General features: G+C 35.5%; 46 protein-coding genes, 2 tRNA genes and 2 rRNA genes (2 of these 50 running past the window's edge). 38 read left to right on the top strand and 12 right to left on the bottom strand.

Translation table 11 applies throughout. The features are described from left to right. The 4 genes in view from EG344_RS06320 to EG344_RS06305 are tightly spaced (at most 27 nt apart) and all read right to left on the bottom strand, a layout consistent with a single transcriptional unit that may run on beyond the window. Positions 1 to 647, bottom strand: the 5' end (the start) of a protein-coding gene (locus EG344_RS06320; RefSeq protein WP_123908753.1) for a UDP-N-acetylmuramate--L-alanine ligase. Its footprint begins 691 nt before the window's first position; 647 of the gene's 1,338 nt are visible here — the first part of the coding sequence; it begins with the start codon at positions 645 to 647; its stop codon lies off the left edge, out of view. 6 nt (positions 648 to 653) lie between these two features. Beyond that, positions 654 to 1,091, bottom strand: coding sequence for a hypothetical protein (locus EG344_RS06315; RefSeq protein WP_123908752.1), 438 nt, complete (start codon positions 1,089 to 1,091; stop codon positions 654 to 656). Between the two features lie 14 nt (positions 1,092 to 1,105). Continuing rightward, positions 1,106 to 1,912: a lysophospholipid acyltransferase family protein gene (locus EG344_RS06310; protein ID WP_045493822.1), complete on the bottom strand. Its 807-nt coding sequence runs from the start codon at positions 1,910 to 1,912 to the stop codon at positions 1,106 to 1,108. Between the two features lie 27 nt (positions 1,913 to 1,939). Further along, on the bottom strand, positions 1,940 to 2,569 hold the full coding sequence (locus EG344_RS06305) for an NUDIX hydrolase (protein WP_123908751.1): 630 nt from the start codon (positions 2,567 to 2,569) through the stop codon (positions 1,940 to 1,942). A gap of 325 nt (positions 2,570 to 2,894) precedes the next feature. On the opposite strand from EG344_RS06305, the gene EG344_RS06300 reads away from it, so the two are divergent. The 6 genes from EG344_RS06300 to EG344_RS06275 all read left to right on the top strand — a co-directional run bounded on the left by EG344_RS06300 (position 2,895) and on the right by EG344_RS06275 (position 8,362). Beyond that, complete coding sequence (locus EG344_RS06300) at positions 2,895 to 3,713, top strand: hypothetical protein (protein ID WP_123859289.1); 819 nt, start codon at positions 2,895 to 2,897, stop codon at positions 3,711 to 3,713. A 94-nt stretch (positions 3,714 to 3,807) separates the two neighbouring features. After that, complete coding sequence (locus EG344_RS06295; protein WP_228412868.1) at positions 3,808 to 4,284, top strand: hypothetical protein; 477 nt, start codon at positions 3,808 to 3,810, stop codon at positions 4,282 to 4,284. Positions 4,285 to 4,291: 7 nt separating this feature from the next. Then, the gene (locus EG344_RS06290; RefSeq protein ID WP_228412867.1) at positions 4,292 to 5,026 is read left to right on the top strand and encodes a curli production assembly/transport protein CsgE; all 735 of its coding nucleotides are present in this window, start codon (positions 4,292 to 4,294) and stop codon (positions 5,024 to 5,026) included. Positions 5,027 to 5,037: 11 nt separating this feature from the next. Next, a complete protein-coding gene (locus EG344_RS06285) occupies positions 5,038 to 5,448 on the top strand; it encodes a curli production assembly/transport component CsgF (RefSeq protein WP_123908750.1) in 411 nt (136 codons plus the stop codon). Between the two features lie 26 nt (positions 5,449 to 5,474). Further along, the gene (locus EG344_RS06280; protein WP_123908749.1) at positions 5,475 to 6,839 is read left to right on the top strand and encodes a CsgG/HfaB family protein; all 1,365 of its coding nucleotides are present in this window, start codon (positions 5,475 to 5,477) and stop codon (positions 6,837 to 6,839) included. Between the two features lie 11 nt (positions 6,840 to 6,850). Then, a complete protein-coding gene (locus EG344_RS06275; protein ID WP_123908748.1) occupies positions 6,851 to 8,362 on the top strand; it encodes a carboxypeptidase-like regulatory domain-containing protein in 1,512 nt (503 codons plus the stop codon). A 254-nt stretch (positions 8,363 to 8,616) separates the two neighbouring features. Here the strand turns inward: EG344_RS06275 and EG344_RS06270 are convergent, their stop codons facing one another. The 5 genes from EG344_RS06270 to EG344_RS06250 form a co-directional block, all read right to left on the bottom strand. After that, positions 8,617 to 9,267, bottom strand: a complete 651-nt coding sequence (locus EG344_RS06270; RefSeq protein WP_228412866.1) for a response regulator transcription factor — start codon at positions 9,265 to 9,267, stop codon at positions 8,617 to 8,619. A gap of 226 nt (positions 9,268 to 9,493) precedes the next feature. Then, a complete protein-coding gene (locus EG344_RS06265; protein ID WP_123908747.1) occupies positions 9,494 to 9,961 on the bottom strand; it encodes an OsmC family protein in 468 nt (155 codons plus the stop codon). 141 nt (positions 9,962 to 10,102) lie between these two features. Then, a complete protein-coding gene (locus EG344_RS06260; protein ID WP_123908746.1) occupies positions 10,103 to 11,665 on the bottom strand; it encodes a ribonuclease E/G in 1,563 nt (520 codons plus the stop codon). 367 nt (positions 11,666 to 12,032) lie between these two features. Further along, positions 12,033 to 12,323: an HU family DNA-binding protein gene (locus EG344_RS06255; RefSeq protein WP_002984212.1), complete on the bottom strand. Its 291-nt coding sequence runs from the start codon at positions 12,321 to 12,323 to the stop codon at positions 12,033 to 12,035. 259 nt (positions 12,324 to 12,582) lie between these two features. Then, the gene (locus EG344_RS06250) at positions 12,583 to 13,254 is read right to left on the bottom strand and encodes a response regulator transcription factor (protein WP_123908745.1); all 672 of its coding nucleotides are present in this window, start codon (positions 13,252 to 13,254) and stop codon (positions 12,583 to 12,585) included. Between the two features lie 180 nt (positions 13,255 to 13,434). On the opposite strand from EG344_RS06250, the gene tssO reads away from it, so the two are divergent. From tssO to polA, 24 genes are all read left to right on the top strand, one after another. Continuing rightward, complete coding sequence (tssO, locus tag EG344_RS06245) at positions 13,435 to 13,968, top strand: type VI secretion system TssO (RefSeq protein ID WP_123908744.1); 534 nt, start codon at positions 13,435 to 13,437, stop codon at positions 13,966 to 13,968. Positions 13,969 to 13,980: 12 nt separating this feature from the next. After that, on the top strand, positions 13,981 to 14,508 hold the full coding sequence (locus EG344_RS06240) for a type VI secretion system transmembrane protein TssO (RefSeq protein WP_123908743.1): 528 nt from the start codon (positions 13,981 to 13,983) through the stop codon (positions 14,506 to 14,508). 51 nt (positions 14,509 to 14,559) lie between these two features. Next, positions 14,560 to 15,471 carry a PKD domain-containing protein gene (locus tag EG344_RS06235; RefSeq protein ID WP_123908742.1) on the top strand — a complete coding sequence of 304 codons (912 nt, stop codon included), beginning with the start codon at positions 14,560 to 14,562 and terminating at the stop codon, positions 15,469 to 15,471. 46 nt (positions 15,472 to 15,517) lie between these two features. After that, positions 15,518 to 17,923: a type VI secretion system protein TssR domain-containing protein gene (gene tssR, locus EG344_RS06230; RefSeq protein WP_123908741.1), complete on the top strand. Its 2,406-nt coding sequence runs from the start codon at positions 15,518 to 15,520 to the stop codon at positions 17,921 to 17,923. A 425-nt stretch (positions 17,924 to 18,348) separates the two neighbouring features. Next, the gene (gene tssD, locus EG344_RS06225; RefSeq protein ID WP_068939475.1) at positions 18,349 to 18,756 is read left to right on the top strand and encodes a type VI secretion system tube protein TssD; all 408 of its coding nucleotides are present in this window, start codon (positions 18,349 to 18,351) and stop codon (positions 18,754 to 18,756) included. 171 nt (positions 18,757 to 18,927) lie between these two features. Then, positions 18,928 to 20,859 carry a type VI secretion system Vgr family protein gene (locus tag EG344_RS06220; RefSeq protein ID WP_123908740.1) on the top strand — a complete coding sequence of 644 codons (1,932 nt, stop codon included), beginning with the start codon at positions 18,928 to 18,930 and terminating at the stop codon, positions 20,857 to 20,859. Between the two features lie 3 nt (positions 20,860 to 20,862). Next, positions 20,863 to 22,632: a hypothetical protein gene (locus EG344_RS06215; protein WP_123908739.1), complete on the top strand. Its 1,770-nt coding sequence runs from the start codon at positions 20,863 to 20,865 to the stop codon at positions 22,630 to 22,632. Positions 22,633 to 22,636: 4 nt separating this feature from the next. Next, complete coding sequence (locus EG344_RS06210; RefSeq protein ID WP_123908738.1) at positions 22,637 to 23,047, top strand: hypothetical protein; 411 nt, start codon at positions 22,637 to 22,639, stop codon at positions 23,045 to 23,047. A 105-nt stretch (positions 23,048 to 23,152) separates the two neighbouring features. Continuing rightward, entirely contained in the window at positions 23,153 to 24,517 is a 1,365-nt protein-coding gene (locus tag EG344_RS06205) for a hypothetical protein (RefSeq protein ID WP_123908737.1), read from the top strand. Further along, positions 24,517 to 25,194: a hypothetical protein gene (locus tag EG344_RS06200; RefSeq protein ID WP_123908736.1), complete on the top strand. Its 678-nt coding sequence runs from the start codon at positions 24,517 to 24,519 to the stop codon at positions 25,192 to 25,194. The genes EG344_RS06205 and EG344_RS06200 overlap by 1 nt, the downstream gene beginning before the upstream one ends. 38 nt (positions 25,195 to 25,232) lie before the next feature. Further along, complete coding sequence (locus EG344_RS06195; protein WP_123908735.1) at positions 25,233 to 27,005, top strand: hypothetical protein; 1,773 nt, start codon at positions 25,233 to 25,235, stop codon at positions 27,003 to 27,005. A gap of 391 nt (positions 27,006 to 27,396) precedes the next feature. Beyond that, positions 27,397 to 28,005 carry a hypothetical protein gene (locus EG344_RS06190; protein WP_123908734.1) on the top strand — a complete coding sequence of 203 codons (609 nt, stop codon included), beginning with the start codon at positions 27,397 to 27,399 and terminating at the stop codon, positions 28,003 to 28,005. 78 nt (positions 28,006 to 28,083) lie between these two features. After that, positions 28,084 to 28,659 carry a hypothetical protein gene (locus EG344_RS06185; protein ID WP_123908733.1) on the top strand — a complete coding sequence of 192 codons (576 nt, stop codon included), beginning with the start codon at positions 28,084 to 28,086 and terminating at the stop codon, positions 28,657 to 28,659. A 188-nt stretch (positions 28,660 to 28,847) separates the two neighbouring features. Further along, positions 28,848 to 29,519, top strand: a complete 672-nt coding sequence (locus tag EG344_RS06180; protein WP_123908732.1) for a hypothetical protein — start codon at positions 28,848 to 28,850, stop codon at positions 29,517 to 29,519. A gap of 270 nt (positions 29,520 to 29,789) precedes the next feature. After that, positions 29,790 to 32,285 (top strand): ATP-dependent Clp protease ATP-binding subunit, encoded by a 2,496-nt coding sequence (locus EG344_RS06175; RefSeq protein ID WP_123908731.1) that lies wholly within the window; start codon positions 29,790 to 29,792, stop codon positions 32,283 to 32,285. Between the two features lie 67 nt (positions 32,286 to 32,352). Continuing rightward, positions 32,353 to 33,225, top strand: coding sequence for a lytic transglycosylase domain-containing protein (locus EG344_RS06170; RefSeq protein WP_123859313.1), 873 nt, complete (start codon positions 32,353 to 32,355; stop codon positions 33,223 to 33,225). Positions 33,226 to 33,718: 493 nt separating this feature from the next. Continuing rightward, positions 33,719 to 34,132 carry a type VI secretion system tube protein TssD gene (tssD, locus tag EG344_RS06165; RefSeq protein WP_123908730.1) on the top strand — a complete coding sequence of 138 codons (414 nt, stop codon included), beginning with the start codon at positions 33,719 to 33,721 and terminating at the stop codon, positions 34,130 to 34,132. 206 nt (positions 34,133 to 34,338) lie between these two features. Then, positions 34,339 to 36,480: a type VI secretion system Vgr family protein gene (locus EG344_RS06160; RefSeq protein ID WP_123908729.1), complete on the top strand. Its 2,142-nt coding sequence runs from the start codon at positions 34,339 to 34,341 to the stop codon at positions 36,478 to 36,480. Between the two features lie 3 nt (positions 36,481 to 36,483). Then, positions 36,484 to 37,545: a LysM peptidoglycan-binding domain-containing protein gene (locus EG344_RS06155; RefSeq protein ID WP_123908727.1), complete on the top strand. Its 1,062-nt coding sequence runs from the start codon at positions 36,484 to 36,486 to the stop codon at positions 37,543 to 37,545. Then, positions 37,545 to 38,684, top strand: a complete 1,140-nt coding sequence (locus EG344_RS06150; protein ID WP_123908725.1) for a PAAR-like protein — start codon at positions 37,545 to 37,547, stop codon at positions 38,682 to 38,684. The genes EG344_RS06155 and EG344_RS06150 overlap by 1 nt, the downstream gene beginning before the upstream one ends. After that, positions 38,684 to 39,307 carry a hypothetical protein gene (locus EG344_RS06145; protein ID WP_123908724.1) on the top strand — a complete coding sequence of 208 codons (624 nt, stop codon included), beginning with the start codon at positions 38,684 to 38,686 and terminating at the stop codon, positions 39,305 to 39,307. Before EG344_RS06150 ends, EG344_RS06145 begins: the two co-directional genes overlap by 1 nt. A gap of 434 nt (positions 39,308 to 39,741) precedes the next feature. Next, positions 39,742 to 40,155, top strand: coding sequence for a type VI secretion system tube protein TssD (gene tssD / locus EG344_RS06140; RefSeq protein WP_123859320.1), 414 nt, complete (start codon positions 39,742 to 39,744; stop codon positions 40,153 to 40,155). Positions 40,156 to 40,253: 98 nt separating this feature from the next. Next, entirely contained in the window at positions 40,254 to 40,685 is a 432-nt protein-coding gene (locus tag EG344_RS06130; RefSeq protein WP_123908722.1) for a hypothetical protein, read from the top strand. Between the two features lie 135 nt (positions 40,686 to 40,820). Further along, the gene (gene polA / locus EG344_RS06125) at positions 40,821 to 43,655 is read left to right on the top strand and encodes a DNA polymerase I (RefSeq protein ID WP_123908720.1); all 2,835 of its coding nucleotides are present in this window, start codon (positions 40,821 to 40,823) and stop codon (positions 43,653 to 43,655) included. Positions 43,656 to 44,425: 770 nt separating this feature from the next. Here the strand turns inward: polA and EG344_RS06115 are convergent. Continuing rightward, on the bottom strand, positions 44,426 to 44,824 hold the full coding sequence (locus EG344_RS06115; RefSeq protein ID WP_123908717.1) for an immunity 22 family protein: 399 nt from the start codon (positions 44,822 to 44,824) through the stop codon (positions 44,426 to 44,428). 257 nt (positions 44,825 to 45,081) lie between these two features. Between EG344_RS06115 and EG344_RS06110 the strand changes: the two genes are divergently transcribed. Continuing rightward, positions 45,082 to 45,729 carry an MgtC/SapB family protein gene (locus tag EG344_RS06110; protein ID WP_123908715.1) on the top strand — a complete coding sequence of 216 codons (648 nt, stop codon included), beginning with the start codon at positions 45,082 to 45,084 and terminating at the stop codon, positions 45,727 to 45,729. 36 nt (positions 45,730 to 45,765) lie between these two features. On the opposite strand, the gene EG344_RS06105 is transcribed toward EG344_RS06110, so the two are convergent. Beyond that, positions 45,766 to 46,245 carry a copper resistance protein NlpE gene (locus tag EG344_RS06105; RefSeq protein ID WP_228412865.1) on the bottom strand — a complete coding sequence of 160 codons (480 nt, stop codon included), beginning with the start codon at positions 46,243 to 46,245 and terminating at the stop codon, positions 45,766 to 45,768. Between the two features lie 240 nt (positions 46,246 to 46,485). Here EG344_RS06105 and EG344_RS06100 point away from each other — a divergent pair, with 240 nt between their 5' ends. The 3 genes from EG344_RS06100 to EG344_RS06090 all read left to right on the top strand — a co-directional run bounded on the left by EG344_RS06100 (position 46,486) and on the right by EG344_RS06090 (position 50,776). Next, complete coding sequence (locus tag EG344_RS06100) at positions 46,486 to 48,624, top strand: S46 family peptidase (RefSeq protein ID WP_123908714.1); 2,139 nt, start codon at positions 46,486 to 46,488, stop codon at positions 48,622 to 48,624. Between the two features lie 68 nt (positions 48,625 to 48,692). Beyond that, on the top strand, positions 48,693 to 49,694 hold the full coding sequence (locus EG344_RS06095; protein WP_123908713.1) for a polysaccharide deacetylase family protein: 1,002 nt from the start codon (positions 48,693 to 48,695) through the stop codon (positions 49,692 to 49,694). After that, positions 49,691 to 50,776 (top strand): GNAT family N-acetyltransferase, encoded by a 1,086-nt coding sequence (locus EG344_RS06090; protein WP_123908712.1) that lies wholly within the window; start codon positions 49,691 to 49,693, stop codon positions 50,774 to 50,776. The genes EG344_RS06095 and EG344_RS06090 overlap by 4 nt, the downstream gene beginning before the upstream one ends. Before the next feature lie 68 nt (positions 50,777 to 50,844). Here the strand turns inward: EG344_RS06090 and EG344_RS06085 are convergent, their stop codons facing one another. After that, positions 50,845 to 53,712, bottom strand: a complete 2,868-nt coding sequence (locus EG344_RS06085; RefSeq protein ID WP_123908711.1) for a M16 family metallopeptidase — start codon at positions 53,710 to 53,712, stop codon at positions 50,845 to 50,847. A gap of 1,590 nt (positions 53,713 to 55,302) precedes the next feature. Between EG344_RS06085 and EG344_RS06080 the strand changes: the two genes are divergently transcribed. The 4 genes from EG344_RS06080 to EG344_RS06065 form a co-directional block, all read left to right on the top strand. Continuing rightward, positions 55,303 to 56,819, top strand: a 16S ribosomal RNA gene (locus tag EG344_RS06080). Between the two features lie 214 nt (positions 56,820 to 57,033). After that, a tRNA-Ile gene (locus EG344_RS06075) sits at positions 57,034 to 57,107 on the top strand. A gap of 87 nt (positions 57,108 to 57,194) precedes the next feature. Beyond that, positions 57,195 to 57,268: transfer RNA gene (locus EG344_RS06070), tRNA-Ala, on the top strand. Between the two features lie 197 nt (positions 57,269 to 57,465). Continuing rightward, positions 57,466 to 57,671, top strand: a 23S ribosomal RNA gene (locus EG344_RS06065); it runs 2,553 nt beyond the window's last position. Together the 16S and 23S rRNA genes with 2 tRNA genes alongside form the textbook arrangement of a ribosomal RNA operon.

Genomic DNA, 57,671 nt, shown 5'->3' with positions numbered 1-57,671 from the left:
CCACCTGGAGTAATGCTTGCTACAAATTTTCTGAACTGTTCAATATAATCATCAAATGTTTTGAAAACATTGATATGGTCCCATGCAATACCACTCATCAGGGCGATATTCGGTTGGTACAATAAAAATTTGGAACGCAGGTCAATAGGAGAAGAAAGGTATTCATCACCTTCCAACACCATAAAATCGTTATCCTGAGTTAGTTTTACCATACAGTCGAAGCCTTCCAGCTGAGCACCCACCATAAAATCTACCTCTTTCTGATGGAAATTCAGCACATGAAGGATCATGGAAGTAATGGTTGTTTTTCCGTGTGATCCGGCAATAACCACTCTGGTTTTATTCTTAGACTGTTCATATAGAAATTCCGGGTAAGAATATATTTTTAACCCTAATTCTTTTGCCTTAGCCAGTTCAGGATTATCCTGATGAGCATGCATTCCAAGGATCACAGCATCAATATCCGGAGTGATTTTTTCCGGGAACCAACCCATTTCCTGAGGTAATATTCCCTTTTTCTCCAATCTGGATTTTGATGGTTCAAAAATAGCATCATCTGAGCCGGTAACCTGATATCCTTTATCTTTTAATGCAATGGCAAGATTGTGCATGGCGCTTCCGCCAATGGCAATGAAGTGGGTTTTCAATTGTATTTACTGTTTTTTAACATTAGTATTAATGATCTGCTGGAAAGCCTCAAGAATATTATTCCAGTTAGTCTGATAATTAGGAATAATCATACTGGCATCCGACTTACTGCCTTCATTAGGACCTTTCTTAATATTGATCGAAGTAGCAATATTGTCGTATAATTTTTTACGATCTTCCTGTATTCTTCTGAAATTATTCTGTGAAAGAACCTGATCCAGTTTTTTCAGATCTTCATTGGAAATTTTAAAATCCTGTTTGTATTTTTTTCCCTGACCTTCAAATGAGTAATGTACATTATTCCCTTTGATAAGCAGATTTTCATATACGGGAGCATAGCCACCACTTTTCGAATAGCTGATGTCGAAATCCGAATATACTTTTTGGCTGTTGCATGAAACAAATACTATGATGGCGAATAAAATTCCGATTATTCTGTTCATAATTTTAATTTACTTTAATTATTTGAGTCCTTTTGTTCTAATTTTTTAGCTTTAAGTTCTTCATCATAATTGTGTAATACATTGAAGTCTTCAGTCTGCTCAATAGCAGTCATAATCTTCAATAAAATTTCCGGTGCTTTTTCATTATCATAATCGATATCCAGAGGAGCCTTGAATTCCATGGTAGGTTTTACACCGGTAACCTTTACACGAAGTCCTTTTTTATCAAATGCTCTTCTGAATCCGTTAATCTTAATCGGGATTACAATTGGGCGTTGGTTTTTTACCAATTTGGCAGTCCCTCTTCGTCCCTGGGCAAAGGCAGATGTTGTTCCTTGAGGGAAGGTTGCTACCCAGCCGTTGTCCAGTGCTTTCATAATATTGTCTACCTCGCTCATGTCTACCATTCTGTTGACATTTTTTCCTTCTGCCCTCCAGGTCCTTTTTACTGTTACGGCTCCTGCAATCTTAAAGATTTTAGGAAGAATACCCTTATTCATGGTTTCTTCTGCTGCTACATAGTAAAAATCGATTTTTGGATTTAACAGATAGATCGGATTCTTAATCGTATTTAAATATCCATTATTTACGGCACAGAAAGCGTGATACATTGCAGCTACATCAGCAAAATAAGTCTGGTGGTTAGATACAAATAATACATTAGAATCCGGAAGATCCACCAGGTGCTCTGTTCCGGTTATTTTTAACTTATTAAAGCCGTTGAACCTTCTGTAGGATACAACTCCTAAAATAAAAATAATAAACCTTTTTAAAAAATAAGGTGTTCCGAATGCATCGGTGAAAATATTTTTCTTCGCCATTTTTTAATTAAACACGGTAGTGCAAAGTTACATTTTTTTCAGCAACTGGCTGAATTCACTTAATATCATTGCCGTAGCACCCCAGATAATATATCCATTGAAATTAATAACAGGAACTTCACTTCCGCCGGCACTCGGAAGTGCCATAATTTCTGGAGTATCCGACAGGTTTAAAAAAGAAGTGATCGGAAACTCAATGGTCTCTACAGCTTCACTCTGCTGAAGAACGAAGAGCGGATTCTTTTTAGTATATGAAATATACGGATATACGTAAAAATTACTTGGTGGAATATAAATGGGAGACATTTCTCTGATAATTCTCACATAATGTTTATCTATCCCAATTTCTTCAGAGGTTTCCCTAATGGCAGTTTCAGCAAAATCCTGATCCATTTCTTCACGCTTTCCGCCAGGTAAGGAGATCTGTCCGCTATGTCTGTCATGTTCATTAACGGTTCTTTGGATTAACGGAAAATACCACTCGTTATCTTTTAGATACAACACAATATTTACGGCTGCAAACTTAGGATTTTTTGCAAGTACTTCATCGTACGTAAAAACGGGACGGTAGGGAGGTGAGAACACTCCATGGGCGGGTTCACCGGGAAGCTCTACACTTTTTATTTTTCTTAATAAATCTTTTCCAAAATTTTCCATAGCTCAAATTTAACAATATATTCCTGAAGAAATAAAGGCCTTAACATTAATTAACCAATGGTAGGGGTGTGTTTCACAATTGAATCGTGAATGGTTGCTGGCTATTCCCTAAAAAATTGACATACTAAGCAAATTGCCTATTCACCATTGACATTCTGTATACCGTATTTCTACGTAACTGAAATCCGTGATTCGGTAAATACCAGAAATAGTGAGCTTAGAAACCATAAATGGTGACTTTTATAATTTACACTTTGATGGTGGTTTCTCATTGAGATGGAGCATATACCTTTGTCATACTATTAACCAATTAATTTTTACTAAGATGAAAAATTTACTTTCAGGTGTGCTAACACTAATCGCCATGAGTTTCAGTTTCGCTCAATCTAATATTGATGTGACTACCCAAACAGGAAACTTGAACGTAGCTACTGTAGACCAGACAGGTCTTTTGAACATGAATTCTTTAACACAGAATGGAAACCGTAATACTGCAGATATTGACCAGGTAGGTATCTTAAATATGAATACTGCAGTAAGTAATGGAAATAGAAATTCAATAGATGTAGATCAAATAGGTATCGGGAACTCAAATACTGTAAGCCAAACAGGAAATAGAAACGATGCATCAACCTGGCAGATTGGTTTATTGAATTCTACTCAACAAACTCAGATTGGAAGAAGAAATGATGCTTCATCCGTACAAGTAGGTATTGGTAACTCTGTGTATCAATATCAGGATGGACGAAGAAACGACGCTTCAGCGATTCAGTTAGGAAGCGGTAATATGGCTTATCAGGTTCAGTTAGGAAGACGAAATGAAGCGGATGGACTTCAGATAGGAGCTAATAACCTGCTTGTTCAGTATCAGGATGGTAATGATAATACAGCAAACCATACACAGCTAGGTAGTAATAATATTGCTGCTTCTGCTCAGGTGGGTAATGATAACACTGCTGTAGGAATACAAGTGGGTAATGGAAACCAATTATATCAAGCACAATTAGGAGATTCCAATATGGCTATTGACCTTCAAGCTGGTAACGGTAACTTTACTTGGGTAACTCAAACTGGTGATGCTCACCTTCATATTGGAACTCAGGTAGGTAATGGAAACTCTATGGTTGTAAATCAATCGAACTAAGCCCTTTTTAATACTGTAATCTTTAACATTGAAAGGAGAAACTACAGGTGTGGGTTCTCCTTTTTTGCTTAAAGCTTAAAATTGCCGGGAAATTATGATTGTATATCAATATTTGCTGGGTGGGCTTTCTTCCATTCTCTATGAATGTATGTTTAATTTAAATATCAATGCCATGTTTAATTTGAGATGGAGTGTTTTAGCTCTTTATATGGTGTTGCCATTGCAGGCTCAGGAAATCGACTGGGATAAGGTCAACAGCAATACAATCTTAAACCTTATCACCAAACAGAATATTGAAATGAATGCCGGTTACTCTAATATCATTCAGATGGGTGACTATAATAATGCAGAACTTTCTCTTAATAACAAAACCATTATTACTGTAAAGCAGCTTGGAGACTATAACGCTCTTTATTTTATCAATTCATTCACAGATAAGGAAACCAAGGCTGCCATTATTACGCAAGGAAGTAATAATATCGTTGACGTTACGGGAAGCAATAGCATTTCAGACGGAATTCAGATCAATGTCAAAGGAGATAACAGAACCGTCTTCATGAGAAATTATTAAATCACAAATGATGAAACCTTTATCCATCCTGAGTTTGAATACTTTTTTTGTCTTCCTGTTTATATTGGGTTATGGGCAGGAGGATAAAAAAGTAACCGCAAGAATTGAAAGCAGCACGTTGGAGAACCAAATCAAAATAAAAGCTATAGTTGTTAATAATACAGCGGTGTACAAAGAACTGAATTATCTTTTAATATCTATAAAAAAAGGAAATGGAGGAAACCTTTCCAATAATCAGCAAAGTGGTAAGTTTTCTGTCAATCCTAACGAAGTAAAGGTATTATCTGAGATGAGTGTCAATCTTGAATCAAAAGACGCGTTGAAAGCTTTCCTTTATATCAGAGATGAGGAATCTAAAGCTTTGGTAGCAAAAGACAGTCTTGAACTTAATAGTGATCTTTTTAGAAAGAAGATAGCCAAGGCAGAAGATGATGCTGTTTATGAACTTAAAGGACTCACCATTGATGAAACCAAAACTAAGGTTGGAAAAGACTTTTATGATATGTTTTATATCCAATATAGTCAGCTTCCGGACAAAAGCAGCAGCGCCATCACTATTGCTGAACTTCCTCTTCGGGGAACAAGCGGTCAAATCAATATTCAGATGGAAGATAAAATAATCTACAGCTTTATGACCAATCCGGGAGAAGATTATTTAAAAGAACAATTAGCTTTTAGCTTAAAATATATCAAGGAATTTACAGCAAAGAAAAACCTTATAAAAAATGAATTTATCTATTAAAAACGTCCGCTATGAAAACTTTTGTTATTCTTTTACTTTTTGTTGCGGGTATTTTCCAAGGAAAATCTCAGCAACTTGTTTATAAGCCGATTAATCCTGCATTTGGAGGTGATACTTTTAATTATCAGTGGCTTTTAAGCTCAGCTAATGCACAGAATCAGTTTGACCAAAAAAACGATTACAGCAATCTGCTTGATAAAGTGAATTCCCTTGATAGTTTTACTCAGAGTCTCAATAGACAAATCCTCAGTGAACTTTCAAGAAAACTATTTGACGAGCAGTTTGGGAGTGGAAATATAAAACCGGGTAATTATCTTTTTGGTTCACTTTACCTTCAGATTACCAATACCAATCAGGGACTTTTGATTAATATTTTGGATACCAGTACAGGCGATCAGTCCGAGATCGTAATTCCAAAATAAAATAAAAACTTAAAACCAAACTTATCATGAGAACTTACACTTACACCAGAATTTTTTTCTGTAGTTTTCTGCTATGTGTTTTACAGGCCTGTAGCTCAATCTTTGGTCTACCTTCAGATCCTGAAAAGCCAACAATGGGAGAGGTAACTTCTTCCACAGAAGAACTTAAGAAACTCCCTCTGCCTAAAGAGAAAATAGTGATCGGAGTTTATAAATTCAGAGACCAGACCGGCCAGTATAAACCTTCTGAAAATGGTAACAACTGGAGCACTGCCGTGCCACAGGGGACCACTACCATTCTGATCAAAGCACTTGAAGACAGCCGTTGGTTCATTCCTATCGAAAGAGAAAATATTGCCAACCTGCTCAATGAAAGACAAATTATCCGGTCTACACGTCAAGAATATATTAAAGATGCAGATAAAAATACTCAGTCACTTCCTCCACTTCTATATGCCGGAATTCTTCTGGAAGGAGGAGTCATTTCCTATGACAGTAATATCCTGACAGGAGGTCTTGGTGCCCGTTACTTTGGCATTGGAGCTTCCACACAATACCGTCAGGATAGAATTACCATTTATCTGCGTGCTGTTTCCACGCTTAATGGAGAAATTCTTAAAACAGTTTACACTTCCAAAACCATTCTTTCAACCAGTATCAATGGAAGCTTTTTCAGATATATAGATACTGAAAGACTTCTGGAAGCTGAGGTAGGATTAACTCAAAACGAACCCGTTCAGTTAGCCGTAACCGAAGCTATTGAAAAAGCCGTTAAATCGCTTATCGTAGAAGGTATTCAAGATAAAATATGGGGAAAAGCGATTGACAGTACTACAAGTTATCAGGCATTGCTCAATGAATATAATAAAGAACAGGAAAATAATAATGGACGGGTAGTAGGAAACCGATATCCGGAGAATTATAGACAAAAGATTTCCGTATTTGCCAATGTAGAAGCTCAGAAAGTTAAAGATGATTATGTAAATCCTAAAATGAATATTGGTGGGAAAGTGGGAATGAAATATTTCCTCACTCCTAACTTTAATGTTGAGGTAAATGGAAACTATTTTACCCTTGAAAATGAAAATATAGTCAAAAGAAACTACTTCGGTCCTGAAGTGAATCTGGAATACCTTCTTTTTCCAAAATACAGATTCAGTCCCTATATTTATGGGGGGGCAGGAGCATTGTACTCTAAATATAAACCTCAATACAAAGGACAGGTTGGAGGCGGGCTTGAATACATGATTGATCACAACTTTTCGCTGAGAGCCTCTGCTCAATATGATCTAGGATTTAAAGATGATTGGGAAGGGCTTGTCAATGGAAAAAGAAAAGATCAGGCCTTACGTTTTGCACTGGGGATCAATTTTTACCTTGGAAACAAATAAAAACACAAATTATGAAAACTTTAATCAAAATACTAAGCATATTCATCCTGATTTTTTGTCTGTTTTCATGCAATGAAGACCTTGTAGAACAGGCTCAAACAGGAATTCTAAGAGGAAAAGTAGTGAAAAGAGGCAGTAATGTGCCCCTTGCGAATGTGAAAATCTTTACCAATCCTACCACACAAACCGTTTTCAGTGGTACAGATGGTTCTTTTGAAATTGCGGCAATGCCGATAGGTAATTATTCAGTAAAAGCAGAGCTTTCAGGATATATTACAAGCTTTCAGTCTGTCAATATGCAGAATCAAAATCAGGTGGTAACAGTGGTATTTGAAATGGATGATGATACTTCACTGAATTCTCCACCTACCACACCGCAGCTTCTAAGTCCGATAGACAATGCGGTCAATCAGCCATTGAGTGTTGAGCTGACCTGGAGTGCAACCGATCCGGATACAGCAGACGTTTTAAAATATAGTTTAACAATTAAAAATAATCTTGACACTAATGTGATACAGGTTAATGAGTTGAAAGTGAATCACTATACACTTTCAAATCTGAAGTTTGGTGTAAGTTACTTCTGGCAGGTGTCTGTTTCGGACGGCATTCACCAGCCAGTTTTAAGTCAGACGGGTAAGTTTACGACCAATACGGTTCCGGCTAACCGATATCATTACGTGAGAAAACTGAATGGTAACTTTGTTATCATGTCAAGTGATGAACAGGGAAATAGTTTTCAGTTTACAGACTCTTCCTATAACAGCTGGAGGCCACGGAAAAATAATAACGCAGGTCTCATTGCTTTTCTCCGAACTGAAGGGGGAAGTACCCATATTTACACCGCAAATCCGGATGGTTCCAATCCTTTTAAAGTAACCACTGTTCCTGTAGCCGGCTTTAATGCTTACGAAGTGGATTTTGCCTGGAGTACCAACGGTAAAGAAATTATTTATTCAAATTTTAATAAATTATATAGAATCAATAAAGATGGAAGCGGACTGACTCTGGTATATACCACTCCGGATGGAAGCATGATTTCGGAATGTGACTGGAGCTATGACGGAAGCAAAATTGCCATAAAAACGAATGACTATAACGGTTATAATACAAGTATTTATGTTATAGATATGATGGGAAATGTTCTTAAAACAGTATTGTCCGGATCTGCTGGGGCTAGTGGAGGATTGAATTTCTCTGTAGACGGGCAGCTTCTTCTCTTTACCCGTGATCTATCAGGATACCAGGATGGAAGTGGAAATTATCGCCAATTGGATTCTCATATTTTCATTTATAACTTAACGAGTAATGCGATAAGTGATATTTCTTCTGAAAGCGAAAAAGCATTAGGAACTAATGATCTGGACCCAAGATTTTCACCCAATAATGCCCAGGTGATCTTTATGAATACTTCCAATGATAATATTTCACAAAGAAATGTAATGGTAATAAATCTTAACAGCAGTATGACAGATCTTTCACGAGCCACACTTTTCAGTAATGGTGAAATGCCGGACTATGAGTAGGAGAGGAGAGATTTAAAGGTAACGTTGATATAAAAGTCAATAGTGAATTGTGTTTCGTAAGTAATGAACTTTTGCCTCGATAAAAGATTGAAAGGCACAGCGAATTGGACATTCACCATTGACTTTTATTCTAAAATATAAATTAATAATTTTTGGTTTGCCAAGTTTTTTATCAAAGGAAATTTAGAACGAGGCAAAAAAATTCCAGGCCGGAAGGTTTGGAATTTTTTAGGTTAATGATCTGGAATTGTCAATCAGTCTACAATATGATTTTCAATAGCATATTTTACGACTCCCGCAGTGTTTTTTACGTTGAGTTTCAAAAGAATTTTTTTTCGATGTGTTTCTACCGTATTGATACTTATAAAGAGCTTTTCAGAGATATCTTTGCTGCTAAAGCCATCGCAAATCAGTTTTAGAATTTCCATTTCACGACGGGTAAGGGGATCTCTGATGTGGAAATTACGCTTCTCCTGTTCATTACTGATGAAGCTCAGCATTCTTTCCTTCGCATGGTCACAAATATAAATTTCGTTCAGTAATAAAGCATTAATAGCTTTTAGAAATTCATCATATTTGCAGTTTTTATCCAAATAGCTTTTAATGCCTTTATTGAATAGCTTTCTGATATCTATTACATCATAACAGCTTCCAATGATAATAATTTTAATATGATTATGTTTTGATACGATACTTTCTACAGATTTGCATATCTCAGTAAGCATAAGAATATTGGAACTCATGACAAGCATTTCAGGCGGCTCGTCTTTTAGTTGTTCGGAGAGAGTTTCTAAAGAATTACAGATGTCTATTGTATTGAAAATTTTACTCTGCATTAGTAATTTTGATAAACCCTCTGTATACAACATGGGTTCATCAAAAATAGTTAATCTTGGTTTCATCATGGTTGGTTTTGTTTATGTAAAAATATAAAAAAAACTTAATATAATGAATGATATTGATAAATAATTTTAGTTTTATATGATTATTATTGTAATAAAATGTTATTTTTATTGATTATTTGCTAAATAAATCTCTTTTTGTTGAGTTTTGAGTGTGAAATTTAGAGTTATTGTAGCTAAATGTTTAATATTACTGCTGTTTTCCGAAGTTTTATTAGAAAATATTTTTTTATTTAACTAACAGAGTAGGGATATGTTTTACAGGAAAATTAACTGAGTTGGCAATAAAGCAAAATTCACTGGCTTTATGATGCAGCTCTTTTGCTTTTTGTATCATAGACTCCTCCGAAACAGTAATGGTAGGATGGAGCGTTACTTCTGTGAAATGCCCACTGCCATTAGCGGTTTCTTCCATAATTCCGGTGGCTTCATCAATATAGTCTGTTACAATAACACCCGCCTCGGAGCAAAAATGAAGATACCATAGCATGTGACAGGAGGAAAGTGAAGATAAAAACATTTCTTCAGGATTATGCTTGGTTCTATCTCCCCGGAATGCAGGATCAGAGGAGCCTTCAATAACAACTTTATTGTCTGCTGAAATGGTATGGCTTCTTTCATAGTCTCTGTAACCGCTGGTTCCGGTTCCCTTGTTTCCTGTCCATTGAGTGGTGATTTTGTAGTGGTGGTTTTTCATAAATTAAAAGATAAAAATACTGTTATTAAATTCAATAGAATGGGCCTTATTCAAAACTCAAAAAAGTATAATGTGGCTTAACTCATTAGGCTAAGGTATAAAAAAAACCTCCAGTGAAAACTGAAGGTTTTAAATTTTGTCTTAATTAGAGAATTCTATCAATTCTTCTTTTTTGGAATTGTAAATTCTGTATTCTAAATATTTAAAAGAATCCCTTGGTACAATGGTTACCCATTTTTTATACTTCATGAACCATTTCATTTGGATACTTTTAAGAAAGCCTTTTGTTAAGTAGGCTTCCACAAACGGGTGTACGTGCAGGTAGACTTTTCCTTTTTCTTTCTGCAGGATATTTCTTAGGGTTTCACCCATTCTTTCCACGATTACAATTGGAGCTACAATTTCTCCGTCTTTGTTCGGGTTTTCTTCTTTGGTTTCGATCTGTTTTTCCGGACGGTTTCTTTGTCTGGTAATCTGGATCAGACCGAATTTACTTGGAGGAAGGATTTTGTGGCGAGCTTTGTCGCGCTTCATTTCCTCTTTAAGGTGTTCGTAGAGCTCTCTTCTGTGCTCTGAGTTAGGCATGTCGATAAAATCGATCACAATGATACCTCCCATATCGCGGAGGCGAAGCTGTCTGGCAATCTCAGTGGCTGCCATTTTGTTTACTTTAAGAGCGTGTTCTTTATTGACAGCAGTTCCGGTAGTAATATTATTTCCGGAGTTAACGTCTACGACGTGAAGGGCTTCGGTGTGTTCAATAACAAGATAAGCGCCTTTGGAGCTTGGGATGTTTACATGTTTTCCGAAGCTCTGTTTAAGCTGTTTTTCAACATTGTAATATTCCAGAAGTGGAATATGAGAATCATAAAACTGGACAATATTTTTCTTTTCAGGTGCAATTACTTCAACGTAATTCGTCATTTCGTTTACCATTTGCTCGTCATCACAGATGATATTCACGAAATCCTGATTAAAATTGTCTCTTAAAATAGCTGAAGCTTTGTCTTCTTCACTTAAAACTTTAGACGGAACTTTATTTCTCTGGATATTTTTAAAGGTGCTTTCCCATTTCTGAATCAGCTGATTCATATCATTATGAAGGTCGGCAACCTTTTTTCCTTCGGCTACAGTTCTGATAATTACTCCAAAACCTTCAGGCTTAATGCTGTCGATCAGAGTTCTTAATCTTTCCTTTTCCTCAAAACTCTTGATCTTTTTGGAAATGGAAACCTTATTGTCGAATGGAATTAAAACCAAAAAACGTCCTGTCAGTGAAACTTGGGTAGAAATTCTGGGGCCTTTTGTAGAAATAGGCTCCTTGGTAATTTGCAAAAGAACCAGATCGTCTTTTGCAATGACTTTGTCTACCGTTCCATTTTTATCTATTTCGGGCTGTATCTCGAAATTTTTTAAGCTTGAAGTGTTTTGTTTTTTAGAGATTGTATCTTTTAAAAACTTTCTGTATGTAAGGTATTGTGGTCCCAGATCCTGATAATGCAGGAATGCATCCTTGTCATATCCTATATTTACGAATGCTGCATTAAGGTTGGGGGCCAGCTTTTTTACTCTTCCTATAAACAGATCTCCAACTATAAAATCGCTTTTGTCCTCTTGCTCATGAAGTTCACATAGTCTTCCGTCTTCCAGCAGTGCAATCTTTGTAAGATCATCTTCATGCGAAACTATTAGTTCTTTCTTCATTTTGTTATAAGATAAAATTGTTAAGATTTTAGGAAATTGGTATTGTTCTAGATTAATTCATCTATTAAATATAAGGATTTAGAATGAAAACCATTATATTTTTATTAAAATAATATTTGAAACCATCCGTTTTCCGCGGAATCTTATAGTTGCAAACAAAAATATAGTCGGTGAACTTTAAAAATTTAAAACCACCAACTATATCATTATATTGTAAATCTCGAGAAAAAGAGATTATTTTTTCTTATGTCTGTTTGCTCTTCTTCTTTTCTTTCTTTTGTGAGTCGCAACCTTGTGTCTTTTTCTTTTCTTTCCGCTTGGCATAATTTTAATTTTTTAGTAACTAGTTAATATTCAGTTAATGTTCTTATTTTACTGCAACTTTCGTTTTTACTTTCTCAACAAAAGATTTTGAAGGTTTGAAAGCAGGAATGTTATGAGCAGGAATCTCAATCGCAGTGTTTTTAGAAATATTTCTTCCTGTTTTAGCAGCTCTTGTTTTAATGATAAAAGATCCAAAACCTCTCAGATAAACGTTATCCCCATTATACATAGAAGTTCTGATCTCCTGCATAAAAGCTTCTACAACTTTCTGTGTTTCATTCTTTTCTGTTCCCAACTTATTTGAGATGGTGTTTACCAATTCTGCCTTTGTCATTTCCTTATTTTAATTTTAAATTTTAGGTGTGCAAATTTAGTTAAAAAAATTGAATACTAGCAAATTAGTGGCAAAATATTTTTGTTCAAATAGTTGAACTATTAATGTATATGCTATATTAACGCAGGTTCGAGATAATTTAACAATAAAATAATATTATAGTATAATGATGAATAATCATCAATAATGGTAAAAAATAGAGCGTATAACAATGAACTTACAAGAGCTTTCTGCTACACACACTAATATCCCATAATCACTACATACTGGAATTGTAGTATCCATTTTCTACACAGAAACGAATCAGATGAAGTTTAGTCTTTAATCCTAATTTCTCCGTAAGACGGTTGATATAGGTATCAATCGTTCTTGTACTCAGATTCAGCTTTTCTGCAATTTCCTTATTACTGAAACCTTCATAACAAAATCTCATAAGCTGTATTTCAGCTGGAGAAAGCTCTTCCTGCCCTTTCTTCTGCCTGTCCATATATTCCTGTACGGCAAGCGGCTGCTGTTCCCATTCCTTCGAATAGCTCTCGTAATCAAACTCATCAGAAGCAATACTTCCCTTAATGATGTCTTTAATAATGGTACTGTTCTTCTGGCAATAATATATATTGGGTATTCTCGACAGAATTTCAGCCATATCCTCCTGATAAGTACCAGAATAAGTGATAATAGGTGTTTCTGCGTTGTTTTTCCTTATGTATTTAATGGCCTCAATTCCGCTTAATACCGGCATAAACAGCTCTATGATAAATACATCTTCCTGTCTTCTGTAAATTCTGTTCACCAGCTCATGGCCATTTTTACAGTCGTTCAACAGCATATAGAAAGGATTTTCCATCAGAGTTTTGATCATTATTTTTTTAAAATAAAAATCACTGTCTGCTATAGAAAAACGCACGGTATTAGATAATATTTTACTCATTCTTAATATCGATTTGGCAAATGATATTCAAAATTCAGAGGCCTAATTTATGAAAAACTTATTAAAGAGAAAATTAATATTAATTTAAACCGGGATTTCACGAATGCGTGACAGGGAAAATACGTATTGTGCATAAAATTTTTTTTTTATATTTTCACAGGCCAAACAAATCGCAAATATATGTCTTCGAACAGGGAAAAAAAATTGAACAAATCTGACGTCAGAACGGGCATTTGGAAGTTTATTCTTTCTTTTGTCGTTTTGTCTATGGTATCCTTTAGCTGTTTGTATCTCTTTTTTAAGAGCTATGATATACAGCGTGAGGGGATAAGTCGTGAAGCTGAAGCTTACAAAGAATTAATGCGTCGAAGTGATATGCTGAAAGAGAATGTAGATGATATTTATGATAAGATGACCCAGCTTGATATGAACAAGGTGGAAAATGAGGCCTTTCTAAGAACCAATATCATGGATAACGTAGGAAATGTCAAAAGTATTATGGGAAGAGACAGTATCACAAGCTTTAAACATTATACTGCATTGATGAAACAGATAGGACCTATGCTTACTTTGAAGACCAAGATTAGTGGTGTAGAATACAAAAAGAAAACAGTTCTCAGAGATCTGGATGAATGTATGGGCAAAGTGAGCAGAGCCAATAATGAACTTAGAAAAGATCCTACAAGAAATTTCACAGGAGGTAGAAGAAGATAAAAAGATAAAGATATGCAAGGACAAATTACACTATCTAAAAAGGAAAGGCATTATCAGTTTTTTTATTTAATACTGATGCTTGTAACTGCCATGATATTTTTGGGAGTTATCTTTTTAAAAGGATTTGAATCTCCGTTTTCTGATGAAGACGTAAGAGGAATTCAGAATCTTGAACAGAAGTCTGAATTTGAACAACACCAAAAAATTATTATCCCTATCATGGACAGTACATATACCATGATTACCAAACTTACCGATGAAGCGCCACAGCCTTTTGTGGAAAACAATATCTTTGTAGGAGTCAATGATCTGAATGACTATTTTAAACGTCATGATAATATTGTTGATATCCGAAAAGATGCTTATCCGCAGATTGCCAAATTCTATAAGATGTACTTTGATGATAAAAAAGTAATCTCAACCACTTCAGAAGATATTAAAAGATTTGAAAAACAAGTGGAAGAATGCAGAATAGGATTTAAGGATAAACAGGATAAGATTTATAAACGTCAGAGTGAGTTGAAGGCTCGTTCCCAATAAACGAACAATGAATTTAGGAACTATAAATAAAACACATCACAATTATTAACTATGAATTATTTTCAAAAGAACAAAAAGAACATTATTATCGGTGTTATTGCAACATTGCTCATAGCAGCCCTGGTTGCTCTTTGGTTGCAGAAAAAAGTGATCCATTCTGCTGATGATATTGTTGGAGTAGTCTATCCATCTACATTGTCGGTAGGAGATACCCTTTTATTTGAAGATAAAACCCAGTTTGCAAAAACCAAAAGATGGAATTTTGGAGACGGAACAACTTCTGATAAAAACAGTGGAATTCACTTTTATAATAAGCCTGGATATTATCAGGTAAGTTTGATTGTTGACAACAAGTACACAAAATCATTCCCAGTAATGGTTTCTGCAAGAGGAATCAAACAACCGAAAGACAGTACGAAATCCAAAACAACTATTGAAGCTCAGGCTCAGGCAATGCAGAATGAGAATGTACAATTCCGTGCTGTATCTGATGCGAAAGATTTTGCATGGAAATTTGGAGAGACAGGAAATACAGATGCTAAAGAGAAAATGGCCATCTATGCTTATAAAAAGCCGGGAGATTATGTAGTTACTCTTTACACTGAGCAAAGCCAGGAACCTATCTACCATCATATCAAAATCATTCCTGCTTACAACTCTCTGGAACAAGAAGAAGTATCTGTAGAAGACTCTTACGCGAAAGTGGATAATGATTTCAAATATCATTTACAACAAATTGCTAATGGTAACAGTTTTAATATGCACTACAATTACCTGTTGAAAACTTATTTGTGTAACAATGAAAACACAGTAGTAAAAGTAAATGACAGTAAAGTAAACAACTTCTACATGTATTGTGCAGGTCTTCAGTTTGATAAGAATACTGTGATCCAGACCGTAAAGGTTAATTTAGATGATACACAGAACTGTGTAACGAAAGTAGATATAAACCAAAGCAAATAATACCATTCGGTTTTCCGGATGTACCAATCATAAAAAGATAAATAGGATGAAAAATAAATTTCCTCTAGCAGCATATTACATAGGATTATCAGTATTATTAACGAGTTGTCAGGTTAAGCTTCCTTCAAAGAAGACTCCTGAACCTTCTCAATACGGAAAGGTAGATAATTCAACAGTTGTCAACGGTTATCCTAAAAAATCCGTTCCATGGATCGTTATTTCAGACAGATCAAGAAATACGGCTTATTTGGATAAAGATGACGAAAAATCGTATAAAGAAGTAAAGTTTTTGGAACCTTTAATGGTTCTGAAGCATAGAGACGGAATGGTAAAGGTAGCGGAATATGTTCCGGATGCCTTAATGAAAAAAGTCTCATCAAAATCTATTAAAACCTATGGTTGGATTCATGAATCTGACCTGCTTTTATGGAATCATTCCCTGAAAAGCGAAAGAACAGGATACCCTGTAAGAGTAGCAGTAGTACCTAATAACAGTGAAGTAATTAAAAGCGCTGAAAGATACTACAAGAATGACTCTATCATGGTGTTCAATTCACCAAGTCTTATTGAAGCAGCCAATGTAAAGATCCCTAACGGGCAGATGGTATATGTTTACAAGCAGGCTGAAAATAACAAAAGATTCCTGGTAGGTAAAAAACCATCTATTGATATCGATAGTATCGGAAAAGGCCTGTACGGATGGGTGAGCTCCAACGTAATTTCTACATGGGGTGAGCGTTCAGCCATCAAACTTAAAAATACAACAGGAATTAATGATACCGAACTCGGAGTACGAGAAGGTTACCCAGGTGCATCAGGTTCAGATGCAGAAAACAGGACTGCTATTCTTCTGACAGATGTCAATAAGAGAAAACCTTTAGAAAACATTTTCCCGGTAACCCTGGCTTTAAATGAAGCTCCAACTCCGGATTCCAAAACCAAGTATTTTACCAATATTCTTGATTACAGTAAAAACTATGTCTTTAATGTTTTGGGAGAACCTATCTATTTCGACCGATATAGAGAAATTACAGACCGAGATAAAAACATCAATATCGTTTTTGCTTTGGATATAAGTGCAGGAAATGCACCTTATGCACCTATTGTAAAATCATTGTTACAGGATCTTCAGCTAAGATTTGAGAAACCTTCGTATTTCAATAATGTAAAATATGGAGTGGTTTTATATAAAAATAATCCTTGTGGTAACAATACCGCAGTTTCCAACCTAAGCACAGATTACAGTAAAATCACAACATTTATCGATCAGAAAACGAACGAAATGAACTGTAGCAGCAACAATGGCTACCAGCCGGTAGGAGAAGCTCTTACGGCAGCCGGAAACCTTCTTTCGAATGTTCCTGATGAAACCAATATTGTTGTAACTGTAGGTACCTCTGCTAATCAAAGTGGAAATATGTACAGTGTAATAGGTTCGCTTACCCAGGCTCAGGCAAGATTGATTATGTTCCAGACCAGTGCAAGGTCTTCAGATACGTATAATGACTTTGTATTAATGGCTGAAAATGTGGTAACCAATACCGCTAAAAATATTGCAGAACTTAAAAAGCAAAAGATCATTAACCAATCTGATGTTCTTACCAAAAATAACTTCAGTCTGGTAGAAGGAGATGCAGGATTTTTCTCGTTAGCGTATCCTAAGCAGAGTATGTCTCAGGGATTTGTAATCTTCCCTAAAAAAGGAGATATAGCTACTCCGGGATTCCTGAAAAAATCAGTAGACAGTCTTATTGCTCAGGTTACTTTAGATAATCAGAATGTTGATAAGTCATTAAATGAATATTTCCATTCCTCTGTAGGAGCTGGGAAAACAGATGTGGATCTGAAGTACAAATATCTATATCCAGGACTTACGAACCCTGTTTCTGCTGGAATTGCAGCGCAGCTGATTAACTACGGAAATCCTTTCCTTGTAAAAGGATATTTGCCAAAAGAACTGAAAGAAATTACTCCAAGTATAGAAAAAGGAATCCTTATTTCTGAATCGGAATATGATAATCTTAAAGCTTTTTATTCTGAAGTATATAGAAATACAGAGCCTGATAAACCAGGTTTCAGCCAGTCAAAAGCCATTAAGGAATATGTAAGACTGTTGAAGAAATACAATCCAACAATCAAGTTCTTAGATAAAGGAGACCTTTATGAATTGCCAATGTCTTATGCTATTGGAATGAGTACAGGATTTGACCTTTCTGAAGAAGAGATATTGGCTAAGTTCAAGCTTAAAGGCTGGAGAAAATCAAAAATAGTTCGTAATGAAACGGTAAGAACCTATTTCCATAACTATAAAGAGTTGGCAGAAAGAATGCTGAATCACAGAAACAATCCGGCGGTGAAGATCCAGCAAAACGGACAAACATTCTATTGGCTTAATGAGTTCTTTACTCCTACCATGATCCAAACAGAAGCTCCGGAATATACTAAACATTAATGGTTAGTTTTATCATATAAGATAATAAAAAAGCAGAAGTAATTGTACTTCTGCTTTTTTTATGCAAAGTAGTCCGAGATGAAAAATTTTCATATTATTTTAAACAATAACTTTTCTTCTGATTTTTGTTGTGGAATTTTGAAGTGAAAATCTTGAATTTTCGAAGAGATGAAGCCATTTATTTCTCATTTGAGTGTAAAAGTGTGTTTTCTCCTTAATTGGGGATAAAATTTAAAATGCTTTATTGGTGGCTGTTATGGATTGATTTATAAATCCAGTATCGTAGAATTACTACAAAAAGTCGTAGAACTACTACAATTTTTCAAATTTATAGTGAAAAGTTTTTTTTAGCGAAAAAGACCTTTTATATTTGCTAAACAATCACTGAATCACAAAATATTACTAACGATTAAAATTTACAAATCATGGCAGAAAGAAATTCGAGAGGAATCTTAAAATTTAACAACGGAGAAGGTCAGAAATTATTAAAAATGAACTACAGCGTATCAAGATCAACTGACGTATCAGGACGTGTAGCATCTGACCCTTCTAACGCACTTATCAAAGTTACAGTAGAAGCTACTGAAAAATCAGATATCTTAGAAAGTTTATTGAACGGAAAATATAAGCCAACTGTAGGAGAAATTACTTTCAATAAATCTCACGAAGAAGGAACATTAATCACTTTGAACTGGCAGAATGGTTATGTGATCCAGCATCAGGTAGAATTTGATGCTGTAGACAGCAACAGTATGTTCATTAGCTTCGTAATCAGTGCTGAAACCATCAGCTATGGTAATTCTGAGTATGCTGGACTTTGGCCAACAAGCTAACATTGTTACACATTATCAACATTCATACAAAAAAAAGACTGTCCCTTTTAAAGACGGTCTTTTTTTGCCTGACATCAAATTTTATATTGATTAATTATTTCATATCTCATTGATATGATGACTATTTCGTAAAATATTGCTATCTTTAATACTAAACTAAACACAAAGCATATGAAAACCGAAACAAAGACAAAGGGTTCTTCTTTCCGTCCTTCACAGAATGCTGATGGGATATCAGAAAACCATCATGCAGGGATCAACCGGTTGGTAAAACTTTCACTGGTTGTGGAGGGGAAAATTATTAAGTATTACAAACACTTCACGCTTAAGCAAAAAGCGAGTCACCATCACGAATTCAGCCTTACCCTTGCCCATGATGCATTGGGAGACAGGCAAAGCCATACCCTTGAGGAGGCAAATAAGTTTTTGGGAAAACGTCTTACTGCTATTATTTCCTATAAAGATATTGATAATAGTCCTGAAAGAAATTTCGTAGGATTAATTACCAAAGTAGGATTCAGTCAGGAAAAGATGAGTCTTGGAAATATTGTACTTTCAGGATACAGCCCAACGATCCTATTGGATGGTGCTCCCCATATTCAAAGTTTTGGAGGCGGACAGCCTGTTAATATGGGAATCATTGCTGAAGAAGTAATTAAACAGGGAATTGATAAAGGACGTTTTGATATCAGAGTAGATAGCAATGACTATTCTCAGATTATTTACAGCAGCCAATACAACGAGACTCATTATAACTACCTTGCAAGAATGGCAGAAGCCTATGGAGAACAATTCTACTATGACGGAGAAGTTCTTCACTTTGGAAAACTTCCACCACAGAATAAGCCTATAAAACTAACTTATGGCAGCAATGCTGATGACATAAGGGTAGAATTAAAAGCTGTTCATACAAAACCACAATATTACGGCTATAACAGCAGTAAAAATGAGAAATTAACATCGGGTGACACTCCGGTTAATCATTTGGGAGATCTTGCAAAAACAGCATATAGTCATAACGATAAAATCTATAAAACACCGGCACTTCAAGTGGCCCCAATTAAGGCATCCACTCACTTAGATGTAGAAAATTCTCAGAGGAGTACTGCAGGAAGTGAAGCGGTGAGTGTATTTTCAGTTTCCGGCTCTACTACAGTACCATTCCTTCATCCGGGATGTGTGGCAGATATTCACATGAGAAAGCCGGATAGTAACGAGACTTCTTATTTTACCAAAGTTATGGTTACAGAAGTTGTTCATGAAATTGATACTATTGGACATTATAAAGGGTCCTTTGAATCAATTGCAGCAGATACAGGATTTTTACCAAAACCTGAATTTAATGTTCCTATTGCACAACCTCAGATCGCAACGGTAATTGCTAATGCAGATCCGGAAGGACAGGGAAGAGTACAGGTAAGATTCGACTGGCAGATGAATGATACCACTCATTTTGTGAGAGTAATGACCCCTGATGCAGGAGGAACTGACAAGATTACTCAAAACCGCGGGTATGTCGCGATTCCTGAAGTAGGAGACCAGGTAATGGTCAACTTTGTACATAGCCATCCGGACCGTCCATTTGTAATGGGAGGAATGTTCCATGGAGGAATTGGTCTTGGAGGAGGTGCAGACAACCGTGTCAAATCTATCCAGACAAGAAGTGGGCACAGAATTGTTTTTACTGAAGATGAAAGCATCATTATCACAGATAAAAGTGGCAACGAAATCCACCTGGATACTACAGGAAGCAATATCAATATCACTGCACCGGAGACCATGACCCTGAACTGTAAGAATATGAACATCAATGTAGGTGAAAATATGACGACAACGGTGGGAATGAATAAATCTAACAGTATTGGATTGAACCATACTGAAAACGTAGGAGCCATGAAGCTTACTTCCGTCGTTGGTGATGCAAGTATGTTTATTACCGGAAAATTAACTGAAATGATCGATGGAGATGTGCTGAGCGAAACCAAAAAAGAGCGACATGAGGTGAGTGAAAAAGATATGAATATCCAATCCGGAAAATTTGTTAATAAACACGCTCAGGCAGAAGTACAGAACAATAGCGGAGAGAAATCAAAAGCACATTAAGCCATGAGCAGAACGAGAATCGTTAAAGGTATTTATACCAAGATTTCTCAGGAAGGCCATAGCATGTATTCCAATGCCAATATTATAACAAATGCCGGAGCAGCAATAACAGAAACAGGGGTAGAGAACGGAGTAAGCTATGGTGACCCGAAGAGCCCCCCTTTTATTGAATTTGAAACAGGTGTTGAATTATATATTGAATTTGAACCTTTACCTGCTTACAATGGCGAGTTTGGTTTTGACTGGCTTAATACAGATAGTTCTGATAACATATTGAAAATACAGACCGATGATATAGCGAATTTGGAATTTGTTTTTGATGGGTCTAAACAAGAATATGTTTCTATAAGCTCTAGTCCTGATTTAAAAAATGGGATTAAGAAAGATTATAATAAATTCCCTCTAAAAGTACCTTACTATATTCCTTGGCTGAGCTTAATGAAGCTTAATCAGGAAATAAAGCTTAACATGGTATGTAAGCCAATAAAAGCAGGTGATGATATAAGTAAAGCTGAAATTTCCTTTGGGAAAAATGAGTATTATGAAGTGGATATTGATGGTAAAAAGAACGAAAATATAAAATACATACCAGACGGAAAACCAAAGGAAATTATCATAAAATGTATAAAAGCTTCTAAAGAAGTGGGAATTGTTGCAGTAGACAAGGATAAAAAAGAAATTGGTAAAATTACAGCAATCGACAATACAAGAATTTATGATTTACCAGTTAGATTAGTTTGTGTAGTAAAAGATTCTCCAAATAAGGAAGCTGAGATTTCCCAATTGATTTCAGATTTTAAAACGGATAAAATAGAAGAGTATTTAAATCAAAATTCTCTTAATCAGGCATTGATAAAGACAACGGTAGAAATAGATAGTAAATATCGTATTGCTTTTGATGAAACAGCCTGGAATGGCACATTTTATAATAAAACAGGAAATTATTTTACTAACAGGAAAGATACTGCCGGAGGGAAAGTATCCTATATTGATGATGATGGAGAGGAACATACAGATGCAGAATATGAACATATTTTAGATAAGTTTTTAAGGGAATACAAAACAGCTTTTGAAACTGATGGTAAGAAATTTAAAGGTATTTTACTTTTTATTACAAATATCGATAAAGACCCAATTGATAACGAAGGTGGTGTGAGCAGAACTCAACCAGTAAACTTTCGGGAAGCAATCGTTTTTGGTTCCAATTTAAAGAATAAATCTACATATGCTCACGAAATTGCTCATGCGCTAGGATTGGAACATTATTTTTGGAGAGATTTAGAATATAAGCAAGAACTAGAAAAGCTGAAATCGAGATTGTTTAAAAATAAACAAACCACAGCTAGAAATAAAGAAATTACAAAAGGGAATGAAGTTGCTTTGAAGAAAAACAAGGAAAATATCAGAATTAGGCAACAAGAAATTGACAAATGGACCAACGAAAAAAAGAAACCAGATTATCCATATAAAAAAGAAGCTCAAGATAGGATAGATAAATTAGAAAAGGAAAACTCTGAAACTCGAAAAATTAATAAGGATATTCAGGAGAAAATTGATGAAGGGAAAGTTAATATTGAAAAGGGTGAAAAGCAAATAAAACAAGATGAGGATAATCTAAAGGTCTATAAGGAGAACAAATATAAATTTAAAGAAAAATTGACTCTAAATGTTATGGACTATTCTAGTACTAGAAACATATTTATAAGATGGCAGTGGCAGGTCATGCAGAATGATGTGAAAAGTTATTATGGCTCTATAACTGAAAATAAATAATATTATGAAACTATATATTTGCTTTTGTTTTATATTTTCTTTTTTTTTAAATTCTTGTGCACAACAAAAATTTGAAAAACCACCAAAACATGATAAAAATAAATTAATTGATAAACTACCCCAAAAATTATCTTATTATTTTAATTCTTCAGAATTGAAAAAAAATGTTGATAGTTTGTTCTGTTTGAATGCCAATGATAAATGCAACATAATTGATGGAAAAACAACCCTTTATTCATATTATCAAACCTCAGGAAATGACAATCCTAAACTTGTTCCATATAATTTTGCAGAAGGAGAATTCTTAGAGGGAAGATATCAAGGAATCTGGAAGTATTATGATAAAAACGGAAAAGTCATCAAAAAAGAAAAATGGGATAATGGAAAGTTAGTGTATAGGAAAGAGTATAAATAATATATAAAGAAGAATCTACTCAATAAATATTATGTTAGGAGTATCTTTTTATAAAGGGATGTAAAAATAAAAACAGGGATTACGAAAAATCAAATATCATACATTATGAGTAGGACGAGAATCGTAAAAGGCACTTATACTAAAATATCTCAGGAAGGACACAGCATGTATTCTAACGAGAATATTATTACCACCGCCGGATCTGCAATAACCGAAACCGGGGCAACTGGTGGTGTAAGCTATGGAAACCCCTCAAAACCACCCGTTGGAAAAGTGGTGGCTAAATGTTTAGTGAAATTCAGGCCTCATGATAAGTACAAAGATAATCCAGATTTTGGTTTTGACTGGTTAAGAGAAGGAGATTCCGGACAACCGGGAGATAATTGGTTCGGAGCCGTCATGGGAAAATATTGTGAAACTGATAATGTCACCGTGTTTAAAAATGGGAACAGTTGGAATACCAATTTCCACAAAGATCTCAATATGTATGACAAAAAGCTGAAAAGCTACAAAAGCCTTTCCATTTCCTGGAAGAAAGTCAATAAAACACCTTATCTGTATCCAATACCGGTGCTTACATTACTGAAAGGAAAATCAGCATTGTTAACCCTTAAAATTGAAATTAAAGAGAAACCTCAAAAGCTGACTTTTGAGTTCAAAGATAAAGAAGCCGAAAAATACCTGTCCCTCAACCTTAAAGAGATTGGAGTGATTAAAGTAGGGAAATATGATAAGTCCAATTACCTGAAAATAACCTGTAAGGAACAGTTTAGCAAAGAACAAATGTTATATGTAAAAGCAGATGGAGAAATCTGTGGTGCCTTACTCATTCATCCCAATTCTGCAGCGCATATCAAAAAGATTTCTGCCCTTTTTATTTCCGTAAAAACCGATATTAATGACGTTATTAAAGTAGGAAAGCCCAAACCGGGCAGTCAGCAGTATTTTACAGAATGCCTGAATCAGGCGTTGGTATCCCCAACCATTCAGAATTCTTTTTCTATTGATTGTACAGGGAATCTTCTGTATAATGCCTTCAGATTCAAGTTCTGTAAAAAGATTAACGGAAAGTATTATATAAACGATTCCTCTGGCTTAAGGGACTATCTGGAAGGGAAATTTAAGGATAAATACGGCAGCCAGTATGATTCGCATTTCAAAGTCTTTTTTATAGAAGATGTGTATCCGGGGTGGAAGAATGGGGCAATTGCTTCATATACCAATGGCTTTTCATTTTTTAATACCACTTTTACCGTTCAGTTTTATACCCATTCAAAAGAAACGGTTGCCCATGAATTAATGCATGCGCTGGGACTTCCGCATACTTTTGATGGGAATGCTCCGGCAAAGTATACTTACGAAGCTTATAAAACAAACAATCTTATGGACTATTGCCACCATATACAAATCCCAAGAATAAGTGTTTTTAAGTGGCAATGGAAAGTGTTGAACTCTAAAATTATGCTGTAATGAAAAAATTATTAATTTACCTTTCCATATTATGTTTTGTAATATGCACCTGCCAGTCTAAAAAAGAAGAAACTCAAAAGAATCACAAAACGAGTACTATGGTTGAAAAATTTGATTTTGATTTATTTAAAAAATACCAGGAAAGTAACGGAATATTGGAACTGAAAAACGGATACACCATTTTATCAATGTCTGCTCCGGAAAAAGATGAAGCAGGAACTTTGGAAGAATTACTTCCTAAACCATCGTTCCTCTATGTTTACAAAGAATTTTATCCTAACGGAAACTTGAAGAAAAAAGAAACCAGAGTAAGTGAAACAGTGAAAATAGAAAAATCCGAATACTATGACAAAAGCGGAAAGCTTGAGAAAACGGTAGATGAAGATCAAAATTACGGTAAGATAAAGTATCAGGATGTATTGAATTTTCTGGATAAAAAAGGGTATATTAACCTTAAAACAGGAGCTGGAAGATTAAATGATGACGGAACCCATAAATATGATATTGTATATGATCAGGATATTCCTGTCTGGAATATTATGATCATGCAGGGAAAAAAACTTTCAGAAAAAGAACTCATGGAAATCATGAAAACATCTCCCGGTGAACCTGCTGCCTGGAAGCCTGTTGTTTATCAGATGGATGCCAATACCGGTAAAATCATCAGTGAAAAATAATAGTTGAGACATTACGGAAATTTTAATACCAGTAAGCTATGAGTAGGACGAGAATTGTAAAAGGAACTTATACCAAAATATCTCAGGAGGGACACAGTATGTATTCCAAAGGAAATATTATTACCTCTGCTGGAGAATCTGTAACAGAAACTGGTGTAGAACAAGGGGTAAAATATGGAGACCCCGAAGATTCTCCTAAAAGAAAAGGGAGAATTATTGATATTCTTATGTTTGTCGCTGGAACTACAGATCCTGGAAATACTGAAGGAACGAAACATAAGGCCAATACAAGCTATTGGAAATATATTGATGAAAAGACCAAAGAAGAAACAAAGGAAAGTTTAAATAATTTATGGAACAAAATCAAGGAACTTAGACCTCAGTTTACTGATTTGCATATTGAAGGGGATTTTTTCAGTTGGTCTGGTGACAATGATACTAAGGAAAGAATCAAAGCTTCCGAGAGATTATTTGATCTGCTGTTAAGGGTATATCCCGGCTGGAAAAATCAGGAGGTACATTTGCATCTCATTGGTCATTCACATGGTGGTAACGTTATTAATCAGTTTACAGAGCTTATCTCCAGTAAGGATATGATTGCAAAATCCAGTATTTTGAAGCCTCGTAAGATTACAGAATTTCCTAAAGAATGGAAAGTTAAAAGTATAACGTATTTATCAACTCCTTTTTTCCAGAAGAAACATCAGTTGAATCATGGAAAATTACATAAAGACTGTAAGATCATTAACGTTCATAATGAGTATGATCTGACCCAACAATTGATTGCAGACTTCAGTTTGACCAATTTAGAAGGCTTATTGAAGTCTTTTCAGGTAGAGAAATTTAAAACGGGTATAGAGACATTGAAAAGTGTAAATAACGATACTATTTTAACTTATCTTAAGGGGATAGGTCTTCCCAATAGCCATAAGAAAAGAGCAATTCCGGCATGGAAAGAAATGGCAAAAGCTTTTTTAGGAATAAATATGATGACGAAAGAGTTTATCCAATATATTGATTCTCTAAAAATTGAAAATTCTAACCTGCAAAAAGAAAAAGATTCGTTTATTAGCCTTTTAAATAATCTCTTACGATGGACCTATGATGTCTATAATAATTATAATGCCGGCATAACAAAAGGGTATGATAAAGTGACATGGGCACAAAATTTAAATCTGACACAGGGGCTGAGGGTTTTAAATATTTTGTTTGACATTAAAAGCAGTCCAAAGGATAGCTATCTCTTAAGTTTATTAGCGGGTGTATTTGGAGAAAATAAAGGAATCACTGATAGTATTGACGAAACATCCTGGACTCCCAAAAAGCAAACCAAAGGACTTTCCATTATAGATGTACCTATTTTTGAAAGTGATCCCTATAATTCCAGAAATAAGAGAAAAGAATTTGATGCTTTTTTAAAAGGAGCACAAGGTGCAGTACACGCCCGGGAGCTGGAAGATTTGCTGATGAGGTTATTTAGTCAGTTTATTAAACCCCTTGAATTGAAAAAAATTATTGGCTATATTGATGATGCTGAATATATCGTAACAGGAAATTTAGACGCACAACTTAAAATTTTAAGAGGAAACCTTAGACGATATGATACCTTTGTCACAAGATATTATGCGGGGTTAGTTACAGAGCAAGATGAAGAAACATTTAAGGATGATATGAAAAAACGACCGGGTTCACTGGCATATTTAGCTATGGCATCTCATAGCTTAAGCCATACCCAATTGTGGGGGAAAGTTGAGGAAGGTTTAAAAGGTGCATTCAGTTCTGAAAAAAAAGCAAAATATAACAAGAAATAAATATATGGGAAATAGTAAGAAAAATATTATTATAAGTTTATTGATATTTATTTTATGTACAATTATTTTGTCTGGCTGGTATATTTTATTGCATAGATATGAAGAATTAGTAAATGCAAAAAGTATTGGCAAAGTCGTTATTAATGTTGGTCTCATTGGAGCAATTATTCCTGCAATAATATTTTCTCTAATATATTATCTATCTAAAATCATATTAAATAGGTTATTACTCACTTTTCTGATCTTTATATTGTTTATATTTTTACTATTTTCAGTCTACTGGCTTACCGTAAATATGGTATTCTATCATATAGATGATTCTAAATCTTTTTTACAATCATTATTAGAAGCATTTTAACTGCCATGTTTTATTAATCCGTTAAAAATAATTATGAAAAAAATATCATCATCCATTGTTATATTTCTTCTCTTGGCCAATGTTAATTTATATTCACAGAAAACTGCTAATAAAAACAATTATACATCTCTGGTACAAGAAGAAGTGGGGGATCTGAATAATGATAAACGCAATGACAGGATTATGGTAGAAATGGATGTGATAGATGATACCAGACCCGTAAGAGTACAGATATTCCTCTCCCAGCCCGATAAAAAGCTTCAACTGGTCGTTTCTTCTACAAAACTTATTGAAAACGAATATCCGGCTGATAAAAAAGGGAAACATAATGGTAATGTAATTCCGGATTTTTTTATTGAGGATGGTATATTAAAAATGCTTACTGATATTAATAATCGGAAAAGCAGCTATGAATTCAGACTGAATAAAAATAATTTTGAATTGGTAAAAATATCACGGGTAATATGGGATGGAAAAGATACCACTTTTGAAACGAGAATTGACTTAATAGCCAAAACGAAAATTGAGTATGAACAGGTAACTGGTTCTGAGAAACTCTTCAACAAAAGGAAAAAAGAGCTAAAAATCAATGCTTTGCCAAAAATACAGGATTTAAGTTTTTCTGATTTGGAAAAGTTTTAGAACTTCTGGTCTAATCTGTGTTTGGTATTTATTTGGGTAAGCGACTGGAGCTCTTTCCCTTTCAATAATTCATATTTTATGAAGCCGGCTCAAAAAATATTTTTTTTCCTGTTATTATGGATATCAGTTTTTAACAGTAAAGCTCAGATTTCAGTATACAAAAATGATTCAATTATTGGAAAACTGTATGAAGAAACTGAAAGAACAGCATGTGAATACTGTTATTATCAGGAAGATATTCTTGGGATAAATAAAAAGATAAAAATTAAGATTCCTGTGATTATTGAAAATGGGAAATTACAGGCAGGAAGAATATTAGAAATAACAAACAAAGGGAATATTAAAATTTTAAAGTTCAATTCAATTTCAGATGGAAGCAGCAGTTGGATCTATCTGGCTTACAAAAGAAATAAGACTCTTATTATCCGCAAACTAAGTTATAACAATGCTGTTTATAAAAAAGAAATAAAGAAAAACGATTTTGATTATTTACCGGCAACAGAAGTTTGTGTTCAAAATACATCAGAAATAATCAACGAAGAAATTTCCTTTAGTGGTTCATTTAAATTTATTCCTGGGGATTGTTACAAATGTCCCATAAAAACAGAGGTAGATAATTGTATAAAGAATGGAAAAATTAAATATAGCTGGTAGTACCATTCCTATTTTCTTTTCAAAATCATAATATAATTCTAAAAGGATATAGCTATTGCAGAGGATGAACCATTAAAAATATGGGATTATTACGGATTCCTTTGCAATAAAAATATTGATTATATTGTACCGCTCATAAGTGAAAGCATTCTTCATCCAACAAAACCATGTTATTAAATTAAACACTAATGAACAAAATCACAGATCACCTTAAATATTTTTCAAAACTATCTGCTGTATTTATCTTCAGTCTATTTAAAATTTATGCCATTGGAATCCTGTCCACAGTCATTACTTTCTGTTTGGGAATCTATATCATGGCGGAAAGTTTAGGATCATCATTAGGACATAGTGGAGCTATTGCATTTCTGACTGTGACCGTGATGGCAAAACCTTTGTCTGCAGGGCTTTTTTACCTTCTAATGATTGCAGCACCTTTTTGTATAGGTATTTTCTCTACAAAATATGGAATGTCGAGAATTATCAGCAGACTTGTTCAGGATCATTCCAAAACGATTTTGGTTCCTTTTATTGATAAAGTAGTTAATAAAATTAAAAATAACCAACCGGTTTTAGTTCGAAACAGTACAGATTATGCTTTGGCGAAAGTAAGATTGGTAAATGAATTCAAAAATAGCTCAGAAAATAAAATCCTTAAAAGGGTCTTGGGATATGCCCTGAATAAAGTGAAATTTGATGAATTGAATTTAGGCGATGAAAACGTAGACTTTTATGATATCATAAAAACCACACTAATTGAAAAATTACATGAACTGGCAGAGCCTTCAGCCATGATTTTTTATATCTATATCGGACTTCAGTGGTTAAGCCTGATCCTGTTATATTTTCTGAATATATAAGAAAAATGGTACTTCGGTAATAGAAATGTGGTATTTTATTTCCTGTCTGAAAAAGGAGAAAGGATAAAAAAAGACGGTTGTTACTTCTCTAATTGAAGAATTAACTATCTTTATCATATTTAGAATAAAATATTTAATTTTAGCAAAATAAAAGAACCGCTTTTGATTTTTGAGTCATCAGCAATAAAAAGTACAGGTTCAGAAAACATCAAATCATCTGGAAACAATAGTAAAAACAGAACGCAAATATTAATATAAGAAAAATTATAAATGGGAGTACTAGTAACCAACGAAACAGTAAAGCAGCTATTTCATATTGCTCAGTCGATAGCGAGGGAAAATTATAATGGCACTTATGGAGGTCCGCATATTTTGCAGGCTCTAATGCATAAAGATATTGGTCTTAATGAATTTTTAAAAAGCATAGATAAAGATCCTGGCTATTTTTATGAATGGGCAGATGTACGTATTGAAGAATACCCTAAAACGAGTCATCTTCCCGATGAAGTAGGACAAGATGAAGCGGTAGACACACTTGTAGAAGAAGCTGATGATATCCGTTTAAAATTGGGACTGGATGAGATTACTCCAATCTGCATCCTTACTGCCATTGTAAAACCTCAGATAGTGTTTTCACTTCAGCAACTGAAGTCATTGCCACTGAGAGAACATGAAATCTTCAACCTATATAGAAAAGATACTCCTTTTACAGTTTCTGAAAACGGCGATTTTGCATCATTATTTTCCAACGGATCAGATTTTACAGATTCGTCTTTTCCATCCATTAAAAGTTATTGTGTAGACAGAACTGCACAAGCCAGAAACGGAAGCCTTGAAAACATTATTGGTAGAGACAAAGAACTGAGAATGTTGGTAGAGATTCTTTGCCGAAGAAGTAAACCGAATGTAATCATCATTGGAGAACCGGGAGTAGGTAAGACTGCTTTAGTAGAAGGATTTGCTATAGAAATTACAAAAGGAAACGTTCCGGAAATGCTTAAAAACGGAACCCTTTTAGAACTGGATACAGGAGCATTACTTGCAGGAACTTCTTACAAAGGTGAAATTGAAGACCGTCTGAAAAAAGTGATCAATGAATGTAAGAAAATAGAAAAAGCTATTCTTTTCATTGATGAGATTCATACCCTTTTAGATTCAAAAGGAAGCATCGGAAACGTTGCCAATCTACTGAAGCCAGAATTGGCAAGAGGAGAAATTACGGTTATCGGCGCTACCACTCAGGAAGAATACAGAAAAATTATTGAACCGGAACAGGCTTTCAACCGTCGTTTTGAGGTATTAACCGTGAATGAACCGGATGAGCAGACTTGTGTAAAAATGATTGATGTTCTTCTTGAGGGCTATAAAAAACACCACGGTATTGAAGTGGAAAAAACAGCCCTGCCGGAATGTGTACGTCTGGCAAAAAGATATGCAAAAGGAAAAAAATTACCGGATGCAGCCATCGATTTATTAGACAGAACTATGGCAGCCATTAAAATGCTCGACGAACTTTCCGAAAAAGAACTGGACAGTTGGAAAGAAAGCTATGATGCCATTTTAAAAGAAGAATACCTTGACAATAAAGATAAGGCAGACGAATTGATCTGGACTTATAATTTATTAAGAGATAAAATAAGCCCTATTTTATGGGGATCATTGAATGAACAGCCGGCTTTAGACAACTCAATGCCAGTAGATCAGATCCAAAAGATCATTGAAGATACCTATGCAGAACTTCTACAGCATGCTGCCAAGAAAAGAGAAAAGGTAGACCGTTTGGAACTTGCTGCTGTAATGGCTGCCAAAACCAATATTCCAATCGGGAAGATTCAGGCTCAGGAAAAAGAAAAACTCCTGAATATGGAATCCCTTCTATTGAACAGGGTAGTAGGTCAGGATCATGCATTAAAAATCCTTTCCGATGCTATTGTCGAAAACCGAAGCGGATTAAACAAGCCAGGGCAACCTATCGGGTCTTTTTTCCTTTTAGGACCTACCGGAACCGGGAAAACAGAGCTAGCCAAATCAATGGCAGAACTATTGTTCAACGATGAGAAGGCTATGGTTCGTTTTGATATGTCGGAATTTAAAGAAGAGCATTCCGCAGCGTTACTATATGGAGCGCCTCCGGGATATGTAGGATATGAAGAAGGAGGGATGCTAGTCAACAAAATCAGACAACAGCCTTATACGGTAGTTTTATTTGATGAAATTGAAAAAGCTCACCATTCTGTATTCGATGTGTTCCTTCAAATCATGGACGAAGGAAAAGTACATGATAAACTTGGAAAAGAAGGAGATTTCAGTAATGCTTTGATCTTATTCACTTCTAATATAGGAAGTGAAGAAATCGTAAAACAGTTTGAAGAAGGAAAAGTTCCTGAATCATCTTCACTGATGCAGATTATGTCGAATTCAGGAAGATTCAGACCGGAATTCTTAGCCAGAATTACAGAAATTATTCCTTTTGCCCCTATTACTGAATCCATCGCAGAAAGAATCTTTAATATTCAGTTGAAGTCGCTTCATACCTCATTAACAAGACTGGGAATTACCTTAAAGATTACTGATGAGGCTGTAAAAAACCTTGCGCTTGGCGGATTCAGCAGTAAATATGGAGCCAGACAGATTTCCGGAGTGATCCGAGCACAACTGGCAAGACCTATTTCTAAAATGATTGTAAGAGAAGAAGTGAAATCCGGACAAACGATTCATGTAGACTGGAATAAGGAAGAAGAAAAAACAAGCTGGAAAGTAGATTAATTAAGAAAGTAAATAGCAAAAAGGCAATTGATAGAATTCGCCTTTTTGCTTTATAAATAACATTAAGATGAAAACCATTGTCAGAAATATCTTTACAGGAGTAATGCTTTTGGGAACAGTCGTTTTGGTAAACGGCCAGTTTCTGGCGGCATCAGATACCTCAGAAAGCAGCGTAAGAAAATATCAGGGAATCATTAATTCAAACAAAGACCTTGTTGAATTTATTGAACAGTTACTTCTGCAGAAGGGACTTCCAAAGCATTTAAGAAACTTAGCCCTTATTGAATCTCATTTTGACAAAAATATTACCTCCGGAGCGGGAGCCGTAGGAGTATGGCAGCTGATGACAGCACATGCCAACCAGTATGGTCTTGCAGAACATCAACGAACAGATGTGTATAAAAGCACAAAAACAGCGGTTATTTCCCTGGCTAATTTATATAAGAAATACAATAACTGGGTAACAGTGGTCGCTGCTTACAACTGTGGTGAAGGAAATGTTGCCAAGGCAATGCAGGCTGCAGGCTCCAGCCAATATCACGAATTCTACCGATATCTTCCTGCAGAAACTATCAATCACGTGAAAAAATATCTGAATGCCTGCTATGCAACAGGAGAACTTCAGAGCGTGTTAAGCAATTATAATTCTGCAAGGATCAATAAGGTGTTTTTTGAAGATGGAAATAGAAAAGTAACAGATGCAGCCCTTTCTGAAACAGAGATCAATGCCGGATTTAATCTAAGTGTAATCGCTGATGAGCTGGATGTGGAAGTAGATAAAATTCTTGCGTGGAATCCTGGGATCACAGAAGAGCTGCAGAAAAAAGGGGAAAGCTCTTTTTATCTTCCCACTGATCTGATGCCAGATTTTCTTCTCAGAAAAAATAAAATACTAACCAGATCAATAAAAGAAAGTGCAGGTGCAGGGGTACAACCTTAAAATCACCAATAATATAAATAATAACCAAACCGTAATAGGTTTGGTTATTTTTTTTGATGCATTTCATCCTTATTTATTTTGAGAAAAATAATAAGAAAATCAACATATGCATTGAAGAGAATGAATTACTTTATAAAAAAAGCTGGGTTTTTAAATTTTTCAGTCAAAAATTGGAGCATTTGATCTTTTCATATTATAATTTTAAGCATAAGTTAATATGTGTTAATTTTATCTTAAATAGTATTAATATCTCTCTTTGATGTGGGAAATGATCCTTTTTATCAGTGTTTTATAAGTTTTTAAAATCCTTTGTTTACAATGGTTAAAGTAGAGTTATTAAATCTAATATCGTAGAATTACTACAAAAAGTCGTAGAATTACTACAATTTTTCAGATTTATAGTTAAAAGTTTTTTTTCCGAAAAAAGAGCCTCTATATTTGCTATACAATCACCGAATCACAAAATATTATTAACGATTAAAATTTACAAATCATGGCAGAAAGAAATTCGAGAGGAATCTTAAAATTCAACAACGGAGAAGGTCAGAAATTATTAAAGCTAAACTACAGCGTAGCAAGATCTACGGACGTTTCAGGACGTGTAGCATCAGACCCTTCTAACGCACTTATCAAAGTTACAGTAGAAGCTACTGAAAAATCAGACATCCTTGAAAGCTTATTGAACGGAAAATATAAGCCAACTGTGGGAGAGATCGTTTTCAACAAGTCTCACGAAGAAGGAACTCTAATTACTTTAAAATGGGAGAACGGATACGTTATCCAGCACGAAGTAGATTTTGATGCTATCGACAGCAACAGTATGTTGATTAGCTTCGTAATCAGTGCTGAAACTATCGACTACGGTACTTCTCAATACGCTGGACTGTGGCCTTCGGCAGGTAAATAAGCCTATTCATCATCTTAGTAAAAATAAAATTGGTACAGGACAGTGCGCTCGGAAGAGTATGCTGTCCTGTTTTTTCATAAGGACTCACGGATTTCAGAAATCAGTTTTTTTAAAAAAAACAAATGATGTAGATCTAACCTTATATTTTTGATTCTGTTGCTGTATAATCAGCAGTTTATTTAATTTTAACTTAAACACAAAACACTATGTTTCAGGATGACAAGACAATTAAAGTAGATAGCCCAAAGAATGATATCAAAGGCAGTAAAGAGCAACTGAAAAATGTAAAGGAAAATGTTGCCCAAAAAGCAGAAGAAAAGATGAATAAAACGGGCAGTAAAGTGAAGAAAGCTGTGAAAGCAGGACAGCAGAGTGTAAGCGCTGTACAAGGGGCAGATATGTTCATGAACCAAACCTTTGTCCCGAACAATCCTTCCATTGTTGAAAATAAAGTGTGGGCGAAACAGCCTACCTCAAAGATACATAATGCTGAAGCTATTCCTCAAAGTATTATCGCCGGAATTAACCGTGTGGTGAAGCTAGATGTTGTTATCGAAGGGCAGATTATTAAGCATTTTAAACATTTTAAATTGGTGCAGAGTGCTGCCAAGCATCATGAATTTAGCCTGACGCTGGCCCATGATACATTGGGGAGTGCAGAAAATCATAACCTTCAAGAAGCACAAAATTTCCTGGGAAAAAGGATAACAGTGGTTTTCAAATATAAAGATATTATACAAGGAGCGGAACGTAATTTCGTGGGTGTAGTTACAGAAGTTGGGTTCAGTCAGGAAAAAGGAAGCCTTGGGAATATTGTCCTTAAAGGCTACAGTCCTACTGTACTTTTGGATGCGGCACCTCATATTCAGAGTTTTGGAGGAAGCCAGCCCATTAGTTTGAACAGCATAGCCTATCATGTAATCAGTGAAGGACTGGGACAGAATAAATTTGATTTCAGAGTTGATGCTCAACATGGAAACGTTTCTTACAGTTCACAATACGAAGAAACCCATTATAATTATCTGGCAAGAATGGCTGAAGCTTATGGTGAACAGTTTTATTATGATGGAGAAGTATTACATTTTGGTAAGCTTCCGCCTCAGGAAAAACCTGTCAAACTTACCTATGGAAGTAGCGTAAGTGATATTGCAATCAAAATGAAAGCCCAGCATGTGAGCCCTTCTTTCTATGGTTACAACAGTAGTAAAAATGAAAAGATGACAGGGGGAAGTGCAAAAATCAATCATACATCAGATATTGCAAGACGTGCTTACGAAATTTCGGAAAGAACCTTTACAACACCATCTTTGAGAGTTGCACCTATAAAAGCTTCCTCTTTTATGGATATTGATGCTTCCCAAAAAGGGACTGCCGGCAGTAAGGCTTCTGAGGTATTTATCACCTCGGGTACTACTACTGTACCTTTCTTATATCCGGGATGTACTGCCGATATTGAAATGCGCAAAGCAGAAAGCAACGAAACCTCATATTTCACCAAGTTGATGATTATCGAAGTTACTCATGAAGTAGATGCCAGAGGATATTATGATGGCAAATTTGAAGCTATTGCTGCAGATACAGGCTATATTCCACGTCCGGAATTTGAAACACCGAGAGCGGAAGCTCAGTTTGCCAAAGTAGTTTCCAATACAGATCCTCAAAACCAGGGAAGAGTTCAGGTACAGTTTGACTGGCAGAACGGACCGGACATTACAGAATTTATCCGTGTGATGTCTCCGGATGCAGGAAGCAGTGATAAAGTAAATAAAAACCGAGGATTTATGTCTATTCCTGAAGTTGGAGACCAGGTGATTATCAATTTTGTTCACCAGCACCCGGACCGCCCTTTTGTAATGGGAGGAATGTTCCATGGTGGTATTGGTGCCGGAGGTGGTGCAGGGAATAATGTGATGAGCTTAAGTAGTAAGAGCGGAAATATTATTCAGTTTCATGATGGATGTGGAATTGAGATTAAAGATAGGAGTGGAAACCATGTTACTTTAAGTGGAACCGGTAATATCAAAACAGAAGTAAGTAATAATAGTGAAGAATTTATTGGAAACAGTCAGACTACCAATATTGCGAAGAAAAATACAATTGATGTTGGAAAAGGAAAATCTACAATAACGATGGATGACGCCGGTAAAGTAAATATTACAAGTTTTTCTGAAATAAAATTGGTTACAGGAAGCAGTTCTATTACAATGACTTCTGATGGTAATATTATTATTCAAGGAAAGATTATTGCCCTTGGAGCAAACGGAATCGGAATGGAAGGTAATGAAAGTGTATCTCTTAAAGCACCTATTGTGACAATAAAAGGAGATACAGAAGTAGACATAAATTAAAAAATGAATTTGGTAAACTATAAAATAAAAGGAGGAGATTCCTTAGAAACAATCGCTGCACATTTTAACATAAATGTAAAAGAACTTGTGGCGTTTCATAATAAAAATGCAGTGATGACTCAACAGATTTATGGAAAAGAAATCCCGATTCATATCAGGCATTTAATTATAAATCCAATTGTAACCATTGATGAAAAAAGTTCTGCTGAAGATCTTGAGGAAATTCATTTCGGAAGAAATTTGATGTACAGGACGGAAATGATCGTTGGGACGGTATTGGAGCAAGTAATGGTAGATAATAGTACTTACAAATCTCAGTATAAAGTAGGGTTGGATCAGAACAATACTTTGGCAAGTGTTCTGCTTCAGGAAAGCCATGTTACAAGTTCACCTCAGATGCTACAAGCTGGCATGGAACTTATCGCCGAAATAGATAAGATAAAATGTAACTCTGTATTTAGATTAGATCCGGAATCAGGAAAAATTAAAAAAATTATCAACTATAAATCAATAATTGATGAATGGGATCACTATAAGGCAGGGCTTGAAAGCAGAAAAACTGTTTTGAAGTTATCTCAGAACAGAAAAGATATAGATGATTTTATTGCCGGAGTTGAAGCTGTTTTGAAACCTGAGAAAAAACTTATAGAAGATTATTATAATAAAATGTTCTATGAATTGTTTTTTACAAAACATTTGCAGGGAAATCGTGATTTTCTTCAGAAGTATTCCCGTACTTATTATTCTACTTTATTTGATAAAGAAGCGGTGATTCTTAATTTTACATCAACTGTTCTTGAGGAAACTGATGAAATACTGAAAATAAGAAGGGTGAGTGCTATGGAGTATCCTTCTTTGAATATGGAAAAGATAGTGAATCTGTATAATGAAAGAATTAAGCCGATGGTACAGTTTAATTTTTCAGAATATAACTTCAGCTATAGGGAAACCTTTATCTGGAATAAAACTGATCATGTTTTACAGGAGTCTCATGTCACTGTGATAGAAGAAGTGAAAAATAATGTTCAACTACTCATAGATTTTAACCTAAAGCGATTTGAATAATGGCACAATCATTTATACCTGAAGGCACCATGATGGTTTGTACAGAGATGAAATCTCCTATGGACAACACCATTGTCAGATACAGAGATACAGCAGATGTATTCCTGGCCAGTAAAAAAGTATATTTACTTACTGAGAAAGATTTAAAATTACAACTGGCTTTTGTTTGTAATATTAATAGTAAATTTTGGGGTGGATTGAAAATGCTGGCGGCAGTTGTAGCCATAGGAGCATTGGCTATTGCTACAGTAGCAACAGGAGGTCTACTCTTAGTAGCAGCAGGAGTTGCTATAGCCGCAGTAGGTGTTTCTTCTTTTGCAAGTTATAGAGAAGCCAATCACGACTGTGATTTTACCACAAAATCGAAATGGATCAATGTACATGATACCGTTACCTTAAATGGTCATAAAGCCCTTATCCAAAACTCTAAACTGATTTGTAGTAAAGGTGGAGCACTTTCATTAGTCGTTGATCCCGTGTTGGCAAGAGCCGCAGCACAAAAAATTGCAGCTAACAATACGGAGGAATATAATGCTCATCTTAATTCTCAAATTATACAGGGAGGGTTGTTTGTATTATCTTCAGGTGGAGATCCAAGAAACCTTGCCTTTGGTTTTCCTCTTACCGTTTGGAACTATACAAATGGAGAAAATGGTAAACAGGATAAAAGAAAAGAAGAAATAGAAGCTCGTATCAACAATGATAATTATAAAACAACCCGCGACTCTGCTGGAACATCAATATATGACGGAACGATACAGGCAGGAAGAGATGCTGGTATAGGAACTGCTTTGGAATTGGGGTATAATCCGGCATTGATGAATTCTGCGCTTAATAATGTAGATATTATAAAAGCTTATCCTGGTGTAGTAAGTGCTTCTGTAAGATCAGCTTATCCCAGTGCAGCACTTCGCTTAAATTCCTCTCTGTATCTTGCGGCTGCCAGACAGACTTTTAATCCAGAATTAGGAAAAGGACTGGCAAAAGGTTTTGCTTGGGGCGTGGCTGGAGCAGTAGTAGATGCTGGTTTCGATGTTTATGAAAACAGTTTATATGATGATACAATCAAATTTTTTAGACAACTATCTGATGATAATTTGAAATCAAAAGGAGTTAATATTATAGCAAAGAATAAATAATGAAAGGAATAGGGTATTTTTTAGGAGCAGTGTTTGGCGCGGCATTATTGTTTTTTATAATAAGTTATATTTTTTTGAGACCTAGAGATATTAGTAATAAAGAAATTAAACAATTTATAACTGACTCAGAATTAAAAAAGATAGATATTGTACCGCATGTTGGAGGGATTTTGTCCAAAGATGATGAAAGATTAGGTACGGATATAGTTAGTAAGATGACTTATTTTAGTAATCGAAATATGTCTTATATACGTGCCGATACTTATACTTTTTTTTGTAAGGAACTTAATAAGTATGTGAGTACATACGTAATAAGTGAAGGTGGAGGAATGAATTCTGAATTTCTGCAATTTGGAGATAAAGATAAGGATAAAACAATTTGGCCTGACATATATATGTATTATAATAAAAAACAAAATACTGATCCTTCTTATGGCAGAATAGATAAGCCTTTGCCTATTCTGCATTTTCGCAGTTCTGATCCTAAACTTCGCTCTATGCGACAAAATAATAAAGACTCGGATCCTGCTTATCTGAAAATAGTTTATGAAGAAAATGTAAAGCTTTACCTACAATATTTTATAGATAAAGAAGATTTCAAAAAGCTTTTTCCTGATTCATGAAGGGAGTAGGGTATTAATTATTAAAAAGATGCTCTATTAGCGAAACGGATAATATGATTTCTATTATTGTTGATTTTGACCATAAAAAGAATAATAAGTTTCAGAATGTATATTAGTATTCTATCCTTTAAAAATGATGAGGTTTGAATGGTTTCTTTAGCCGTCATAAAGTATGTTTTGTAACATAGTATTTCTCTTTATGGTGTGATAATTAATATATTTATGTTTTTTTGTGATTATAGTTAAAATATTTATTATTAATAGTTTGTGTGGTATTTTAACTCCATTGTCGTAGAATTACGACATAAAATCGTAGAACTACTACAATTTTTCAGATTTCCTTCCAAAAGCTTTTTTTTCAATTTTGAGGACTCTATCTTTGTCATACAATTATCGAATAACATAAATATTACTAACGATTAAAATTTACAATCATGGCAGAAAGAAATTCAAGAGGAATCTTAAAATTCAACAACGGAGAAGGTCAGAAATTATTAAAAATGAACTACAGCGTATCAAGATCAACTGACGTATCAGGACGTGTAGCATCAGATCCTTCTAACGCACTTATCAAAGTTACAGTAGAAGCTACTGAAAAATCAGACATCCTTGAAAGCTTATTGAACGGAAAATATAAGCCAACTGTAGGAGAGATTATCTTTAATAAATCTCACGAAGAAGGAACATTAATTAACCTGAAGTGGGAAAACGGATATGTTATCCAACACGAAGTAGACTTTGATGCTATTGACAGCAACAGTATGCTAATCAGCTTCGTAATCAGTGCTGAAACTATTGACTACGGTACTTCTCAGTACGCTGGGCTTTGGCCATCTGCTGGTAAATAAACCAGAACAACAAAACTTAAAAAAACTAATGGAACAGTATGCTTATAGAGTATACTGTTCTGTTTTTTACTCCATACACGACTAAAAATTATATAAAAATGTTCAGACAAATTCTGTTAACTCTCACTTTTACAATCTCATTCATTACTTTACAGGCACAAAATACTTCCTCTCTATACAAAGGTACAGTGAACGGAAAAATGCCGGTAACCTTATTTTTACAATCTGTAGAAAACGGCTGTGGCGGAGATCCTTATTATAATGGCATGTACCGTTACGAAAAAGTAAGCAATTGGCTGCAACTTAATGTTACAGAAGGAATCAACCAACAGTTTGCGATGGTAGAAGAAGGCTTCACAGGACTGATGATTCTAAAGAAAGATGGCGAAACCATGAATGGAACCTGGATAAGCCCGGACGGTAAAAAACAAATTCCGGTACAGCTGAAAAAAGTAAGCATAGGCAAAAAAGATATGGAAAGCTATGAGAAAAGAATGGAACAGTTGAACTACGAAAACCACGATTGCTAATTAGAGATTAGAAGCTCACCCAACATTTTATACCATTCAGTCTTCTATCTCAAATCACGAACCACGCATCCCGAATCCATTCCAAAACTAGCAACTTATCTTCCTATTTTCTTATATTTGTTCATTATAGATAATATGGACGCAACACAAGATAAAAGGCTGTTTCTCATCGATGCTTATGCGATGATTTTCAGAGGATATTACGCATTGATCAGGAATCCGAGATTAACAAGCACCGGTTTGGATACTTCTGCCATCTTTGGCTTTACCAACTCCTTGATCGAATTGATCAGAAGAGAAAAACCTACTCATTTAGCAGTTGTTTTTGATGTAGGAAGAGCAAGCGTAAGAACTGATGATTTTGCTGACTATAAAGCGAACAGAAGTGAAACTCCTGAAGCCATCAAAATTGCCGTTCCATATATTCACAGGATTCTGGAAGGAATGCACATTCCAATTCTTGGAGTAGAAGGGTATGAAGCAGATGATGTGATAGGTACCATTGCATGCAAAGCCGAAAAAGAAGGGTATACCACTTTCATGGTAACTCCTGATAAAGACTTTGCTCAGTTGGTTACAGATAAAATCAAAATTTATAAGCCGGGATTAAAAGGAGGGGATATCGAAATTCTTGGCGTGGAAGAAGTGAAAGCCAAATATGAGATTGAAGACCCAAAACAGGTCATCGATTATCTGGCCATGATGGGAGATGCAGTGGATAACATCCCTGGATTGGAAGGCGTAGGAGAGAAAACTGCTATGAAATTCCTTAAAGAATTTGGAAGCATTGAAAACCTATTGGCAAATACAGATAAGCTAAAAGGAAAGCTGAAGGAAAAAGTAGAAGCCTCTGCAGAACGTGGCATTTTGTCTAAAAAACTGGCAACTATTATATGTGATGCCCCGATAGAATTCCATCAGGAACAATACGATCTGGAAACGCCTGATTTTGAAAAAGTAAAGGAAGTTTTCGAAGAAATAGAATTCCGAAGACTGTATGAAAATCTTTACAGAGCCTTTGCTCCGGCAGTAACAGAAACCGTTGTCGTAAGTGAAGTGGAAGTGAAACAGACTCCCACGGGAACAGAAATAAAAGGACAGGCAATGCAGCTTGATCTTTTTGCCAATTTCGAAGAATTGGATCAGGCAACTTCTACAAAATCTTCTATTGAACATAACGATCACCTTTATCAGTTTGTTGATAATCCAAAAGCTCAGAAAAAACTGGTAGACAATCTTTTGAAACAAAGAGCGGTATGTTTTGACACAGAAACCACTTCATTGAATGAGCTGGAAGCAGAACTGGTAGGAATGAGTTTTTCTTACAAAAAAGGATTAGCATATTACATTCCTTTATCTGAAAGTAGAGAAGAAGTATTACAAACCCTTGAAATCTTCAGACCGTTTTTTGAGAAAGAAGATTTACTGAAAATCGCTCACAATTTAAAATTCGATTATAAAATATTAAAACAGTACGACATCACCGTTAAAGGAGCGATGTTTGATACCATGATTGCCCATTACCTGTTAAATCCTGATGGAAGACATGGCATGGACTATCTTTCTGAAGTATTTTTGAATTATAAACCTGTTTCCATTGAAACAATCATTGGAAAAAAGGGAAAAAAACAAGGAACCTTCAGAGATGCAGACCTTAGAACACAAACAGATTATGCTGCGGAAGATGCAGATGTAACCTTCCAATTGTATGAGTTGTTTGCTCCACAACTAAAAAAAGAAAACCTGGAAGATCTTTTCTTCAATATTGAAATGCCTCTGATGGAAGTATTGGCGAAGATGGAGCTGGCAGGGATTTCTTTAGATGAAAAATGGTTGGCACAGGAAAGTATTGATCTTGAAAATGACCTGAGAAATTTAGAAAAAACAATTTTTGAACTCTCAGAAGAAGAATTCAATATGAATTCTCCAAAGCAACTGGGAGAAATTTTGTTTGAAAAAATGCAGCTTGATCCAAAAGCCAAAAAAACGAAAACAGGACAATATGCTACTTCGGAAGATGTACTTCAGAAACTGGCTTCAAAGCATGAAATCATCAAGCATATTCTGGAATACAGAACCTATCAGAAATTAAAATCAACCTATGTAGATGCATTGCCGTCGCAGATTGATAAATTAGATAATAGAGTGCATACCAATTTCTCTCAGACTACAGCTGCAACAGGTCGTTTGGCAAGTGTGAATCCGAACCTGCAGAATATTCCGATCAGAACATTGAGAGGACAGCAGATTCGTGGAGCCTTTGTTTCTGGAGAAGGAAAGAAGATTATTTCTGCCGATTACTCACAGATCGAACTTCGTCTTATTGCTGAAATTTCAGGAGAAGACAATATGATTAAAGCATTCCAGGATGGAGAAGATATTCACGCGTCTACTGCTGCAAAACTCTTTAAAATTCCTTTGGAAGAAGTTTCAAAAACGCAAAGAAGCCAGGCCAAGACAGTAAACTTTGGAATTATTTACGGACAGGGAGCTTTTGCATTAGCAGAACAAACCGGATTATCCCGTACTGAAGCCAAACAGATGATCGAAGCCTATTTCGAAACCTATCCAAAACTGAAGGAATACATGGCAGAGCAGGTAAACAAGGCCCGTCAGATGGGATATGTTGAAACTATTCTGGGAAGAAAGCGCCACTTAAAAGATATTAATTCCAACAATTTTGTAGTAAGAGGACATGCAGAAAGAAATGCTGTGAACGCTCCGGTACAAGGAAGTGCAGCCGATGTTGTAAAGTTGGCAATGATTAAAATAGATAGAGAATTGGAAGAACAACAAATGAAGACTAAAATGCTGCTTCAGGTACATGACGAATTGGTATTCGAAGCTCCGGCAGACGAAATTGAAGCCGCTTCAAAACTAATTAAAACTGAAATGGAAAATGCCTTGAAAACACAGGTTCCGTTATTGGTAGAAATTGGAGTTGGGAATAACTGGCTGGAAGCACATTAATAATCTAAACTTACTTAAATATATAAAAAACTTCTGCTTATAAGCAGAAGTTTTTTTATGTTTATCTACTTCTTGACGGTGCGCTTCGGGTATGTGGTCTGACATATGTTCCGTCTTTTCTATGATATCCTTTCACACTTACACTACCACCTGATGAATTTGTTCTACTAGAACTATAATTGTATGTCGACGGGGTCGTTGGAGCTTTTACTGAAGTATAACTGCTGTATGAAGTATAAACCGGATTATATGCCCATCCGGAGTAATTGTTCCATTTTATTTTTTTATAATTCTTTTTATTGAGTTGAGTTGATAAGAATACCTCAGTGTTTTTTGGTACTATAGTTAGAATATTAGTGGAATCCGAAGATCTATAAATTGTAGCATCTTCAGACAATAAAACAGTGTAGTAATTAGTGGAACATGATACTGCGGTTACACATATTATCAATAAGAAGAATAAATTAAAAATACGTTTCATGATGTCATTTTATATGTTCAAATCTATCATGTATTTTAATAACTCCTTTACGGAAACCCGTATTCTAAAATAATTAAAGAAAAATGATTTTACAATTGCGAAGAATTGTGTTTTATTAATCTTATTAGAGCCAGATCATCTGTTGGCTATAAGATATTCAGTGCAGCTAATATTTTAAAATTTGTGTTTTTGATTTCTGAAAAACTAAGAATTCCATCTCTGAAAACATCTTAAATGAAAACCAAGGCTGTAAAGGAAATACAGCCAGGTATTCTAGTTCTTATCGTATTTAAACGTCAAATTCAATCTCGCCAATATAATACAATTTGTTTTCTTCACCATCCACAGAAACAGGATTAGGAATAATAAATCTGCTGGCAAAAACGATAGCATTTACTGGAGTATCCAGGCTTAGGTCATTAAGCTTTTGCTCTAGAACCGGAAGCCATTGGTCTGCATAGGAATATTCTGAAAACTTTTCAACCAGCCCCAATCTTTCATCTTCAAAACCGTATTCTATAAAGTCATCATCAAACCACTTGATGTTCTGAGACTCTGCAAATTTTGAAACATACTGATCATCATTTTCCTCTTCCAGATAATAATTTTCATCCTCTTCTACAAAAGCATAAAATTCTTCTTCATTTTTAAAATACCCCAGCCAGAAGTGAGAAATTTCTTTGTCCATAATGTATTGTTTGTTGTATTATTTAATATATTCATTTAGAATGAGCTTTCCATGGTATTGATCTTTATCAACATGTCAAACTCATTTTTTAGGTTGAAAAATTAAGAGTAAGACTTATTTTTCCAATTCGAAGTGTAATATTACAAAAGTTTTCCGTTACATTCCGATTTTTAAGTAATACTCCATAAAGTCTGGGCATCAAAAATAGTTCCGTACTATTTTTTATTGTACATTTATTCTGTTGTTAAATTTTAAAAATGGAATTTCTACAGGACCATTATGTCGTTAAGAATGAGTTATTATTAATCTTTATTTCAGTGATTCTAGGATTACTGATTGGGGCTGAACGGGAGTACCGTAACAAATCAGCAGGGCTCCGTACCTTTATTCTGGTTTGCTTTGGTGCCTGTTTGTTTACCATTCTATCCATTAAAATAGGTGTTGCCAATCCGGATCGTTTGGCAGCTAATATCATTACAGGAATTGGTTTTTTGGGAGCTGGAGTGATCTTTAAAGGTGAAAATAAGATCGAAGGAATTACAACAGCCACTACCATTTGGGCAACAGCTTCCATAGGAATGGCAGTAGGTTCAGGATATGTTTACTTTTCTCTTTTGGGAACAGCTTTGGTACTTATTATTCTGAGCGCATTAACCTATCTGCAAAGTTTTATAGATAATTACAACAAGATCAGGGAATATAGAATAGGTGTAACAAATTCAGCAGACTTAAAACATTGTGAAGAACTTTTTAGAAAACACCATTTAAAGTATTTATTAATCAAACAACAATATACACAAGGTAATATCACTGCAACCTGGAGACTGACAGGTAAGAGTACCCATCATGAGGGATTGATAATAGACTTGGTTGTTGATTCAAAGATCATAGCCTATCAGTTTTAGAATAAAGCAAAAAAATAAAGGCCGAAGCCTTTATTTTTATTTTTTCTTGAATACATACAGATCCTTGTTAGGCCCATCAATTTCTTTTCCATCCATATCAAGCTGGAAAAGCATATTTTCACCAACTTTATATTTATAGTTTGCTGTTTTACCTTTTAAGGTAATAATGCTTCCTGCAGCATCCCATGTGAAAGAACCTTTGTCTTCATTCTTTGATTTTCTTTCCAGATATTCTTCTGTAATACTGAAAGTATTATTATTGTTAAGGGTTAATGAAGTCTTGATTCCCGGACAGTCAGCACATGGAACCACGGCTTCGTAAGTACCACTCCAATCCAAAGAATTCTCTGAAGTATCTCCCAGTGCACTTGTTACAGGGTGAACTGTACTGTCTGTAGCTGTTGCTTGAGCAGAATCTGTAGCTGATGTTTTAGCATCTACCGTTTCTTTTTTAGAGCATGAAGCAAGGAATAAGGCCGCTCCAATTCCAAGGATAAGTGTTTTGTTTTTCATCATAATAATTAATTTAAGTATGTTTTTAAACTGACAAACTTGAAACAAAAATTGAGCCAAGAGAATGAGCCAGAGAGAATGATAAAGAAGGAGAGATGTCAATAGTCAATTCACTTGTCCATTCTTTATATTCAACAAGAATTCCCTCTTCACTTGCGAAGCAAAATTGACAGTTGATATTTTACCCGTGTTTTATGGGTCCTATTCTTATTTTTCTTCGTAAATTCGGGCAAAATTTTGATTATGACAAAAAAGATACTTTTATCCGTATTTCTTTTGCCGGCTGCAATGGCATTTGCACAACAATATGGTGGAATGTGGATTCCTACAGAACTGAATGAAAAGGAAATGAAGGATTTAGGAATGAAAATCTCTGCAAAAGATATTTTCAATCCTCAGAAACCTAGCATAAAGGATGCTGTAGTACAGTTTAACGGCGGATGTACCGCGGAGATTATTTCTCCTAAGGGATTGTTACTGACTAACCACCACTGTGGGTTTGGTCAGATTCAGGCACATTCTACGGTTCAGAATGACCTTCTTTCAAATGGTTTCTGGGCTAAAAATATGAATGGCGAGCTTCCTAACCCGGGAGTAAAAGTAGATTTTATTGTAGATATAAAAGATGTGAGCTTCCAGATTTTGGAAGGAACAGATCATCTTACAGAACCTGAGCTTACCAAAAAGATCAACAACAATATTGAAGTTTATAAAAACTCTCAGAAAATTGAATCGTACCAATCGATTATGATAAAGCCAATGTACTATGGAAACAAGTACTATGCTTATACAATCGAAACCTATAAAGATATCCGTCTTGTTGGGGCACCGCCTCAAAGCATCGGGAAATTCGGAAGTGATACAGACAACTGGGTTTGGCCTAGACATACCGGAGATTTCTCAATGTTCAGAATCTATGCAGACAAAGACAACAAGCCTGCAGAGTATTCAAAAGATAACGTACCTTACGTTCCGAAACATTATTTACCGGTTTCCATCAAGGATAAGAATGAAAATGATTTCACATTTGTTTTCGGATTCCCTGGAAGAACCACAGAATATCTCCCGGCAGTAGCAGTAGAAAAAATCATGAATGAAATTGATCCTGCAAGAATTGCTGTACGTGATGTAGCCTTAAAAACACTGGACGAAAAAATGCGTGTAGATAACGAAACACGTATTAAGTATGCTTCCAAATACGCATCTGTAGCCAATTACTGGAAAAAATGGATCGGTGAAGTAGAAGGATTAAAAAAATCCAATGCAGTTGAGAAAAAAGTAATGTATGAAGGTTCTTTAGTTTCTAAAAATCCAGAAGTTAAGACAACTTTAGATCAACTGAACAAACTTTACAATGAACAGGCTCCTTATGCGTTAAACAATGCTTATTACACAGAAGTGGTAAGAAATGCTGAGACTTTGAAGCTGGCAGGAGATTATTATGACTTTGTAAGTACTGTGGAAGCTGGCAGAATGGATGAGAAGGAGCTTACGAAGCTAAAAACAAAATTAACTTCTTTCTATAAAGACTATAGCGCAGAACTTGATGCTAAAGTAACAGCAAAACTATTGGCTTTATATACCAATAAAACAGCTCCACAATTTTTACCGGCAGGATTCAACAAGTATAAGGATGAAAATACAAACATTCCTTTAGTTGAAGATATGTCAAAAAATTCTATTATTACAGGAAGAACAGCTGTAAATGGAGCAACACTGACTACAGACATCGATAAGGCATTCTCTAATCAGGATAAGTTGATTAAAACATTAAAAAAAGATCCTATCTATCAGCTTTACGTTTCTATGAAAGAGACCTATATGAAAGCAGCAGATCCACAATACTCTTCAATTCAGGCAAAAATTGATGCTTTACAGAAGAAGTTTATGGCTCAGCAGATGGAAACGGATAAAGACAGAAAATTCTTCCCGGATGCCAACTCTACCCTTCGTGTAACTTATGGTAAGGTTAAAGGTTCAGCTCCAAGAGATGCAGTTTCTTACGGGTACCAGACTCATCTTGCCGGAGTGATGGAGAAATATATTCCTGGAGATTATGAATTTGACGTTCCTAAGAAATTGATTGAGCTCTACAACAAGAAAGACTTCGGAATCTATAAAGATAAAACTGGTGATGTTCCTGTAGGATTTACAGCAACCAACCATACAACAGGGGGGAATTCAGGAAGTCCAACTCTTGATGCCAATGGAAATCTGATAGGTCTTAACTTCGACAGACAGTGGGAGGGAACTATGAGTGATATTAACTTCGACCCACGTTTCAGCAGAAACATCATGGTAGATACAAAATATATTCTTTTCATCGTTGATAAATTCGCAGATGCTAAATGGCTTGTTGATGAAATGAAAGTAATAAAATAATTTTAAAAAGTTATACCTTTAAAGAATCTATTTGAATTTATTTCGAATAGATTCTTTTTATTTTTAGGATGAAAGATCAGATCATTAATCTATTTACTGCTTTTGAAACAGATCATTTCGGAAAGTCTTTTCCGTTGGATTACTGTTTACCTGTTTATCATTGTGTTTCCGATGAAAAGCTTCCCCATATCAGACATGTGATTCAATACAAGAATACCAGACAGTTTGAAGCAGATATTGACTGCCTTTCAAAACATTTTCAATGGGTAAACTGGCAAGAATTCAAAGATTTTACTTCAGGAAATTTCAAACCTCAAAAAAAGATCGCTTTACTTACCTTTGATGATGGTCTCAGAGAATTTTATGAAATAGTTGCTCCTATATTAGAACGTAAAGGAATTTACGCCTGCAATTTTATAAATCCGGCTTTCATTGACAATAAAGAAATCATGTTCAGGTGTAAAAGCAGTCTGCTTATCGATGTTTTAGAAAACAAGAAATCTGTACATCCTGAGATAAGCAGTATTCTTTCACTCAACGGTAATGCTGAAACAGAAACATTGAAAAACGAGATTCTAAAAATCACTTACCAGGAAAAAGCCATTCTGGATTCGCTTGCTGAAAAGTTAGAAGTTGATTTTAAGTCCTATTTAAAAGAACACAAGCCTTATCTAGACACGGAGGAATTAAAAAATCTTACAAATAGAGGCTTTGGAATATCATCTCATAGCTGGGATCATCCGAAATTCGGAAATTTATCTCTGGAGCAACAGATAGAATCAATAGATAAAACTTTTGTGTATTTAAAAGAAAATGACTTCCTGTATGAAAGTTTTGCCTTTCCTTTTACCGATTTCGGAGTGAAAAATGATTTCTTTGAGGCGCTTTTTACAAACAAAGAAATGTATTGTAGTTTTGGGGCAGCAGGAATTAAACTAGACAGTATAAAAAGGAATTACCAGAGAATTCCAATGGAAACAGGCGAAAGTGCAGAAAGAATCCTCAAAAAAGAAATCGCTTATTTTAAGTTGAAAAAGCTGATGAATAAAAATACTATTGTTAGAAGATGATACAGCTGAAGACATTTAATAAAAAAGAACTTGAAGATTTTGTATCATCCGGTGAATTCAGGCAGTATGATTTTCTTCCCATTACGGAACATCGTGCGATGTCACACATCCATAACCCAAAAGCAACTGAAGAGCAGACACTCCTTATTCTTGCCTTTTATGAAGGAAGATTAGCTGGATATATGGGGTGTCTCCCGGATTTTTTTGAAATTGAAGGAAAAGCCATCAGGTTTGCCTGGTTAAGTACATTGTACGTAAGCAATGAGTTCAGAGGGAAGAAAGTAGCAAAAGCACTTCTGCAAAAGGCTTTGGATGAGTACAATAATCATGTTATCATGGCAGAATTTACAAAAGAAGCTGAGGTTTTCTTTCATCATATAGGAAGCGTTGAGAGTTTTTTTCCTAAAAACGGGAAGCGATATTATTTCAGACTAGATTCAGCAACGGTTCTTTCAGGAAAAAAAACATGGATAAAGAATTTCAGGCCTCTTTTGCATCTTTCAGATACTATAGTAAATACTCTGATTGGAATAAAAAATATAGGAACAGGGAAGCCGAAGTTCAGATTTGAAGTATTGAATCAGATGGATACAGAAATCAAAAATTTTGCCTCCTCATATCATGGTCAGCGAACGGTAGATGAAATAAATTATTTTACAACAAATCCATGGATTTTGGAAGGTAGAAAAAGAGATGATAACTATTTCTTTTCCAGCTATGCTGAGGTTTTTAAATATGTTTGGGTTAAGGTATATGACAAACAAGGTAATCTGGAAACCGTATCATTATTGCTTTTACGGGATGGTCATCTTAGAATTCCTTATATTTTTTCAAACGGAAATTCAAGTATTCATAAGTTTATTCAGTTTTTAAACATTTTTATCATTCAAAATAAGGTAAAAATGATGACCGTTTACAATGAAACACTTAATGAGAAAATAAAGAAGTCTAGATCATTGTCCAGAATCTATGAAAAGGATTTCAAACGCGATTATCTTTTTCGTCAAGAATTACTACAAAGCCTTCCAAAAGATTTTAATCCTCACTTGCAAGATGGAGATGGAGATTGTATGATGACATAAGGAATGAACTGAGTAAGTACAACATAAAAAAAGCCGCCCGATAAAGATATGGAGCGGCTCTTTTATTTTTAATGTCCGAAAATATCTTTCAGACTTACTTCTGTAAAGGTTCCCATTTTACTTACAGCTTCCATATTCAGGTTTTCTTTTTTACCGATAATAGCTGTATTAAAATCTACGGATTGAATTTCCGAGTGATAAAACTCTCTGATATCTTCAAATTTCAATACCTGGATCTGATTAAAGATATCTTTTCTGAAATCATGATCAATCCCCAGCTTCTTCAATCTTAAAGTGTTGAAGAAGATATTGCCTCTGGTAACTCTGGTAGAAGCGATCTGTTTTAAAGCCGCATTTTTAGCATTTTCAAACTGGATGGTAACCTCAGGAAGCTCATTCATCAGCTCATCCATTGTGTCAACAGCAATCATCAATTTGTCCGGTTGTGTTCCGATATAAGTGGTAACATAATCCGGATGATTTAATTCAGCATTGGCTGAATAAGAAACATAGGCGGAATAGGCTAAACTTTTACTCTCACGAATCTCCTGGAAAACAATGGAAGATAATCCCCGACCAAAATATTCATTGAAAACATTCATCTTTCCAAAATAAGCAGGATTAACCATATTTCCCTTACCTACTTTACTCATTTCCATCTGAACCATATCATAATCAATAAAATATACATTTCCTCCGGTAGCAGGTTCTGGATATTGTTTTGGCTCAGGAATCTGAAGACTCTCCGTTTCTGTGTATTCACCAATATATCCCTTGAATGCTTCAAAATCTTTTCCATAAAAGAAAATCTGGTAAGGATATTTGAACAGCTGTTTCATTCGGTCAGTAAATACTTCAGCCTTACTGCTTTCAAGCTCCTCCTTAGAAATAATGTCCGTAAAACGAGAAGCGCTTCCTAATTTGGTATAATTAGTAAGAGCTGTCATGATACGGTTTTTATCTTTCTTCATAGCCTGACGGTTTTCCAGTACGGTTCCTACAAATTGATTGTAGATCTCCTGATCCGGCTGTACACGGTACATCCATTGCTGAAGAAGTGAAATTCCTTTTTCAATATTTTCCTCCAATCCGCTCAGGGAGATTAATAACTGATTATTGCTTGTTTTAAAATCATTGCTGATTCCAATTTTGAAAAACTCCTTTTTCAAATCCTCAGGAGAAAACTCATCTGTCCCTAAATACTGAAGAAGTTGAGTGGAAATTCCCAGTTCACGATCATGATCACTTCCAAAAGGAAAAATAAAATGAACCTGAGCAATATCGTTGTACTTATTCTTTACAAAATTTAATTTCTTCCCTTTGATTTCGTCAGTTGCGATTTCTTTTTGATAATCAACGAATTCAGGTTTAATATCTTCTGTTTTATCAGCTAAGATCTCCTTTAAAAACTCAGATTGTGCATCACGGTTAATCTTAACAGGAGTAATTCCTGGATTGTCCACTCTAAGTAGCTTATCATTAACTCCTTTTTCTTTATTAATAACAACATAATTGTTTTTAAAGAAATCATTAGCAAAACTGATAATGTCTTCCTTAGTGAAACTTTCATACTCTTCCATTTCATTCAACTCCTGCTCCCAGCTTATCCCCTTTATGTAAATATCGTATAGGGTAGTGGCTAAGCCTTCTGCCGTTTCAAGTCCTTTCATTCTCTGAAGCTTAAAATCATTAATGATCGCCGGAAGCATCCATTCCGGAAAATCTCCCTTCTTGATAAGTTCAATTTCCTCCAGAACCATATTCGTTGCTTCTTGCAATGTTTGGGTCTCTTTCGGAACAGCAACAATAGAAAAATAACCGTATTGTTTTAATCCCACGGAAAATGCCTGTGCCCAAAGCATTTTCTGAGTCTGATTGATATGAAGGTCCAATAAACCGGCTTCCCCTCTGTTACTCAGAATATTCACAACAATATCAGCAAGCATCGCATTTCTGGTTCCATAACTATCCGTTCTCCAGGCCAACTGAACCCTTGGAGTAGTAGGACTTTTCACCGTTCTTTCAACAACTTCTGTAATGGGTTGTTCAATAATCGGGGTCTTTTTCGGAAGCTCTCTATAAGGAATAGTCCCAAAATATTGGTCTACCAACTGAATCGTCTCTTCGAAATCAAAATCCCCAACCAATACCATAGCATAATTATTAGGAACATAGTATTCATCAAAATACTTATGAATAGCCTTCATAGAAGGATTTTTCAAATGTTCAGGTTTGCCCAGTGTAGTTTGCTGCCCGTTAGGATGGGTCGGAAATAGAGCCGACATCAGTTCATAGTTAACCAATCTCGTATCATTATCCTGAGCCCTGTTGAATTCCTCATAAACAGACTCTAGTTCTGTATGGAAGAGGCGGAGAACAATCTCAGAAAATCTTTCCTTTTCTATTTTTAACCATTTTTCCAGTTCATTATTTGGAATATTGTTTTTATACACCGTCTCATCAAACCAGGTATGAGCATTCGTTCCCGTAGCTCCCAATGAGGAAATAGCCTTGTCATATTCATTGGCAATAGCATACTGGCTTGCTTCCTGAGAAACTTCGTCTATCTTTTTGTAAATATCTTTTTTCTTTTCAGGATCCTGTTCAGCTTTATGATCCTCATAAAGTGCAGAGATTTGGTCCAGAAGCTCCTTTTCTTTGGCCCAGTTTTGAGTTCCTATCCTGGAAGTTCCTTTAAACATCATGTGTTCAAGATAATGAGCAAGCCCGGTATTATCTGCAGGGTCATTATTACTACCTGTTCTTACCGGAATAAAAGTCTGTATCCTTGGGGCATCAAAGTTTTGGGCAAGGAAAACCTTCAGCCCGTTCTTCAAAGTGTAGATTCTTACGTTATTTTTATCGTGGGTTACCGTAGTATATTCGTAGTGGTTTGTATCTGTATGAACCGTTTCTTTATATTTTCTGTCTGTCATATATGAAGTCATTTCATCCTAATATAATAAGAATGTGGTACAAATGTAAGCAATCAAAAAAAAATATAATCCGCTTTTATGACTATTGCATCTATTATTATAGTTGAACAGATGAATCAGACAAAAGAAGACTTATATAATTAGGATAGTAACAGTGTTTACTTCATTCAATTTATTCCGGAGCTATTTCCCGCTATCCACTCTTACTCCTCACGCCTTTACCCTCCAAGGCTCTAACCCTCCACCTCTCCACACCCTGTTGCGGGGTAACCGTTACTATCGGGGCTAGGGTAGTAGGCATATATTATAAGTAATAAGTAATAAGTAATAAGTAATAAGTAATAAGTAATAAGTAATAGATGATAGGTTTTATTGCATAGGTAAGCATTCATATTATTAATAACTAGAATGTGTTTTTTATAAAAACCTGTCTTCTTATATATAAGTATACATCACATCTCCTGAAGTCTTTGTCATTGGCGAGGTTTAATCTTCTATTCCGGTAAGAACTCCCACAAAAGCTACCTATTCCTTTAAGAAGATCGAGTGGCTCTTTCAATTAGATATACCAGAAAGCTACTCACAATACAACCAGCACTATCATCTGTGAAAATCCGTGTCCTCTGTGGGAAATAAAAAAACACTGCGTTTTTCTATAAAATAATCTTACAGAATAACCATCATATCCTCCTGTCTCTTTATTTATCTATTTTCTCTGCACAATTTTTGTCATCCTGTAAGGATCTCAACACCGCATTATTAAAATAAACCTCTATCTATAATTTCCAACGTACAGAAATCCATCAATAGGAGTGGGCTTTAGCCCACTCAAATAAAATAAACGCCCAGCCATTGGCTTTAGCCCAAACCTATTTCAAAATAATTCTGAAAACTTACCCCATGTATTATATATCATGTATACCTTCCATTACTCATTACTCATTACCCATTACCCATTACTCATTACTCATCATTATATAGATGATATATCATATAAAAACACCCCCATTTCTTCCCAACTTTCATCCCCTTGGACCCTTTCCCTCCAATCCCCAAACAAATGTTTAAAATTTTTCTCTCATAGTACCAGTGCTTTAAGGGTAAAACATTACCTGAGTATGAATTTTATGTTAAATAAACTTGCGGGTAATGGATGAAGTTTCTATCTTTGCCCCACTGAAAAACGAAAGGGATTCAGTAAGCGCAGAAGAGCTTTTAGATAAGCATAAACATTATACTCTACGAAAGAGACAGACGAAAAAAAAACTTTTAATTTTTAGGATTTAAAAGTTGCGAGTTAAAATAAAGTTTGTATCTTTGCAGTCCCAATTAAGGGAGCGCAGGAGTAGAGAGATTGAGGGTTAGGAAAGAGATTAAGGTTACTTAAAAAAAACTTTAAAATTTTCTTTCAAAACATTTGGTCGAATCAAAATAAAGTTTTACTTTTGCACTCGCAAATACGGAGCGACACTGACAGTAAAGATTGCTTCGTTGAAAAGCGGAAGATATAAAGATCATTGACATACAATATAACAACCAAGTAAGGAAAAACTAAAGCGTTAAAAAACTTTGAGTGAGTCAGACAAACATACAATGGAGAGTTTGATCCTGGCTCAGGATGAACGCTAGCGGGAGGCCTAACACATGCAAGCTGAGCGGTAGAGATCTTTCGGGATCTTGAGAGCGGCGTACGGGTGCGGAACACGTGTGCAACCTGCCTTTATCAGGGGGATAGCCTTTCGAAAGGAAGATTAATACCCCATAATATAAGAGACGGCATCGTTTTTTATTGAAAACTCCGGTAGATAGAGATGGGCACGCGCAAGATTAGATAGTTGGTGAGGTAACGGCTCACCAAGTCTGCGATCTTTAGGGGGCCTGAGAGGGTGATCCCCCACACTGGTACTGAGACACGGACCAGACTCCTACGGGAGGCAGCAGTGAGGAATATTGGACAATGGGTTAGCGCCTGATCCAGCCATCCCGCGTGAAGGACGACGGCCCTATGGGTTGTAAACTTCTTTTGTATAGGGATAAACCTACTCTCGTGAGAGTAGCTGAAGGTACTATACGAATAAGCACCGGCTAACTCCGTGCCAGCAGCCGCGGTAATACGGAGGGTGCAAGCGTTATCCGGATTTATTGGGTTTAAAGGGTCCGTAGGCGGATCTGTAAGTCAGTGGTGAAATCTCACAGCTTAACTGTGAAACTGCCATTGATACTGCAGGTCTTGAGTGTTATTGAAGTAGCTGGAATAAGTAGTGTAGCGGTGAAATGCATAGATATTACTTAGAACACCAATTGCGAAGGCAGGTTACTAAGCAACAACTGACGCTGATGGACGAAAGCGTGGGGAGCGAACAGGATTAGATACCCTGGTAGTCCACGCCGTAAACGATGCTAACTCGTTTTTGGTTTTTCGGAATCAGAGACTAAGCGAAAGTGATAAGTTAGCCACCTGGGGAGTACGTTCGCAAGAATGAAACTCAAAGGAATTGACGGGGGCCCGCACAAGCGGTGGATTATGTGGTTTAATTCGATGATACGCGAGGAACCTTACCAAGGCTTAAATGGGAAATGACAGGTTTAGAAATAGACTTTTCTTCGGACATTTTTCAAGGTGCTGCATGGTTGTCGTCAGCTCGTGCCGTGAGGTGTTAGGTTAAGTCCTGCAACGAGCGCAACCCCTGTCACTAGTTGCCATCATTAAGTTGGGGACTCTAGTGAGACTGCCTACGCAAGTAGAGAGGAAGGTGGGGATGACGTCAAATCATCACGGCCCTTACGCCTTGGGCCACACACGTAATACAATGGCCGGTACAGAGGGCAGCTACACAGCGATGTGATGCAAATCTCGAAAGCCGGTCTCAGTTCGGATTGGAGTCTGCAACTCGACTCTATGAAGCTGGAATCGCTAGTAATCGCGCATCAGCCATGGCGCGGTGAATACGTTCCCGGGCCTTGTACACACCGCCCGTCAAGCCATGGAAGTCTGGGGTACCTGAAGTCGGTGACCGTAATAGGAGCTGCCTAGGGTAAAACAGGTAACTAGGGCTAAGTCGTAACAAGGTAGCCGTACCGGAAGGTGCGGCTGGAACATCTCATTTTAGAGCGTCGTTAGACGATAAAAAAATTAGTATCGCAAGATACAGAACTTACTTAAAGTTCAAGCTTTAGTTTTTTGTTTGGTTGATTATATTAAAAATACAAAACCCACTAGAAATTAGTAAAGGGATAGAGAGATTTTAGATTATAAATTATAGATTTTAGATTTAAAGAATCATTTAAAATTTTCAATTTAAAATTTAAAATTAATAATGAAGTCTCGTAGCTCAGCTGGTTAGAGCGCTACACTGATAATGTAGAGGTCGGCAGTTCGAGCCTGCCCGAGACTACTAATTATAAGACGGGAAGATATAAGACATCAGATGTCAGACAATAAAGTCTGTAATCTGAGATCTAAAATCTGAAGTCTACTAGAGGGGGAATTAGCTCAGCTGGCTAGAGCGCCTGCCTTGCACGCAGGAGGTCAAGGGTTCGACTCCCTTATTCTCCACATCGATGGTTTAATTTTAAAAAAGCAAATAGAGCCAAAAACAATATTTGCGAATTAGATCAGAAATAGATAAAGATCATTGACATTAACGGTAAAGACATCACAAAGAGATAACCGAGCACTTTCGAGTGCCGAGTTTATAAAAATATCGATAGACGAGAGTTTATCAAAAAATACTGAACTAATTTAATATTAGGAAAGAAATCGTTAAGGGCGTATGGCGGATGCCTAGGCTTTCAGAGGCGACGAAGGACGTGGTAAGCTGCGAAAAGCTGCGGGGATTGGCACACACGAATTGATCCGCAGATGTCCGAATGGGGCAACCCGGCTGGTTGAAGACCAGTCACCTCGTAAGAGGAGCAAACCCGGAGAACTGAAACATCTAAGTACCCGGAGGAAAAGA

This window comes from Chryseobacterium sp. G0162 (assembly GCF_003815715.1).
GTDB lineage: Bacteria > Bacteroidota > Bacteroidia > Flavobacteriales > Weeksellaceae > Chryseobacterium.
Note: the sequence above shows the minus strand (reverse complement) of the source record. Positions and strands in the feature narration are given on the sequence as shown.

Coding starts and splice junctions, on each gene's coding strand:
- EG344_RS06315 (WP_123908752.1), bottom strand. CDS start 1,091: ATGAACAGAATAATCGGAATTTTATTCGCCATCATAGTATTTGTTTCA.
- EG344_RS06310 (WP_045493822.1), bottom strand. CDS start 1,912: ATGGCGAAGAAAAATATTTTCACCGATGCATTCGGAACACCTTATTTT.
- EG344_RS06305 (WP_123908751.1), bottom strand. CDS start 2,569: ATGGAAAATTTTGGAAAAGATTTATTAAGAAAAATAAAAAGTGTAGAG.
- EG344_RS06300 (WP_123859289.1), top strand. CDS start 2,895: ATGAAAAATTTACTTTCAGGTGTGCTAACACTAATCGCCATGAGTTTC.
- EG344_RS06295 (WP_228412868.1), top strand. CDS start 3,808: ATGATTGTATATCAATATTTGCTGGGTGGGCTTTCTTCCATTCTCTAT.
- EG344_RS06290 (WP_228412867.1), top strand. CDS start 4,292: ATGATGAAACCTTTATCCATCCTGAGTTTGAATACTTTTTTTGTCTTC.
- EG344_RS06285 (WP_123908750.1), top strand. CDS start 5,038: ATGAAAACTTTTGTTATTCTTTTACTTTTTGTTGCGGGTATTTTCCAA.
- EG344_RS06280 (WP_123908749.1), top strand. CDS start 5,475: ATGAGAACTTACACTTACACCAGAATTTTTTTCTGTAGTTTTCTGCTA.
- EG344_RS06275 (WP_123908748.1), top strand. CDS start 6,851: ATGAAAACTTTAATCAAAATACTAAGCATATTCATCCTGATTTTTTGT.
- EG344_RS06270 (WP_228412866.1), bottom strand. CDS start 9,267: ATGATGAAACCAAGATTAACTATTTTTGATGAACCCATGTTGTATACA.
- EG344_RS06265 (WP_123908747.1), bottom strand. CDS start 9,961: ATGAAAAACCACCACTACAAAATCACCACTCAATGGACAGGAAACAAG.
- EG344_RS06260 (WP_123908746.1), bottom strand. CDS start 11,665: ATGAAGAAAGAACTAATAGTTTCGCATGAAGATGATCTTACAAAGATT.
- EG344_RS06255 (WP_002984212.1), bottom strand. CDS start 12,323: ATGACAAAGGCAGAATTGGTAAACACCATCTCAAATAAGTTGGGAACA.
- EG344_RS06250 (WP_123908745.1), bottom strand. CDS start 13,254: ATGAGTAAAATATTATCTAATACCGTGCGTTTTTCTATAGCAGACAGT.
- tssO (WP_123908744.1), top strand. CDS start 13,435: ATGTCTTCGAACAGGGAAAAAAAATTGAACAAATCTGACGTCAGAACG.
- EG344_RS06240 (WP_123908743.1), top strand. CDS start 13,981: ATGCAAGGACAAATTACACTATCTAAAAAGGAAAGGCATTATCAGTTT.
- EG344_RS06235 (WP_123908742.1), top strand. CDS start 14,560: ATGAATTATTTTCAAAAGAACAAAAAGAACATTATTATCGGTGTTATT.
- tssR (WP_123908741.1), top strand. CDS start 15,518: ATGAAAAATAAATTTCCTCTAGCAGCATATTACATAGGATTATCAGTA.
- tssD (WP_068939475.1), top strand. CDS start 18,349: ATGGCAGAAAGAAATTCGAGAGGAATCTTAAAATTTAACAACGGAGAA.
- EG344_RS06220 (WP_123908740.1), top strand. CDS start 18,928: ATGAAAACCGAAACAAAGACAAAGGGTTCTTCTTTCCGTCCTTCACAG.
- EG344_RS06215 (WP_123908739.1), top strand. CDS start 20,863: ATGAGCAGAACGAGAATCGTTAAAGGTATTTATACCAAGATTTCTCAG.
- EG344_RS06210 (WP_123908738.1), top strand. CDS start 22,637: ATGAAACTATATATTTGCTTTTGTTTTATATTTTCTTTTTTTTTAAAT.
- EG344_RS06205 (WP_123908737.1), top strand. CDS start 23,153: ATGAGTAGGACGAGAATCGTAAAAGGCACTTATACTAAAATATCTCAG.
- EG344_RS06200 (WP_123908736.1), top strand. CDS start 24,517: ATGAAAAAATTATTAATTTACCTTTCCATATTATGTTTTGTAATATGC.
- EG344_RS06195 (WP_123908735.1), top strand. CDS start 25,233: ATGAGTAGGACGAGAATTGTAAAAGGAACTTATACCAAAATATCTCAG.
- EG344_RS06190 (WP_123908734.1), top strand. CDS start 27,397: ATGAAAAAAATATCATCATCCATTGTTATATTTCTTCTCTTGGCCAAT.
- EG344_RS06185 (WP_123908733.1), top strand. CDS start 28,084: ATGAAGCCGGCTCAAAAAATATTTTTTTTCCTGTTATTATGGATATCA.
- EG344_RS06180 (WP_123908732.1), top strand. CDS start 28,848: ATGAACAAAATCACAGATCACCTTAAATATTTTTCAAAACTATCTGCT.
- EG344_RS06175 (WP_123908731.1), top strand. CDS start 29,790: ATGGGAGTACTAGTAACCAACGAAACAGTAAAGCAGCTATTTCATATT.
- EG344_RS06170 (WP_123859313.1), top strand. CDS start 32,353: ATGAAAACCATTGTCAGAAATATCTTTACAGGAGTAATGCTTTTGGGA.
- tssD (WP_123908730.1), top strand. CDS start 33,719: ATGGCAGAAAGAAATTCGAGAGGAATCTTAAAATTCAACAACGGAGAA.
- EG344_RS06160 (WP_123908729.1), top strand. CDS start 34,339: ATGTTTCAGGATGACAAGACAATTAAAGTAGATAGCCCAAAGAATGAT.
- EG344_RS06155 (WP_123908727.1), top strand. CDS start 36,484: ATGAATTTGGTAAACTATAAAATAAAAGGAGGAGATTCCTTAGAAACA.
- EG344_RS06150 (WP_123908725.1), top strand. CDS start 37,545: ATGGCACAATCATTTATACCTGAAGGCACCATGATGGTTTGTACAGAG.
- EG344_RS06145 (WP_123908724.1), top strand. CDS start 38,684: ATGAAAGGAATAGGGTATTTTTTAGGAGCAGTGTTTGGCGCGGCATTA.
- tssD (WP_123859320.1), top strand. CDS start 39,742: ATGGCAGAAAGAAATTCAAGAGGAATCTTAAAATTCAACAACGGAGAA.
- EG344_RS06130 (WP_123908722.1), top strand. CDS start 40,254: ATGTTCAGACAAATTCTGTTAACTCTCACTTTTACAATCTCATTCATT.
- polA (WP_123908720.1), top strand. CDS start 40,821: ATGGACGCAACACAAGATAAAAGGCTGTTTCTCATCGATGCTTATGCG.
- EG344_RS06115 (WP_123908717.1), bottom strand. CDS start 44,824: ATGGACAAAGAAATTTCTCACTTCTGGCTGGGGTATTTTAAAAATGAA.
- EG344_RS06110 (WP_123908715.1), top strand. CDS start 45,082: ATGGAATTTCTACAGGACCATTATGTCGTTAAGAATGAGTTATTATTA.
- EG344_RS06105 (WP_228412865.1), bottom strand. CDS start 46,245: ATGATGAAAAACAAAACACTTATCCTTGGAATTGGAGCGGCCTTATTC.
- EG344_RS06100 (WP_123908714.1), top strand. CDS start 46,486: ATGACAAAAAAGATACTTTTATCCGTATTTCTTTTGCCGGCTGCAATG.
- EG344_RS06095 (WP_123908713.1), top strand. CDS start 48,693: ATGAAAGATCAGATCATTAATCTATTTACTGCTTTTGAAACAGATCAT.
- EG344_RS06090 (WP_123908712.1), top strand. CDS start 49,691: ATGATACAGCTGAAGACATTTAATAAAAAAGAACTTGAAGATTTTGTA.
- EG344_RS06085 (WP_123908711.1), bottom strand. CDS start 53,712: ATGACAGACAGAAAATATAAAGAAACGGTTCATACAGATACAAACCAC.